At 31.0% G+C, this 57,671-nt stretch carries 48 protein-coding genes (1 of these 48 running past the window's edge); 15 read left to right on the top strand and 33 right to left on the bottom strand.

From position 1 onward, the window contains the following. On the top strand, nucleotides 1-1,499 hold the 3' portion of the coding sequence (locus tag FRY74_RS04210) for a CUB domain-containing protein (protein WP_147098950.1). The gene continues 2,743 nt to the left of window position 1, outside the view; the window shows 1,499 of its 4,242 coding nt (coding positions 2,744-4,242); its start codon lies off the left edge, out of view; its stop codon occupies nucleotides 1,497-1,499. Between the two features lie 73 nt (nucleotides 1,500-1,572). Here the strand turns inward: FRY74_RS04210 and FRY74_RS04205 are convergent, their stop codons facing one another. From FRY74_RS04205 to FRY74_RS04180, 6 genes are all read right to left on the bottom strand, one after another. Then, entirely contained in the window at nucleotides 1,573-1,761 is a 189-nt protein-coding gene (locus FRY74_RS04205; protein WP_147098948.1) for a hypothetical protein, read from the bottom strand. Nucleotides 1,762-1,826: 65 nt separating this feature from the next. Next, nucleotides 1,827-2,984 carry a 4-hydroxyphenylpyruvate dioxygenase gene (hppD, locus tag FRY74_RS04200; RefSeq protein ID WP_394344894.1) on the bottom strand — a complete coding sequence of 386 codons (1,158 nt, stop codon included), beginning with the start codon at nucleotides 2,982-2,984 and terminating at the stop codon, nucleotides 1,827-1,829. A 26-nt stretch (nucleotides 2,985-3,010) separates the two neighbouring features. Next, nucleotides 3,011-4,171: a homogentisate 1,2-dioxygenase gene (locus tag FRY74_RS04195; RefSeq protein ID WP_147098944.1), complete on the bottom strand. Its 1,161-nt coding sequence runs from the start codon at nucleotides 4,169-4,171 to the stop codon at nucleotides 3,011-3,013. Between the two features lie 174 nt (nucleotides 4,172-4,345). Then, entirely contained in the window at nucleotides 4,346-4,786 is a 441-nt protein-coding gene (locus FRY74_RS04190; protein WP_147098942.1) for a 6-pyruvoyl trahydropterin synthase family protein, read from the bottom strand. Nucleotides 4,787-4,814: 28 nt separating this feature from the next. After that, the gene (locus FRY74_RS04185; RefSeq protein WP_170227941.1) at nucleotides 4,815-7,970 is read right to left on the bottom strand and encodes a two-component regulator propeller domain-containing protein; all 3,156 of its coding nucleotides are present in this window, start codon (nucleotides 7,968-7,970) and stop codon (nucleotides 4,815-4,817) included. A 65-nt stretch (nucleotides 7,971-8,035) separates the two neighbouring features. Then, on the bottom strand, nucleotides 8,036-10,378 hold the full coding sequence (locus tag FRY74_RS04180; RefSeq protein ID WP_170227940.1) for a tetratricopeptide repeat protein: 2,343 nt from the start codon (nucleotides 10,376-10,378) through the stop codon (nucleotides 8,036-8,038). A gap of 144 nt (nucleotides 10,379-10,522) precedes the next feature. On the opposite strand from FRY74_RS04180, the gene FRY74_RS12855 reads away from it, so the two are divergent. Together FRY74_RS12855 and FRY74_RS04175 are read left to right on the top strand one after the other, a co-directional pair. After that, complete coding sequence (locus FRY74_RS12855; protein WP_170227939.1) at nucleotides 10,523-10,693, top strand: hypothetical protein; 171 nt, start codon at nucleotides 10,523-10,525, stop codon at nucleotides 10,691-10,693. 1 nt (nucleotide 10,694) lies between these two features. Further along, complete coding sequence (locus FRY74_RS04175; protein ID WP_147098936.1) at nucleotides 10,695-11,012, top strand: YbaB/EbfC family nucleoid-associated protein; 318 nt, start codon at nucleotides 10,695-10,697, stop codon at nucleotides 11,010-11,012. Here the strand turns inward: FRY74_RS04175 and FRY74_RS04170 are convergent. Continuing rightward, entirely contained in the window at nucleotides 11,004-12,155 is a 1,152-nt protein-coding gene (locus tag FRY74_RS04170) for a 1-acyl-sn-glycerol-3-phosphate acyltransferase (protein ID WP_170227938.1), read from the bottom strand. The two genes, FRY74_RS04175 and FRY74_RS04170, sit on opposite strands and share 9 nt — an antisense overlap. A 47-nt stretch (nucleotides 12,156-12,202) precedes the next feature. Between FRY74_RS04170 and FRY74_RS04165 the strand changes: the two genes are divergently transcribed. After that, nucleotides 12,203-12,751, top strand: coding sequence for a hypothetical protein (locus FRY74_RS04165; protein ID WP_147098933.1), 549 nt, complete (start codon nucleotides 12,203-12,205; stop codon nucleotides 12,749-12,751). Here the strand turns inward: FRY74_RS04165 and FRY74_RS04160 are convergent. The 7 genes from FRY74_RS04160 to FRY74_RS04130 form a co-directional block, all read right to left on the bottom strand. Then, a complete protein-coding gene (locus tag FRY74_RS04160) occupies nucleotides 12,748-13,206 on the bottom strand; it encodes a hypothetical protein (RefSeq protein ID WP_147098932.1) in 459 nt (152 codons plus the stop codon). The genes FRY74_RS04165 and FRY74_RS04160 overlap by 4 nt on opposite strands. A 129-nt stretch (nucleotides 13,207-13,335) precedes the next feature. Then, nucleotides 13,336-14,643 carry an NADH:ubiquinone reductase (Na(+)-transporting) subunit F gene (gene nqrF / locus FRY74_RS04155; RefSeq protein ID WP_147098930.1) on the bottom strand — a complete coding sequence of 436 codons (1,308 nt, stop codon included), beginning with the start codon at nucleotides 14,641-14,643 and terminating at the stop codon, nucleotides 13,336-13,338. Between the two features lie 21 nt (nucleotides 14,644-14,664). After that, nucleotides 14,665-15,279 (bottom strand): NADH:ubiquinone reductase (Na(+)-transporting) subunit E, encoded by a 615-nt coding sequence (nqrE, locus tag FRY74_RS04150; protein ID WP_147098928.1) that lies wholly within the window; start codon nucleotides 15,277-15,279, stop codon nucleotides 14,665-14,667. Nucleotides 15,280-15,302: 23 nt separating this feature from the next. Beyond that, nucleotides 15,303-15,968, bottom strand: a complete 666-nt coding sequence (locus tag FRY74_RS04145; RefSeq protein ID WP_147098926.1) for an NADH:ubiquinone reductase (Na(+)-transporting) subunit D — start codon at nucleotides 15,966-15,968, stop codon at nucleotides 15,303-15,305. A 32-nt stretch (nucleotides 15,969-16,000) separates the two neighbouring features. Beyond that, nucleotides 16,001-16,924, bottom strand: coding sequence for an NADH:ubiquinone reductase (Na(+)-transporting) subunit C (gene nqrC, locus FRY74_RS04140; protein ID WP_147098925.1), 924 nt, complete (start codon nucleotides 16,922-16,924; stop codon nucleotides 16,001-16,003). 2 nt (nucleotides 16,925-16,926) lie between these two features. Beyond that, the gene (locus FRY74_RS04135) at nucleotides 16,927-18,072 is read right to left on the bottom strand and encodes an NADH:ubiquinone reductase (Na(+)-transporting) subunit B (protein ID WP_147098922.1); all 1,146 of its coding nucleotides are present in this window, start codon (nucleotides 18,070-18,072) and stop codon (nucleotides 16,927-16,929) included. A 31-nt stretch (nucleotides 18,073-18,103) separates the two neighbouring features. Continuing rightward, nucleotides 18,104-19,456, bottom strand: coding sequence for a Na(+)-translocating NADH-quinone reductase subunit A (locus FRY74_RS04130; protein WP_147098921.1), 1,353 nt, complete (start codon nucleotides 19,454-19,456; stop codon nucleotides 18,104-18,106). Nucleotides 19,457-19,586: 130 nt separating this feature from the next. Here FRY74_RS04130 and FRY74_RS04125 point away from each other — a divergent pair, with 130 nt between their 5' ends. Further along, complete coding sequence (locus FRY74_RS04125) at nucleotides 19,587-20,954, top strand: type IX secretion system plug protein (protein WP_147098918.1); 1,368 nt, start codon at nucleotides 19,587-19,589, stop codon at nucleotides 20,952-20,954. 7 nt (nucleotides 20,955-20,961) lie between these two features. On the opposite strand, the gene FRY74_RS04120 is transcribed toward FRY74_RS04125, so the two are convergent. From FRY74_RS04120 to FRY74_RS04085, 8 genes are read right to left on the bottom strand one after another with little or no spacing between them, the layout of a single operon-like run. Then, nucleotides 20,962-22,287, bottom strand: coding sequence for a TolC family protein (locus FRY74_RS04120; RefSeq protein ID WP_147098916.1), 1,326 nt, complete (start codon nucleotides 22,285-22,287; stop codon nucleotides 20,962-20,964). Between the two features lie 4 nt (nucleotides 22,288-22,291). Continuing rightward, nucleotides 22,292-23,425 carry an efflux RND transporter periplasmic adaptor subunit gene (locus tag FRY74_RS04115; RefSeq protein ID WP_147098913.1) on the bottom strand — a complete coding sequence of 378 codons (1,134 nt, stop codon included), beginning with the start codon at nucleotides 23,423-23,425 and terminating at the stop codon, nucleotides 22,292-22,294. Between the two features lie 25 nt (nucleotides 23,426-23,450). Then, complete coding sequence (locus FRY74_RS04110; RefSeq protein ID WP_147098911.1) at nucleotides 23,451-24,713, bottom strand: ABC transporter permease; 1,263 nt, start codon at nucleotides 24,711-24,713, stop codon at nucleotides 23,451-23,453. Further along, nucleotides 24,710-25,939, bottom strand: a complete 1,230-nt coding sequence (locus tag FRY74_RS04105; protein WP_147098908.1) for an ABC transporter permease — start codon at nucleotides 25,937-25,939, stop codon at nucleotides 24,710-24,712. Before FRY74_RS04105 ends, FRY74_RS04110 begins: the two co-directional genes overlap by 4 nt. Next, nucleotides 25,932-26,633 (bottom strand): ABC transporter ATP-binding protein, encoded by a 702-nt coding sequence (locus tag FRY74_RS04100; RefSeq protein WP_147098905.1) that lies wholly within the window; start codon nucleotides 26,631-26,633, stop codon nucleotides 25,932-25,934. Before FRY74_RS04100 ends, FRY74_RS04105 begins: the two co-directional genes overlap by 8 nt. A gap of 38 nt (nucleotides 26,634-26,671) precedes the next feature. Next, a complete protein-coding gene (locus FRY74_RS04095; RefSeq protein ID WP_147098903.1) occupies nucleotides 26,672-28,021 on the bottom strand; it encodes a TolC family protein in 1,350 nt (449 codons plus the stop codon). Between the two features lie 14 nt (nucleotides 28,022-28,035). Next, a complete protein-coding gene (locus tag FRY74_RS04090) occupies nucleotides 28,036-31,218 on the bottom strand; it encodes an efflux RND transporter permease subunit (RefSeq protein WP_147098901.1) in 3,183 nt (1,060 codons plus the stop codon). Between the two features lie 7 nt (nucleotides 31,219-31,225). Beyond that, nucleotides 31,226-32,350: an efflux RND transporter periplasmic adaptor subunit gene (locus FRY74_RS04085; RefSeq protein ID WP_147098899.1), complete on the bottom strand. Its 1,125-nt coding sequence runs from the start codon at nucleotides 32,348-32,350 to the stop codon at nucleotides 31,226-31,228. A gap of 377 nt (nucleotides 32,351-32,727) precedes the next feature. Here FRY74_RS04085 and meaB point away from each other — a divergent pair, with 377 nt between their 5' ends. Together meaB and FRY74_RS04075 are read left to right on the top strand one after the other, a co-directional pair. Then, nucleotides 32,728-33,744, top strand: a complete 1,017-nt coding sequence (gene meaB, locus FRY74_RS04080) for a methylmalonyl Co-A mutase-associated GTPase MeaB (RefSeq protein ID WP_147098897.1) — start codon at nucleotides 32,728-32,730, stop codon at nucleotides 33,742-33,744. A 66-nt stretch (nucleotides 33,745-33,810) separates the two neighbouring features. Continuing rightward, complete coding sequence (locus FRY74_RS04075; RefSeq protein WP_147098895.1) at nucleotides 33,811-34,668, top strand: hypothetical protein; 858 nt, start codon at nucleotides 33,811-33,813, stop codon at nucleotides 34,666-34,668. Here FRY74_RS04075 and FRY74_RS04070 read toward each other — a convergent pair. Continuing rightward, a complete protein-coding gene (locus FRY74_RS04070) occupies nucleotides 34,660-35,181 on the bottom strand; it encodes a DUF7935 family protein (protein WP_147098893.1) in 522 nt (173 codons plus the stop codon). The genes FRY74_RS04075 and FRY74_RS04070 overlap by 9 nt on opposite strands. A 124-nt stretch (nucleotides 35,182-35,305) precedes the next feature. Here FRY74_RS04070 and FRY74_RS04065 point away from each other — a divergent pair, with 124 nt between their 5' ends. The 8 genes from FRY74_RS04065 to FRY74_RS04030 all read left to right on the top strand — a co-directional run bounded on the left by FRY74_RS04065 (nucleotide 35,306) and on the right by FRY74_RS04030 (nucleotide 42,721). Then, on the top strand, nucleotides 35,306-36,502 hold the full coding sequence (locus FRY74_RS04065; protein ID WP_147098890.1) for a pyridoxal phosphate-dependent aminotransferase: 1,197 nt from the start codon (nucleotides 35,306-35,308) through the stop codon (nucleotides 36,500-36,502). A 4-nt stretch (nucleotides 36,503-36,506) separates the two neighbouring features. Beyond that, nucleotides 36,507-37,502, top strand: coding sequence for a bifunctional heptose 7-phosphate kinase/heptose 1-phosphate adenyltransferase (locus FRY74_RS04060; RefSeq protein WP_223265822.1), 996 nt, complete (start codon nucleotides 36,507-36,509; stop codon nucleotides 37,500-37,502). A gap of 4 nt (nucleotides 37,503-37,506) precedes the next feature. Continuing rightward, a complete protein-coding gene (ubiE, locus tag FRY74_RS04055; RefSeq protein ID WP_147098889.1) occupies nucleotides 37,507-38,229 on the top strand; it encodes a bifunctional demethylmenaquinone methyltransferase/2-methoxy-6-polyprenyl-1,4-benzoquinol methylase UbiE in 723 nt (240 codons plus the stop codon). 26 nt (nucleotides 38,230-38,255) lie between these two features. Continuing rightward, nucleotides 38,256-38,981, top strand: a complete 726-nt coding sequence (porT, locus tag FRY74_RS04050; protein WP_147098888.1) for a type IX secretion/gliding motility protein PorT/SprT — start codon at nucleotides 38,256-38,258, stop codon at nucleotides 38,979-38,981. A 14-nt stretch (nucleotides 38,982-38,995) separates the two neighbouring features. Then, complete coding sequence (locus FRY74_RS04045; protein ID WP_147098886.1) at nucleotides 38,996-40,561, top strand: NAD(P)/FAD-dependent oxidoreductase; 1,566 nt, start codon at nucleotides 38,996-38,998, stop codon at nucleotides 40,559-40,561. A 74-nt stretch (nucleotides 40,562-40,635) separates the two neighbouring features. Then, complete coding sequence (locus FRY74_RS04040) at nucleotides 40,636-41,487, top strand: DUF2911 domain-containing protein (RefSeq protein WP_147098884.1); 852 nt, start codon at nucleotides 40,636-40,638, stop codon at nucleotides 41,485-41,487. Between the two features lie 240 nt (nucleotides 41,488-41,727). Beyond that, nucleotides 41,728-42,198 (top strand): N-acetyltransferase, encoded by a 471-nt coding sequence (locus tag FRY74_RS04035; RefSeq protein ID WP_147098882.1) that lies wholly within the window; start codon nucleotides 41,728-41,730, stop codon nucleotides 42,196-42,198. Continuing rightward, a complete protein-coding gene (locus FRY74_RS04030; RefSeq protein ID WP_223265821.1) occupies nucleotides 42,182-42,721 on the top strand; it encodes a hypothetical protein in 540 nt (179 codons plus the stop codon). Before FRY74_RS04035 ends, FRY74_RS04030 begins: the two co-directional genes overlap by 17 nt. A 68-nt stretch (nucleotides 42,722-42,789) precedes the next feature. Here FRY74_RS04030 and FRY74_RS04025 read toward each other — a convergent pair whose 3' ends face one another. From FRY74_RS04025 to FRY74_RS03980, 10 genes are all read right to left on the bottom strand, one after another. Then, nucleotides 42,790-43,698 carry a DUF2279 domain-containing protein gene (locus tag FRY74_RS04025; protein WP_147098881.1) on the bottom strand — a complete coding sequence of 303 codons (909 nt, stop codon included), beginning with the start codon at nucleotides 43,696-43,698 and terminating at the stop codon, nucleotides 42,790-42,792. Nucleotides 43,699-43,754: 56 nt separating this feature from the next. Then, on the bottom strand, nucleotides 43,755-45,707 hold the full coding sequence (locus FRY74_RS04020) for an OmpA family protein (protein WP_147098879.1): 1,953 nt from the start codon (nucleotides 45,705-45,707) through the stop codon (nucleotides 43,755-43,757). 2 nt (nucleotides 45,708-45,709) lie between these two features. Continuing rightward, entirely contained in the window at nucleotides 45,710-46,363 is a 654-nt protein-coding gene (locus FRY74_RS04015; RefSeq protein ID WP_147098878.1) for a 7-carboxy-7-deazaguanine synthase QueE, read from the bottom strand. Nucleotides 46,364-46,412: 49 nt separating this feature from the next. Further along, nucleotides 46,413-47,672 (bottom strand): threonine ammonia-lyase, encoded by a 1,260-nt coding sequence (gene ilvA, locus FRY74_RS04010; protein WP_147098877.1) that lies wholly within the window; start codon nucleotides 47,670-47,672, stop codon nucleotides 46,413-46,415. Between the two features lie 6 nt (nucleotides 47,673-47,678). Continuing rightward, nucleotides 47,679-49,154, bottom strand: coding sequence for a ketol-acid reductoisomerase (ilvC, locus tag FRY74_RS04005; RefSeq protein WP_147098875.1), 1,476 nt, complete (start codon nucleotides 49,152-49,154; stop codon nucleotides 47,679-47,681). Between the two features lie 9 nt (nucleotides 49,155-49,163). After that, nucleotides 49,164-49,703, bottom strand: coding sequence for an acetolactate synthase small subunit (gene ilvN, locus FRY74_RS04000; RefSeq protein WP_147098873.1), 540 nt, complete (start codon nucleotides 49,701-49,703; stop codon nucleotides 49,164-49,166). Nucleotides 49,704-49,715: 12 nt separating this feature from the next. Next, entirely contained in the window at nucleotides 49,716-51,437 is a 1,722-nt protein-coding gene (gene ilvB / locus FRY74_RS03995) for a biosynthetic-type acetolactate synthase large subunit (protein WP_147098871.1), read from the bottom strand. A 3-nt stretch (nucleotides 51,438-51,440) separates the two neighbouring features. Beyond that, on the bottom strand, nucleotides 51,441-53,117 hold the full coding sequence (gene ilvD / locus FRY74_RS03990) for a dihydroxy-acid dehydratase (RefSeq protein ID WP_147098869.1): 1,677 nt from the start codon (nucleotides 53,115-53,117) through the stop codon (nucleotides 51,441-51,443). Nucleotides 53,118-53,127: 10 nt separating this feature from the next. After that, nucleotides 53,128-54,018, bottom strand: a complete 891-nt coding sequence (locus FRY74_RS03985) for a branched-chain amino acid transaminase (RefSeq protein ID WP_147098867.1) — start codon at nucleotides 54,016-54,018, stop codon at nucleotides 53,128-53,130. 228 nt (nucleotides 54,019-54,246) lie between these two features. Next, complete coding sequence (locus tag FRY74_RS03980) at nucleotides 54,247-57,600, bottom strand: T9SS type B sorting domain-containing protein (RefSeq protein ID WP_147098865.1); 3,354 nt, start codon at nucleotides 57,598-57,600, stop codon at nucleotides 54,247-54,249. Between the last annotated feature and the right edge of the window lie 71 nt (nucleotides 57,601-57,671).

Genomic DNA, 57,671 nt, shown 5'->3' with positions numbered 1-57,671 from the left:
TAGGTGCGACATACTACATTAGAGTTTATACTTATACATCTTCTGGTGGTCAAGATACAGATTTTGATGTTTGCATAAGTTCAGATCCACCTCCTGTTACAGCTTGTTCTGGTAATTTTTATGACACAGGAGGTTCTGGTTCAAATTATTCAAATAATGAAAACTATTTTAAAACATATTGTTCAAGCACTCCTGGTCAATGCTTAGTTATGACCTTTACAAGTTTTAATACCGAATCTTGTTGTGATGAATTAACAATATATAACGGTCCAGACTTATCATCTCCTGTTATAGGAACATACGCAGGTTCATCATTACCTAATGGTGGAGTTATAACAGCTAACTCAGGATGTTTAACTATTTACTGGGATTCAGACTACTCTTCAACAAGTGCTGGATGGGAAGCAACAATAAGTTGTGGCGCTTGTCCTGCTCCAACATGCAGTGACGGTATTCAAAATGGAACTGAAACAGGTATAGATTGTGGAGGAACTTGTGGCGCTTGTCCTGTATGTGGTAATCCCACAACAAATGATTGGTGTTCAGATCCTGCAATACTTACACAAGGTGGCTCGGGGTGGACAAGTTCTACTTATAATTATTACACTTATGATGATCCTGGAACAAGCTTTTGTGGCTCTATTGAAAATAATTCATGGTACTTATTTACTGCTGCATCAACTACTGAAACTTTTAATTTTACCTCAATTGATAATTGTAGTTGGAATGATGGTATACAAGCAGAAGTTTTCGATGTAACAACAGATGCTAACGGATGTTGTACTTCTCTAAGTTCAGTTTCAAACTGTTGGAATCCTGGATATGTAACTTCTGGTACAGTAACTGCAACTGGATTAACAATTGGTAATGATTATTACCTTATGGTTGATGGGTATGCTGGAGATTATTGTGAATTTACAGTTAGTAATTGGAGTGCAACTGGGATTCTTCCTGTTACACTTACTAACTTTAAAGGACACAACTATAAGGGTGGTAATAAACTTATTTGGACAACTCAATCAGAAGTAAATAATGATTATTTTATAATTCAAAGAGCTAAAGATGCAAAAAACTTTGATGATGTAGGTATTGTTGACGGTAACGGAAACTCAAACATTGAAAATAATTATGAATTTATAGATGATGAATCTTTATCTGGAATAAACTATTACAGATTAAAACAGATTGATTTTAATGGTGATTATGAACATTCACGAATCATTGTGCTTAAATCAATTAATTCAATAGATGTTGCTATCTACCCTAACCCTTCTGCAGATAATTTGTATTTCGATTTAAGTGATAGTAACGATGAAGTATTAACGATAAGTTATACTAATATGACTGGAATTACTTTAAAGGAGAAAATTCAAACCTCTAAAGAAATGAACACATACAAAGTAAACGAATTTAAAAAATTGAGTTCAGGAATATATATGATGCAAATTCTTAATGAGAAAAATGAAATCATAAAATATCAAAAAATTGTCAAGAAATAAACTCTTTATGTCTAATCATAAAAAAAGCAGCTATAAATAGCTGCTTTTTTATTTCTGATAAGAATATAAATTTCTAATGATGACTTTCTCCTGTATCTTTATTATACAACAAAACTGCCACTATTGATCCTATAATTACTAATGCCATTGAAAAGACTTGTAATAATTCACTTTCCACAGATAAGTTCATATAAGCTGGCTGAAAAGGTATTAAAGCTAAAAATAAAGCTATAGCTACTGCAATTAATCTATTTTTCTTCATAATATTAAATTTAAAACTTAAAGATATAAAAAAAACGGAGTTAACTAACTCCGTTTTTTAAAAAATTATAAAGTTCCTCTTTTCTCTTGTTCTCTTTCTATTGATTCAAACAATGCTTTAAAGTTTCCAGCTCCAAATCCTCGAGCTCCCATTCTTTGAATAATCTCAAAAAATAAAGTAGGTCTATCTTCAACAGGTTTTGTGAAAATCTGTAATAAATAACCTTCTTCATCAGCATCAATCATAATACCTAATCCTTTTAAGGTTTCAATATCTTCTCTTAATTCATGACTGTGCTCTTCTAACCTACCTGGTACAGCTCTATAATACTCCTCTGGTGGTGTTGATAAAAATTCTATACCTCTAGCTCTTAATTTACTAACTGTAGTAATTATATCATCTGTAGCAACTGCAATATGCTGTGCTCCTGGTCCTTCATAAAAATCAAGATATTCTTCAATTTGAGATTTCTTTTTACCTTCTGCTGGTTCGTTAATTGGAAATTTAATTCTACCATTTCCATTACTCATAACTTTACTCATTAAAGCAGAATATTCAGTATGAATTTGCTTATCATCAAACGATAAAAAGTTAACAAAGCCCATCACATCTTCATAAAACTTAACCCATTTATCCATTTCATTCCAACCAACATTTCCAACCATGTGATCAATAAACTTTAAACCTGTTGGTTCTGGATTATAATCTGACTCCCATTTTTGATAGCCAGGTAAAAATACTCCATTATAGTTTTTACGTTCTACAAAAATATGTACCGTTTCTCCGTAAGTATAAATTCCTGAACGTACAACTTCTCCATGCTCATCTTTTTCTATAGTTGGTTCCATAAAAGATTTAGCGCCTCTTTTTGTCGTTTCTTCCCATGATTTTGTAGCATCATCAACCCAAAGAGCAACAACTTTTACTCCATCTCCATGCTTTACTATATGATCGTTTATAGGAGATTTTGAATTTAATGGAGTTGTTAAAACAATTTTAATTTTATCTTGTTTTACTACATAAGAAGCATATTCTCTATTACCAGTTTCTAACCCTTTGTATGCATATGATTGAAATCCAAAAGCTGACTTGTAAAAGTGAGCTGCTTGTTTTGCATTACCAACATAAAACTCAACATAGTCCGTTCCTAATAAAGGAAGAAAATCTTGTGCTCCTTCAAATATTTTTTCTAATCCGTATTCAACGTTTTTTATATCACTCATAATAATTTCTTTTTTTTAAATAAATATTAATGTTCTAACCAAGATTTGAAATAATCTTCATCTTGAATATCTAATGCTTGTTTTGTTACTTTCAATGGTTTAAATGTATCAACCATTACAGCCAATTCTTCAGTTTCTTTTTGACCAATACTTCTTTCCATAGCTCCAGGGTGTGGTCCATGAGGGATACCTGCAGGATGTAATGTAATTTGGCCTTGCTCTATATTATTTCTACTCATAAAATCTCCATCAACATAATATAATACTTCATCAGAATCAATATTACTATGGTTATATGGAGCAGGTATAGCTTGTGGATGATAATCATACAACCTAGGTACAAATGAACAAATGACAAAAGTTGTAGTTTCAAATGTTTGATGAATTGGAGGTGGTAAATGAACTCTTCCTGTTATAGGTTCAAAATCATGTATTGAGAATTTGTAAGGAAAATTATATCCATCCCATCCAACAACACTAAAAGGGTGAGCAGCATAAACATACTCATGAATCATTTCTTCCTTTTTAACTTTTACAATAAATTCACCCGTTTCATCATAAGTTTCTAATTCAGATGGTGGATGTATATCTCTTTCGCAAAATGGAGAATGTTCAAGATGTTGTCCAAACCAATTTCTATAACCTTTTGGTGTGTAAACTGGTTGTTTTGATTCTACAATAAACAATCTATTTTCCTCTGTATCGAATGAAATTTGATATATCATCCCTCTTGGTATAACTAAATAATCACCATATTCAAAATCAATATTTCCTAGAAGTGTTCTTAGTTTCCCTGTTCCTTTATGAATAAAAATAACTTCATCAGAATCTGTATTCTTATAAAAATATTCTGTTAACGATTGCTTTGGTGATGCAAGAGCAATTATACAATCTGAGTTAAATAAAACAGGAACTCTACTTTCTAAATAATCATTCTTTGGTGAAACCTTAAATCCTTTTAGGCTAATCGACTTCATGTTTTTATCTATTGCTGCAATTGGTTCTACAGAATATGATTTTAACACATCTTTTACCTGTGTAGGTCTTTGAGTATGATAAAGTAATGATGACATACCATCAAAACCAACAGTTCCAAAAAGTTCTTCATAATAAAACTTTCCTTCTGGGCTTTTAAACACAGTATGCCTTTTTTGAGGTATATTACCTAATTTGTGATATCTTGGCATTTTATAATATTTTTTTGATTAATGAATACTTTAACTTTAAAGTATGGTATTCACTCAGGATCTCTTTTGAGTTCTTTCTTTATTCTAACCTTATATTGGATGACTCTTAAAATCATAGTAAGGTAAAGATACAAAATTGAAGAATGGAAAAAAAATGATAAAAATCAATATTTTTTAGTTGTCTGATTCAAACCATTCCGCATAAGAAGTTGGAGTTTCTCTTAAAAAAAGGTAGGTAAGCGATAAATTTTCAGGCAACTCTTTTTTTATTAAATCAGCATAATAAATTAAAAGGTTCTCACAAGTTGGTTGGAATGGAACACGAATTAGTTTATTCATAAATTCAAACTGAGATACATTTATTTCCATTTTTTCATTTAGAACTAAAGCATGATCATAGACATCAACAACTAAATCTTTTACAATCTTCTTAATAATACCAAAATCAACGACCATACCTTCATCAGAATCAGAAGAGCCAGTTTTCACATCTCCTTTTACACTTACTTTTAATTTGTATGAATGTCCATGTATATTTTTACATGGACCATCATAACCAAGTAATGCATGAGCCATTTCAAAATCAAACTCTTTTGTAATTCTAATAACTGACATAATATAATTTTTACGCGAAATTAATAAATTACAATTTAGTTCCTATTACAATTATATCGTCCACTTGCTCCATCTTTCCTTTCCATTCACTCATAGCATCAATTAAAATTTCCTTTTGTTCGTCCATAGGTTTTGAATTAATAGAAAGTAATAATTGTTTAAATTGTTTATACCTGAATTTTTTTCCATTTGGACCACCAAACTGATCAGCATAACCATCTGAAAATAAATACAATGTATCTCCTTTTGATAATTTAAAACTATTATTGTTATACTTTTTATTACTCTCAGAATAACTTCCTATTGGAAAACGATCAGCCTTAACTTCAAATAACATTAATCCATTTTCATCAACCATATTATATCCAATAGCCTCTCCCTTATCAGTAGTTAAATTGTTTTTAGAAATAATATATAAAGGATTATACGCTCCTGAAAATTCAAGAATACCAGTTTGATTATCAAAAGTGCATAAAGCTATATCCATACCATCTTTTATATGGTGGCTATCTACTCCTTTTCTTAGTGTCTCCTCAACCCCTTTATTCAGTTCATTTAAAATTTCAGCTGGTTCTGTAATTCCATATTCACCAACAATTTTATCTAATAAGTTATAACCTACAATACTCATAAATGCACCTGGTACACCATGTCCTGTACAATCGACTGCCGCAAATAAAGATTTACTATCCTTTGTTGCTAACCAATAAAAATCACCACTCACAATGTCCTTTGGATCAAACAAAACAAATGTTTGAGGCAATTCTTTTGTAAACATATCATTTGAAGGCAAAATAGCATCTTGTATTCTTTTAGCATATGTTATACTATCAATGATATCTTTATTCTTTTGAGCTATCTCTGCACTTTTCTGAACTACTTCTTCAGTTCTCTCTATAACTTTTTCTTCTAATATTTGCTTTTCTTTAATCAACTGCTTCTCTCTATACTTAACAAAAGAAAAAACAATAATTGTAATTAGTAAGATGCAAATTATAATAAACCATGTGCGCTGCCATATTGGAGGTGTTATTTTAAAACTAAATGTTTCTGGTTCACTATTCCAAACTCCGTTGTTATTAGAGGCTTTTACCTTAAATTTATATTTACCAGGAGGTAATGGTGAATAGGTTTCTATCGTTTGCTTTGTTAAAGGTCTCCAATCTTCATCAGCTCCCTCTAACATTACCTGATAGTAAACTTGATTAGGATTAGTTAAACAAATACTCCCATAATCAAAGACTATAGATTTTTCTCTATAATTTAATTCAGTACCATCGATTAATGGTCGATCTTCTAGATTTACTCTAAAACGTGTAATTTGAGTTAACGGTTCTAATTTATTATCGTGAAGTTTATTAGTATTTAATTTAACAACACCTTTAATTGTTCCAAACCATAAACTTCCATCCTTATCTTTATACGTAGCATTGTTTTTTGATTCAATACCAACATATCCCATTTTTTGATTATATGAATAAAACTTTTGATCTACAGGATTAAATTTATTTAAACCTTTGTTTGTTCCTATCCAAATTGCGCCTTCATTATCAATATTTAATAATGAAATATAATCAGATAGTAATCCATCTTTAGAACCATATTTTGCAATTACTTTTTTACCATTATAAACAATAACTCCCTTACCTTCAGTTCCTATCCAAATATTACCTTTTTGATCTTCAATTATTGATGTTGGAGATATTTTAATATTTAAATCCAATTTCTGAATATCCACACCATCAATAGTTGATATACCTTTACCTCTAGCTCCAACCCAAATTTTATTTTTTGAGTCACAGTAAATTGCTGTAATATCATTTCCTGCCAAGCCATTATCTTGAGTTAATCTATTAGATAGTTGATTATTAATTTCATAATAAACTAATCCATCAGTAGTTCCAACCCATAAATTATTTGATTTATCAACTTCTAAGGCTGTAATTAGTGGCTGCAGCATAAATGAGTTAATTCTATAACTCATATCGAATCGATCTGAATTAGAGTTGTACTGCATTACGCCCCCACCCCATGTTCCAATCCAAATATTACCTGTTTTATCTTCTTTTATATATCGAACTTCTTCAAAAGCTAATCCATTTTCCTCATTGTAGTTTTTTATTACATTAAATTCATTTATTACCGTAACCCCCTTATTTGTACCTATCCAATTTTGATTTTTTTCATCTGTGAGTATAGCCCAAACCTGATTATTTAACAATCCTTCTTTTTCACCAAAAGAAAGAAATTGTTCTCCCTTAAAAATTAATAGTCCATTTTCTTTAGTTCCAATCAATAAATTTCCTTCTCTATCACCATTTAAACATCTAATTTTACTGTCTAATATTCCATTCTCATTACTAATAGAAAAAAGTGATTTATTAGGATTAACTTTTGTTATTCCTCCTCCCCAAGTCCCTATCCAAATATTGTTTTTTGCATCTTGATAAAAAGAAGTAATCCAATTATGAGCTAATCCATCTCTGACGTCATATATTTTTAATTTACTTTCTTTTTTGCTATACTCATATGCTCCACCATTATATGACCCAAACCATAAATTTCCTTCCTTACTTTCGAACATACATATAATCTGAAAATAAGAAGGCATGTCTTCAATTTGAAATTTTAAAAACTCCTCTTTTTCAATGTTATAATATTTTACACCAACATCAGTAACAAAACATATTGTATTATCTATTAATTTATAAACTTGGAAAACAACATCACTCAAACCTTCCTGGCCTTTGTACTGTTTAAATTTTAAAGAGTCTTTAGAAAGTGTATATGGATTTGTAATTTTAATAACTCCGCCTTTAAATGATGAAACCCACAAATTACCTACAGCATCCTCTTCAAAAGAAGTAATATCTGCACTCATACTTAACACTAATTCTATCTTACCATCAACAATTCTAGAAATACCACCATCAACATGTCCAATCCAAATATGTTCAGATTGATCAATGTAAATAGATTTAACAGCACCTTCTGCTAGTCCATTTTCAGTTGTATAGTTTATAAAATCTTTGCCGTTAAATTTAGATAAACCACTTGCTGTACCCATCCATACAAACCCATTTTTATCTTGTTGGATTGAATATACACTCGATTGAGCTAAACCTTCTTTTACACTATAAGAATCAAAATGGTATTTCTGACTGAAAACAAAATTTGCGCTCAAAAAAAGAGCCGACAAGAAAAAGATCTTGCCGGCAATATAAAATCTATTAATATTCATTTAAGAATCTATTTTTTAATAAAGAAAAAAGTTCCATTTTCATCTTCTAGCCCAGCAATTTTTCCAAATTTTGGTTTTTGCGATGACCCATTTTTTTGAACTGCTGAACTTACTTTAGAAACTATAGTTTCTATAGGAATACATGAGTTAGGATTGCCTGATAAAGTACTTGCAAATGTCTTTGTAAATTGAGAATTATCAACAGCTAATTCATATCCAGCAGAAGAAAAAACTTGAGATGATTTAAACTTTGTTGCTTGCCAGTCATTACAGCTTCTATCTTTAGGAGTAGAACGCATAGCTTGATAAAAAGATGGTCCTGATTCACATGCGTCAGTTACAACTAAAGTATGAGTTATAAATTTAGAATATGATTGCATTGCAGCTTTTAAGTTATTGATATTGAAATAAGTAAATTCTTCATCACGCTTTGCATCTACAGGTATCCAATATCCAGACTCATTAATAAATTTTCCATGACCTGCATACCAAACTAACAATGAATTTACTCTGTTGCTCCTAACTAAATCTCTTAACTCAATTGAAAAGAATTTTTCTAACTGAGATTTAGTCATATTAGATTTATGAATTACATTGTGAATTTTATATTTTGCAAAAGCAGACTTCATCATTGTAACATCTTTTGTTGGTCCATCTAAACTTGCAAAAGTTTTATAATTGGAATTTTCAATAAAAATAACCCATGTTTTACCCATAGGATTATCGCCTAATAAAGCAATATTTTCTCTATTAATCGTAAATGATTTTTCTGCGATATTACCATAGATATCTTCTGCTATAACCTTAAAGCCATCCTTATTCATAATATTTATATTCGCCGAAAAAGTTGGGTTAGTTTTATCTATAACAAAACTTGCTGTAGAGCCTTCTATTACTATTTTTTTTATCAAACTTTCATCATTTATAACCCCTTCAATGTAAAGTGTTGGATCATCTGAATCTAAATATATAGCACCATCATCTGATGCATATGGTGCCATTAATTTGATAATAGGTGAATTAATTTCAGTTTCTATAATTTCATACTGCCATGATTCAGAGTTCTGATATACATCAAAAGCAGAAATAGTAACATTTTTCAAATCATTTAACTTCAACTCGAATTCAAATTTAGGATTTATAGAATCTTTATTGAAAATAGCATCTTTACCATTTATTTTGATAAAATCAATATTACTTTCATCTAAAATTTGACCTTTTATAATGTATGATTCTAGTCCTTTCGCTATAGGCATTTTCCCGTCTAAAGTAGCAGATGGAGATTCAATCAAAATTTTAGGATTATTACTTTCTTTACTTAACTCATATAATCTTTGTTTTGCTTCATCATATAACTTTAAAGCTTTACCATCATAAGGAGTTAACGTTTTAATTGTTTGATAGTCTTTTACTGCAGATTTGTAATCTAAAAGTACCTCATATGACTTTGCACGTTGATAATAAAGGAAATAATCCTCTTTATTTAATCGAATTGCAGTACTATAATCAGCTATTGCATTTTGATGCTGATTTAAAAGTTGAAATGTATTTCCTCTTTTAACATAATAAGCTGTTTCATTTGGATGTAGAGCTATTATTTTTGAAATATCATCTAAAGCCTGCTGAGTTTTGTTTGCTCCAAGATTAATCTCTGATCTTAATAATAAACCCTTAACATTTTTTGGATCTAATAAAAGCCCCTTATCACATACTTCTAGAGCTTTATCAAACATGTCCATTTTAAGATTAGCATGAGCTAAACCTAAATGAGCTTCAACAGATTCTTTGGAATAAAATATTGCTCTACTAAAACTATAAGCAGCATCTTTATAATTCATTAAGCTATCTTGAGATATTCCTTTTAAATAATAATTATTACTACTCTTAATTTTTGAAATAGCATCATCAGCATTAGAAACTGCTTCAGTAAATTTTTTCAAGGCAATCAATGCTAAAGTTCTATATTCATAAGCTTCTTCAAGTTTCTTATCATTATCGATTGCTTTAACTAATTCAGCTTCAGCTTCAGTAAACTTATTTAATTTAAAATATACTCTTCCTAAATTTAAATAGTATTCAGCTTCTTTTGATTTAAATGTTATAGCTTGTTTGAAATCCAAAACTGCTTTATCTAAATCATTAGTATTTTCATAACTTAAACCTCTATAGTTTAACGCTCTATCATGATCGTTTTTAGATTCAAGTACTTTAGTAAATTCAATTATTGCATTGGTATAGTCTTGATTAGCAAAACTCTTTTCTCCATTTTTATATGCCGTAAAATAATTTTGAGCATTTATTATCGTAATACTTAAAAGCAAAAAATTAAATATTAAAAGTATTTTTTTCATCATTTTAGATATAACTAATTCATAATCAATACTCCACAAAATTAATCAATATTCCTATGAATTACTTGTTTTTATAGATAAAAAGCTTAATACTTATTCACAAATGTTACCCTCATTTTGTTAATTTTGATCAAAAATAAATCTATGCTTCAAAAAGATAAAATCAAAATTATTGTCGTTTTAACTTTAATTATTGCTATGGGAATAACTTATTTTTTTGAAGGTAAAGAATCATTAGTAATGAAAATTGTTGCAGGATTGAGTCTAGTAATTTGGCTTGTAACCTTGCTATTTTTAAATAAAAAATACAATTAATATGTTAGGGAATTTTTTTAATAAAAAAATGCTTGGTAAAATGGGAGCCATGCAAGAGCAATTAGAAGAAATTAAAGCTAAACTGGATAAAATAACTGTTATAGGTGAAGCAGACGGAGGTATTTGTAGAGTTATTGCTACCGGCAATAGAACCATTAAAGAAATAACTTTACTTGATAATTTTCATCAATCTGCAACTAAACAAGAAATAGAGTCTGCAATTACACAAGCTTCTAATAGAGCGTTAGAACAAGCTACTAGAGTTGAGCAAGGAGAAATGAGTCAAGCTGCAATGAGTATTCTTCCTGGGTTAGGATAATGCTTCTAATCGGTTTTTAACAGGATTTGCATACATACTCAAAAACAATCTTCTTGCATCATCATTATTTTGATTTATTGAAGTTAGTTTTTCTTTAACATAACAAATAAAATCTTCTTTTTTATTGAATGTATATTTAGACTTAAACTCATTTGAGTTATTCAATAAATCATAAGCAATATAGTTTGTAGGCCATAAATGATAATTTAAATAAACTTCTTTATCTATTATTGAAGCAATTCGCTTAATTATCTCATTTCTATTTGTTATATCTCTAAACTCTTCTATTCGATCATTTATCAAATTTGAAAAGGTAATTTTAATATTCCCTTTTTTTCCTTGAATTCCTCTAACCATATGCTGAACATCCTCATTAGGTCTTTTCACATAGCTCTCACCATTTTCCTTGGCTAGTAATTCAGTAATTTTCAATTCATCGCATGGGTCATATTCATAAGAAATACTCACAGGTGTTATGTTCATATTTTTATAAAAATCAATCAGATTTATATCAGAACTTAAAGCAAACATTTTTAGCACACCTGGATTTGTTTTATCATTACCATCTTTAGCTCGCCCTTCTCTTTGAGCTATCCATATCGACTGTTTATTTTCTAATAAAGTATACTGAATATAAGATGATAGTTGTATTGAAGCAGCTAACATCTCTTGTTTTGGAACATTACGTTGAACAATAAAACTTTTATTCAGTCTAACTAAATCTTTTACCCAAGGAATACCTAGCAAATTACTACCAATTGCTATTTCACATGTGTTCATCTTGTATTTATCAAGACCAAAGTTAATTAGCGCAGAATCCAAAACAATATCTCTGTGATTTGAAATAAACAAACGAGCACCTTTCTCTTCATTTATATTTTCTAAACCTTTAAAAGTTATTTGTGAAATTGATCGTTTTTCTATTTCATAAATAAAACGACATACAAAATTAGATTGAAACTCATTTATTGTTCTATATGACAACAACTGTTCTTTAAGCTCTATTATTGAATAATCTTCAAAGTATGAATTTATTGCTTCTAAGAATACCGGTTCTTCTAACAAACGATTAATTACAGGCAAATATTCACTATTGTTATATGATCTTATATTTTCAAAATTCACAATTCCTATTTTTCTCAAAAATATTATCTATTTTTAATATTCGCTAATTAATAACTGATAATCGTATGAAATATAGTTTTATTCTAATTTTATTAAGTACTATTTTAATGGGTTGCCCTTATCAAAGTGATGTTGAACTTAATACTTATGAGGAATCGCTTAAAGTTGACAAAAACTTAATTGATAACTGGGTTTCATACCATGATGATTATTCAAGAGAGGAACTAAGTATAGAAAAACTAGCAAAATCAGTTGTAGGAATTTCACACAAGGAATTTGATTCAAAAAACCGATTAAAAGGAAGTAATAAATTTAGAGCTTATGCAACAGAGATTGATGCTATAACTATATTTAATATAGAATCTGACAATGGTAAATATATGTTTTTAAAATATGGATGGACTGGAAAAAATGAATTCTACATTCAAGCTGTTAACGCTGAATTCGTTGAAGAAAATTTAAGATCTGATTCTCTTTCGACAGAAGAGCTCAGAACTTTTTTTACGAAAAATGTAAACCAAGAGAAGATGTTTGAAGAAAAATTAGAGTTTTATAGAAAAGATTCCCCTGAACATTTAAAAGTTAAAATGTTCATGAAAAAATCAGGTTTTTAATCTTCAACATTTAGGACTTCTGATTGTTCTTTTTTAATACTTTTCGAGTATGGTACATTAAAATTGAAACTTCCTTTACTCTTTTTATATTCAATCAAGGCTGAAGGAAAATCTAAATCAGACTCATCAACACCTTCACGCTTTTTTAATAATTCCATAACAAACATAAAGGGGTCTGCACCTTTATCTCCCTCAAACGTTGATATAGCTACTCTTTTAGGTATAAAACCCTCTTTAATCAATTCTAGAGTATAATATTTTTCCAATTCAAGGTCATAAGAAAACTTTTTAGCCCACTTATCTGAAGAAACAAGATTATTATCCTCATAAAGATTAATGGTAACATCTCTCATCTTATTATTCTCTTCATCTACAAGATAACCTGTAAAGTTTACTTGAGAGAAGATTAACATTGGAAATATAAATAAGTATGTAAATAATAAAAACCTTTTCATAATTAGCTATAATACGAAATAGTATAACATAAGTTACCATTAAAAAATAGTTTAACTATAAACTATTTTAAAAATAAAAAAAGGCTCTAAATAATAGAACCTTTTTTTATTAAAAATCATGTAGATTAATTAACCTCCAAAGTCATCAAATCTTATGTTCTCATCAGCCAAACCAAAGTCTTCACCCATTTTTTGAACTGCATTGTTCATCATTGGAGGACCACAGAAATACAATTCTAAATCTTCTGGATTTTCATGCTTATTTAAATATTGTTCTATTACAACATTATGAATAAAGCCAACGAAACCATCTCCTTCTTTATCATCAATATCTTTCATTACTTTCCAGTTATCAGATTCCATAGGTTCTGATAAAGCCATGAAAAATCTAAAGTTTGGAAAATCTTTTTCTAAATCTCTAAAGTAATGGATATAAAATAATTCACCTTTAGAACGACCTCCATACCAATAAGTCACTTTTCGGCCTGTTTTAAGCGTTTTAAATAATTCATACAAATGAGATCTCATTGGAGCCATTCCAGCTCCACCTCCGACATACAACATTTCAGCATCTGAATCATTGATAAAGAATTCTCCATAAGGACCAGAAACTATTACTTTATCTCCAACTTTTTGATTAAAGATATAAGATGAAGCAACTCCAGGATTAACATCCATCCATGTATTTTTTGCTCTATCGAAAGGAGGAGCGGCAACCCTAACATTTAACATAATTCTACGTCCTTCAGCAGGGTAAGAAGCCATAGAATATGCTCTAACAACTTCTTCGTCATTTTTCATTACTAAGTTTCTGATAGCAAATGGACCTTCAGCCCAATCTTTTTCAAATTTATCTGGTTCTCCTGGATGATCTTGTGGATGTGCTTTAACATCCATATCTGAAAATTTAACAGTACATGGTGGTATTTTAATCTGAATATACCCACCTGCTTTGTAATCCATATCTTCTGGAATCTCAACAATAAACTCTTTGATATAAGTAGCTACATTGTAATTTGAAACAACAGTTGCTTCCCATTCTTTAATACCAAGTATTTCTTCTTCAATCTCAATCTCCATATCCTCTTTCACTTTTACCTGACAGCCTAAACGATGGTTTGTTGCGATTTCTTTACGAGTAAAGTTTGGAATTTCAGTAGGTAAAATTGACCCTCCACCACTATGAACTTGACATACACATTGAACACATGTACCACCACCTCCACAAGCAGAAGGTAAAAATATACCTTGACCACTCAAAGTATTTAATAGTGTATCACCACCATCTACTTCAATTTCTCTTTCTCCGTTGTTTATGTTAATTTTAATTTTACCTGAAGGCATTAATTTAGCTTTTGCAAACAATAATACACTTGTAAGCGCAAGAACTACAATTAAAAAAACAACGATTGTTATTATTATTACACTAGTATCCATAATATCTATCTAAAAAATATATTAAAGTTCAAAACCTAAAAAGCCTAAGAAAGCCAAGCCCATTAAACCAGTTAGTATAAATGCCATACCAACTCCTCTTACTGGAGCAGGAATATGTGAGTATTTAATTTTTTCTCTAATTGCAGCAATTAATACTATTGCTAAAAACCAACCAAATCCAGATCCAAGACCATATACCGTAGCCTCTCCTATATTAGCAAATTGTTTTTGTTGCATAAATAATGCTGCTCCTAAAATTGCACAGTTTACAGCAATAAGTGGTAAGAAAATACCTAATGCTCCATAAAGTGATGGAGAAAATTTCTCAACTAACATTTCTACTAATTGAACAATAGAAGCAATTACAGCAATAAACATTATAAAACTTAAAAAGCTTAAGTCCATTGTTGCATATTCTTCGCCTAACCATGACAAAGCACCTTCTGCTAATACGTATGTTTCTAAAAGGTAATTGATTGGTATAGTCACTACTAATACAAAGATTACTGCTGATCCTAAACCTACTGCAGTTTTAACTGTTTTAGATACTGCCAAATATGAACACATTCCAAAGAAGAATGTAAATATCATATTATCAATAAAGGCACTTTTTATAAATATATTAATGTATTCCATTTCTTTTATATAATAAGTTATAATTAGCTTTCAATTAAATCTGGATTTCTATACTTCTGAACCCAAATATAAATACCTACAATAAATAATGATGATGGAGGTAATAACATTAATCCGTTATCCATATACCCCATGTCATAAATACCTATTGCCTTAAATATTTCAAACTTTTCGAATCCTGGAATTGTTAATGCTCCAGAACCAAATAACTCTTTGAAAAAAGCAACAACTATTAAAACTAAACCATATCCAAAACCATTACCTACACCATCTAAAATAGATGCCCATGGTTTGTTTCCTAATGCGAAAGCTTCAAGACGTCCCATGATAATACAGTTAGTAATAATTAAACCTACGAATACAGATAGTTTTTTAGAAACATCATATACATAAGCTTTTAAAACTTGGTCAACTATAATAACCAAACCTGCTACAATTACCAATTGAACGATAATTCTAATTTTGCTTGGTATTACATTTCTCATTAAAGAAACAATTAAGTTTCCTAATACAAGAACGGCAGTTACCGCAACTGACATAACTATTGCGTTATCCATTTGTACTGTTACAGCTAAAGCTGAACAGATACCTAACACCTGGATTGTAACAGGGTTAATCTTGTTTAATGGATTTGTGATTAAAGCTTTATTTTTCTTAGAAAATAAAGATTCTGATTTTGTTTCGCTCATTTTAATTTAAATTTACGTTTAGCGATTATTTTTTAAATTGAATCAATAACACTTAAAACAACTGAAGAATCGTTTAAATTAATCAAAGTTGAATCATTCAATACTTCTTCTATAATAGGTTCTTCAATAATTTTAGTTCCTGTAAATTCAGGATTACCTTTAAAGAATCTGTAATAAACATTTAAGTTTCTAGATAGCATTTCTTCAACACCAACACCTGTAAATGTTGCTCCCGAAATACCATCAACTTGATGTTCATTTAATTCATTTCCTGGTTTTTTAACTTTTATTGGAGCAAAAGCACCATTTTCTTCAATAGTTTTTCCAATAAATTGATCTTGAAACCAGTCTTCGGTAATTTTTGAACCTAATCCAGGAGTCTCACCTTTGTGGTCAAAAACCGACCCCGTAATTGCCGATGCATTATCATTTAAGCCTAAATAACCCCAAACATCATCCCATAAACCTTTACCACTAGCAGAAACTACATAATACATTTTACCTTGGTTTTCACAAACAAATATTGGAAAATGAATATCTTCTGAAGCTCCTAATGCTTCTTGAATTTTAGCATCATCACCTTTATATGTATTCATTATTGGCTTAACATATTTAGAATATTCTTTTCTTAAATTAATGTTAAACGCATCTAATTTATCTGTAGGATCAATTGCATCTTCAGAAGTTTTATCACTTACAATTTCTCCATTATAGTTTATTGTAATTCTTCTTTTTACAAAATCATTAAACATTTTTCCTGCATCTTCTCTAGAAACTCCATCTGTTTCTTCAATACCAATGGCTTGTAAAATATTTTGCATTTTTTCGTTTGATACATTAGCACTTTGAAGAGGTTTTAATCCCATCGAAACAAAAGCTAATAATCCACCAACAACCACTACCATTATAGTAGCAAAAATTATTGTATATACGTTACTATCTCTATTTACTGCCATAACTAAGCTATTTTAACTCTTTTTAATCTCTTTTTAATATTTGCATTAACTACTACGTGATCAATTAAAGGTGCAAATACATTTCCTATAAGAATAGCCAACATAACTCCTTCCGGATAAGCTGGATTAGCAACTCTAATTAGCATTGCTATAATACCTATTAATAAACCATAAACTATTTTACCTTTAGCAGTTTGTGAAGCAGTAACTGGATCGGTAGCCATAAATACAGCTCCAAAAGCAAAACCACCTAACATTAATTGATGTAAAGCTGGAACTTCTAAATAAGGGTTTCCACCTACAGCATTAAAAACTAATCCTGTTAATAAACCACCAACAAACATAGAAAGCATAATTCTAAAGCTACCAATACCTGTAAGTATTAATATTAAAGCTCCTAAACCGATTGCAATAACAGAAGTTTCACCAATTGAACCAGGTATTAAACCAATAATAGAATCCATTATAGAAGGAATTGCTTCTACACCACCTTCAACTGCTTTACCTAGAGGTGTAGCACCAGAAAATCCATCTACAGCTGTTCCATCTCCTAAACTAATCCATACTTTGTCTCCTGACATTTTAGTAGGATAAGCAAAGAATAAAAATGCTCTTGCTACTAAAGCAACATTTACTACATTCATTCCTGTACCACCAAATACTTCTTTACCAATAACTACTGCAAAAATTGTAGCTACAGCAACCATCCATAATGGCACATCTACTGGCATGATTAAAGGTATTAACATACCTGAGACTAAGAAACCTTCTTGTATTGCATGCTTATTAATGGCTGCAAATACAAATTCTACACCTAGCCCCACTCCGTAAGATATAATTACAATAGGTAAAACTTTTAGAGCTCCGTAAAGGAATTTATCCATAAACTCAGCCATTTCTCCAATAGCTAAAAAATGTTGATGACCGACGTTATATATTCCAAATAACAAACTTGGAATTAACGCTAAAACAACCATAATCATGGTTCTTTTTAAGTCAATTGAATCTCTAATGTGTGTTCCGTTATGATTTGTATGCCCTGGAACAAACAAGAAGGTATATGTACCATCCCAAACCGCATGAGCTAAAGGAAATTTTCCGTCAGCTTTCGGTTTCATTTTTTGCATAAATTGCTCTAATGCCTTCATTTATTCTATTTTAATAAAGTCGTTATAATAATTAACTACATTCTTTTCTTACTAAATCTAATGCCTCTCTTACAACTCGCTGTACTTCAATTTTTGATGTACAAGCAAATTCACAAAGTGCAAAATCTTCTGGAGCTACTTCATAAACTCCAAGTGCTTCCATTTTATCAATATCCTCTATCATCATTGATTTAACTAGTTGCACAGGGTAAATATCCATAGGGAATACTTTTTCATACTCTCCTGTAACAACATAAGCTCTCTCTTCTCCGTTAACGTTAGTATTTAAATCATACGTTTTATTTGGAGTTAAAAATGACAATGCAGTTCTAGATAAACTAAATTTATTTAATCCTGTGAAAGGTAACCAACCAAAGAATTGCGTATTTCCACCCTCAGGTAAAACTGTTAATTGATAATCGTAAAATCCTAAATATCCATTTTCTGGAATTTGTTTACCAGATAATGGGTTACCACTAATGTATCGCCCTCCGTCTTCAACATTTCCAGTAACAATTCCTGAAATATTTGCTCCTAATATTGTTCTTACATACTTAGGTGCATTTACTTTAGAACCAACAAATGATATTACTCTAGAAGCATCAAATTTTCCTTCTTTAAATAATTTACCAATTGTTAATACATCTAGAGATTTAAGTGTCCAAACAACTTCTCCTTTATTAACAGGATCAATATGATGAATTTGAACACCAACATTTCCTGCTGGATGTGGTCCTGAAATTTTATTTATTTGAACGTTTTTAGCTTTTTTATAAGCATCGTCAGGGTTGTCATTTCCATTTACATTTAAATGAACTTTACCATCCGTTAATTTGGCTATAGCATCTAAACCTATTTGAAACAATTCATCTTGTCCATGCATTACAAAATCATAATCTGGAGCTAAAGGAGCTGTATCCATAGCTGTAATGTAAATCGCTTTAGGAGAATCACTAGGATTTGCAATTACATCATAAGGTCGTTGACGGAAAAATGGCCAAACACCACTTTTTAGTATGGTAGCCAAAATCTCTTCTTTTGAAAGTGAATTTGGGTCACCTTGTTTAAAAGTTTCAAATTGATTAGCGCCATCTGCCTTAACTTTTACTTCTAAAAGTCTTCTCTTGTCTCCTCTATTAATCTCCACAACTTCTCCACTAATTGGAGATGTAAATAGAATTTGTTCATTCCCTTTATCGTAAAACAAAGGAGAACCTGCTTTTACTTTATCACCCAACTTAACACATAATTTTGGTATTAAATTAGGAAAATCGTCAGGTCGTAGAACCACGTCAGAAACTTGTACAGGATTAGCGTATAACTTTTCGGCAACACCTTTTAACTTGATATTAGTGCCTTTGCGAATTTTTACGTCTTTTGACATTTGCGTCTGTTTTTAAAAAATCAATTGACAAATTTATAAAATACTATTACCTTTCAAAGCAATTTTTAAGAATTTTATACATTTTTTTACCGACTAGAGATATACTTCGCTCAAAGTCTTAATTTTGAAGATGAATAAAATATTTTCGATTTTCTTGAAAAACTCACTAATTGTTTTTTTACTTGTTTTTACAATCTCTTTTTCTTTTTTTGGATTTAAGACTAAAAGCTTTCAATATCTTAACATTAGTAATAATGACACTACAGATATTTACGCAAATGACAACTATTTAAGATATGATGATTATACATACAACAAAAACATTAAAACGGTTTTGCTTTACAATTTGAGGGATGAATTGAGTTACCCTACTCTACCCTTAAATAGTAGTGAAAAACTAAAATTAAGCTTTGATGATTTTAACACCAGTTTAAAAACGTACTATTATACTTTTATCCATTGTAATGTTAATTGGACTCCTTCTGATTTATCTCCTAATCAATATTTAGATAACTATACCGAAGATGATATTAAAGAATATAAATATTCATTTAACACTGATAAAGCATTTATACATTACAACTTAACTTTCCCGAACGAAAACATTAGTATAAAACTATCTGGCAATTACATTATTAAAGTATATGATTCTGATTATCCAGATGAAGCTGTGATTACGAAGAGATTCTTAGTTTATGAAAACCATGCTGATGTTAATATAACTATAAAACCATCGGTTAACCCTAATGAGCGATTTACAAGACAAGAAATTGACTTTGAAGTAAACCATAACAATTATGAAATAAATAATCCTTACCAAAATATTACGGTTATTTTAATGCAAAACTATAGGTGGGACAATGCTATTAGTGGTTTAAAACCCAAATTTATTAATGGTTCTTTATTAGATTATAATTACGAAGCTGTAAATGTATTTGATGGTAACAATGAGTTTAGAAATTTTGACATAAAATCGATGAACTTTAATAGCCAAAATGTATATAGAGTACAATATGATAATGCTGAAAAAATGATGAACATTATTTTGTATGAAGATTTACCTAGAGCATTCCGAAAGCATTATGCCCAACCTGATTTAAATGGCAATTTCTTGGTTAAACGAGATGACAGTAACGATTCAGAAACTGATGCAGAGTATGTAAATGTTACCTTTAATTTAAAGCGAGACACCCTAAGATATGGTGGAAATATTTACTTGTTTGGCAAGTTTACCGATTGGAAATTTAAAGAGGAGTTTAAAATGGCTTATGACACCATTAATAAACAATACCAGCAAACTGTTCTTTTAAAACAAGGTTACTATAATTACATGTATTGTTTTGTAAAGGATGGCTCAAAAAACGTGGGCGACATCTCTTACATAGAAGGTACTTATTACGAAACTGAAAACGATTATACTGTTTTGGTTTATTACAGAAACCCAATGGAAAATTTTGATCAGCTTATTGGTATGAAGACCAGAAACACGAATAAATAGAAGCCTACTATTCAATAACAATAGGAACTCCTGAATAAAACTCTAATACTTTTAACTTAAAAACATAATCATATTTAGAACGAATTAGCTGTGACTGAGCATTTAACAAGTTGTTTTTTGTTTGGTTAAAATCAAAAGAGTTAATAGCTCCTGCTTTGTAACGTTCATCAGCATAATTAAAAGCTTTAGTTTGTGCTTCAACAGAAATTTTTGAAGCATCATAAGATTTAGATGAAGCCTTAGCATCTGTATAAGCAGTTTGTATGGTTTCTCTTAGTCTTAATCTTTCAGTCTCTAACAAATATTCGGTTCTTAAATAATTGATTTTAGACTTATTTACATTTGTTCTAAACTGATAACGATTAAATATTGGAACATTTAACGAAACACCAACAGACTTACCTAGGTTTTGATCTAACTGTTCTGAAAAAGTAAAGAAATCTGGCGTACCCTGTCTGTGTTGATAGATGGTATTCATGCCCATATTTAGCGTTAAGCTCGGATAAAAATTAGATTTAGCAATTTTAACACCTTTTTCTGCACTTTCAATGTTTAATTCGGCTAACTTAATTTCAGGAAAAGATGCATTTGCTTTATTGTAAATATCCATAACATCATTACCTAAAATACTTTGATCGCTAATTGCAATATTTACATCTTGCACTTCAATACTAGCTTCTTTTAATTGTAGCAATTGAGCCAATCTTAAAGTTGCCATAGCTTGTGTATTTTCGGCAACAACCAAATTTTGTTGGTCGGTTGCTAAAGTCGATTTTATATTAAATAAATCGCCTTCAGCCAGAGATCCAGCATTCACCAATTCTTCGATTCGAGCAACTTGTGTTTCACTAATTGTAACTTGAGATTGAGCAACTTTAACTTGTTCTTTTGCAAACAATACTTGTAAATAACCATTTACTACGTTCAACGAAATATCGTTTTTCATTTTAGTTAATGCTGCTTCTTGTGCTTCTACACTAATTTTAGATTGCTTTAATGTGTGAATGTTTGCAAAACCATTAAATAAATTTACAGAAGAGTTAACTCCAATAGTATTAGATTGGAAATCGGCTGAAGCTCTAGCTCCAGAAGCCGTGATAGATGAACCAAAATTGTAATTATGTGAGGCATTTGCATTTAAATTAGGTGCAAAACTCCATTTAGCAGCCACAACATCTTGGGCTGCAATATTTTTATCTAGTTCAGATTGCTTTACAGACAGGTTGTTCTCTATAGCATAATTAACACACTCTTGTAAAGTCCAAATTTTAGTTTCTTGGCTTTTAACATTCCCTATAAAAAAGAGTGTTATTATCAATGATAAATATTTCATAAGCTTATCTTCTTTTCTTTTTCTTGTCCTTATCACTTGTTTTCTTAATTGGTTCAGTAATGTTCCAAACTTTTACTTTATCGGTTTCTTTTAAACCAGATAAAATCTCAACATTTATACCATCCGAAATTCCTAACTCTATAGTTCTTTTTTCAAATTGTTGTTCACCAATTTCAACTTCAACAAAAGGCTCTTCAGTTTCTTCATCAAATTGAACCAATGCTTCTTTGATTGCCAAAACATCTGTGCTTTCACCTATAACAATGGTAGCATTTGCGCTATATCCAGCTCTAACAAAAAAGTTAGTATCTAAAAATACGTTTGCTTCAATTTTAAATTGAACTGCTCCTTGCTCTTCAACACCTTGAGGTGCAACAAAACGAAGTTTTGCTTCGAAAGTCTTGTCGTTTATTGCTCCTAAGCTAATTTGCAATGGCATATCAATTTTTAATTTTCCAACTTCAGCCTCATCAACTTGACCCTCAAAAATCATATTAGTTAAGTCAGCAATAGTTGCTACGGTAGTTCCAGGGTTAAAATTATTACTCTCTATTACTTGATCTCCCTTTTTAACCGGAATATCTAATACTGTACCTGATACAGTTGATCTAATATTTGTATTTGCTGCACCTCTACCTGCTGTTCCTGATTTTATTATCTGTAAATCAGCCTCAGCATTAATTAATTCTTGTTTTGCTTGGTTAAAACGCAATTCAACACCATTAAAATCTTGTGCCGAAATCACTTTTTTATCAAACAAAGCTTTATTTCTATCATAATCAATTTGAGCATTGCTTAGAACTATTTTAGCATTATCAACTCTTCCTAAAGCACTATTTAAAGCTGCTTCGTTTGGTACGACTTTAATTTTAGCAATTAAATCTCCCGATTTTAATATTTCTCCTTCTTTAACAAATACCTCCTCAATAATACCTGAAATTTGAGGTTTTATTTCTACTTGGTCTTCAGGAACAACTTTGCCAGTAGCTACAGTTTTCTTCTCAATATTTGTTCTTATTGGAGCTACCGACTCATACTTAATAGGATCTTGATTATTGGTTGAAATGAAGAAGTTAGTAGCGTATATAACTCCTAAAACAAGGATTCCAATTAAAATGTACTTAAATACTTTTTTCATTATTTATATAATTTATTTTTATTAATTATTCTTCTCTTAAAGCGTCTATAGGCTTAATACTAACTGCTCTTTGAGCAGGAATTAAACCGATTAAAGTTCCTAATACTACCATAATAACAAGTGCCCCAATTACATAAGGAATTGGAACAGTAGGATTAGTGTATGGTATATCTGTTTCTTGTGTTGCTGAATCTATTATTTTTAATACAAATGAACCTAACACAATACCAAAAATTCCAGCAATTAAAGTTAAAAATACCGACTCTAATATTATTTGACCCCTTACTTCGCTTGGTGTTGCTCCTAAAGCTCTTCTAACGCCTAATTCTTTTGTTCTTTCCTTAACAGATATTAACAAGATGTTTCCAATACCAATAACTCCAGCAATAATCGTTGCAACACCTACTACTAATGATAAGAAAGTTAAGCCTTTAGCAAATCCGTTAATTTTATTAAATAGTTCACCTAAATTAAATGAACCTATAGCTCTTTCATCCTCTGGTGATATTTGATGAATTTTCTTCAATACTTTTTTTACATCTTCTTCAACTTTAATAACATCTGCGTCATCATAAGCAGCAATAGCTAGCCAGCCAACATCATTTCCTGTATTATATAATTTTCGGTAAGTTGAAAAAGGTATAGTAATATCTCCATCGTCACCAAAACCGCCACCATCTTCAAACTTTTTAACACCAATAACCCTGAAAAATACGTTATCAATTCTAATAAACTTTCCAATAGGATCAACATCTTTAGCAAAAAGTTCTTTTTGTGTTCGTTCACCAATTACACATACCTTCCTGTTTGTTTCAATGTCATTATTATTTACAAAGCGTCCTCCATTGTATATTTTTTGTGTTGCTATTTTAGATAATACAGGATAGTCACCATAAATACTATAAGAACCTGTCCGCTGACCGAAAACAACACTCCCAGATTCACCACCAAAGGCACCCTTTACTATTCGAGGCGCTATATATTGAATTTCAGGAATTCTAGTTTTTAAAACCTGAACATCATTTAATTTTAACTGTATTGGCCTTCCTGTTTTAAAACCAGCATAAGGCACACTAGTTTGTTGAGCCCAAGCAAACATACTATTCATTGCTACATCTTCAAATTTTTCTTCAAAGCCATTATCCAATCCTTTTGCAGCGCCTGACAAAACAATATAAATAAAGATACCCCACAACACACCTATTACAGTAATAATGGTTCTAGACTTATTCTTTTGAATAGAGCCAAATATTTCTTGCCAAGTATCTCGATTAAATATCAACATTATTCGTCTCTTAAAGCTACAATTGGTTTAATTCTGGCTGCTCTTCTTGCCGGTACATATCCAGCTATTGCTCCAAATACAATTAAAATTATGGTTGCAAAAATAGCTGTACCTGTATTTATATATGGATTTTTAATAAAATAGTCATCTAATGAATCACCTAAAGAACTAAGCAACATTATACCTGAAAACAAACCTACGTAACCAGCTGCCGTTGTAATAAAAATTGATTCTTGTAATATGATTAAAATAACAGACCTCGGTGAAGCTCCAATTGCTTTTCTAATGCCTAATTCTTTGGTTCTTTCTTTAACAACATAAACCATAATATTACTAATACCAATAATTCCTGCTATTAAAGTTCCTAAGCCTACAAATGATACAACCATTTGAAGCAAACTTCCAAACTGTTGGTTTTGCTCTAAATCATCAGCCACATTCCTTAAATAAATTGCACCCTGGTCATTTGGATGAATGTTGTGACGCTTTTTCATAAAAGACATCAATTCTTCTTCAAAATTCATAGCTCCCCCATAGCCAATTTCAGGTTTGAAAGCCACTATAATTTGCTCTAATTTGTCTGTATTTTTTTCTATTAATTGATTTGTAGTATATGGTATGTAGACATATCTTTCCTCATTATCTCCGCCATCATCTTGGAAAACTCCAACTACCTTAAATGATCTTTTTCCAATATCAATAAACTGACCTAAAGCATCTTTCCCTTCAAACAAATCTTTTTCAACTAAGCGACCAATAACAGCGTATTTGGTTTTATTTTTTAAATCCTCATTATTAATATACCTCCCTTTCATTAAGATCGTTTTCTCTGCATTTTGATGCCCAGGAGCAACAGCTCTTAATCCATAATTATTTGATTTACTTTTAAATTTAACTGAATAATTTCGGGTTATACGAGGTGTAGTGTATTGAATTTGATATTTAAAATTTTTCTCTATTTCAGCTAAATCCTTATTATCAAACTCTATAAAACGGCCTGTTTTAAAACCATTGTAAGGAATATTAGTTCTACCTGGAAATAGTCTAAAAATATTAGTAGCATCATCCATAAAAAACTCTTGAAATGAGTTTTTTAGTCCATTACCAAAACCAAACAGAATGACAAAAATGAATATACCCAGAGCTACTGTAAAGCCTGAAAGAAATGTTCTCAATTTATTTTTTGAGATTGTTTCAAATATTTCTTGCCAACTATCTCTATTAAACATGGTCAGAAGCTCTTACTTGATCAACAAACTTATCTTCTATAATTACACCATCTTTAAGTATAACTACTCTTTTACACATCTTAGCAATATCATCTTCATGAGTAACAACCAAAATAGTTTTTCCATCATCATTAATTTCTTGAATTAATTGCATAACCTCATAAGAAGTTGTAGAATCAAGAGCTCCGGTAGGCTCATCTGCTAATAACACTTTTGGTTGAGCGGCTAACGCTCTAGCAATAGCTATACGTTGTTTTTGTCCTCCAGACAATTCACTTGGCAAATGGGTTGCCCAATCGGCTAAACCTACTTTTTCTAAATATCTTAAAGCAGTTTCATTACGTTCTTTGCGGGGTACTTTTTGATAATAAAGGGGCAAGGCAACATTTTCGAGTGCTGATTTATAATTAATTAAGTTAAAAGACTGAAAAATAAACCCTAAAAACTTATTTCTATACTTAGCTGCTTTTGTTTCATCTAAATCTTTAATCGGAAAATTATCCAAAGTATAAGTCCCTTCATCGGCAACATCTAACATTCCAAGAATATTAAGCAAAGTTGATTTACCAGAACCTGAAGAACCCATTATCGCTACTAACTCACCTTCTTTTACATTAAAATTAATTCCCTTTAAAACATGTAATGAGTTTTTACCAATTTTATAAGATTTATGTAAGTCTTTTATTTCAATCATTGTATTGGTAATATTAAGCCTATTAACTATAGTTTACGCTATTTAAAATCTTCAATTATTCCTCCTGTCAATCTTACTATATCCGTATTTCCTGAAATAGCATTAAAAACAGACTCTAAATGTGTTGCCGCAGTATTTAAGTAAGAAGTCTGTATATCTCTAAACTCAAACGAAGAAATACTTCCAGTTTTATATTTTTCTGTAGCTATTTGCAGGTTTAACTCAGCATTTTCTAAAGTTGACTTTGTTAAGTATAAAATAGCTGTACGAGCTGAATATAATTCATAAGCAGAAATTAAATCATTTGTTAGGGACAACTCCATTTCATTAATTGTTAAATCAGCAATTTCTTCTTGAATCTTTAAGTTACCATATGCCCTATGAGTTTTGTGCCCATTAAACAACGTAAATGTAAGCGACAAATTTGCATAATAAGTAAACGATTCATTCCCACTAGTATTAATACTCTCTCCACTTATTGAGTTTCCTTTAAAGCCACTAATAGTTTTATTAGTTCCTGTGTTAAAAGAAAATACTGGAAATAAGTTTGCACGCATTAAGTTTTTATCTTTTTTAAGAATATTTTGATTGATGTATTGATTTTTTAGAGTTTGGTTGTTTGACAACATTTTTTCTTTCAACCCATCTATACTTAATAAATTTTTGGTGTGTTCTAATTTATCTGTTAACACATATTTATTTTCAACATTTATAGCCATAAGCATATTTAAGTTACGCTGTGCATTTTTAAAAGCTAACTCTTGCATTAAATAGTTTGTTGAATCAGTAAGCAAAGCATTTTTCACTTGTAACAAATCAAACGTTGAAGCACTCCCTAAATCTTTTTTATCCTGCATATACTTGTATCTATCTGATGATACTTCTAGTAGTTTATGAATTGCATTCAATTTTTCTTGTTGTAATAACACATTGTAATAACCAAGTATAATCGATTGGATAGTATTCTCTACTACTACTGCAGCATTTCCTTCGCTTTGCTCTTGTAAGTACTGTAATCTATCTTTTGATATTTTCACCTTAAACCCATTAAATAATACCCAATTTAAATCAGCACCATAAGTAAGACTGTTAGATTGAGAAGTACCTTGTATGAAAGAAGCAGGGTTATTGTTATCGCTCCAATTAAAACCTTGACTAGCATTAGCCGAAATTGAAGGTAAAGCACCAGCTTCTAACCAATTATTGTTTCTTTCAGCAACCTCTATATTCTTTCCAGCAATTTGAATTTGAAAATTAGATTTCAACCCAATTTCTATGGCATCTTTTAACGATAAATTATCTTGTGCTTTAAGATTAAAACTTAAACACAATAAGCCTAAAACTATAAGTTGGCTATTTTTTATTGTTTTAATAATTATACTATTCATGCTTATTTTCTTGACTAATTATTTATAATGTCAGCATCTCTTTTTACGTCCATCAATGTAGGCTCAACTTCTTCAGGCATTGGCTTAACTCCAGTCCATAACCATTTAAAAGCTTTTCTAACATCATTAAATAATAAGATTAATAAAGGGAAAAACATCAAAATAAAGACTGTTCCAAACAATACTCCATAAGCCACGGAAATTGCCATTGGCACTAAAAACTGAGCCTGAAAACTTGGTTCAAGAATTAATGGGTACAAACCAGCAATGGTAGTTATTGAGGTTAATAAAATTGCTCTAAACCTAGAAGTTCCAGCATCAATTGCTGCATCTACTAAACTCATTCCTTCTTTTAGGTTTCTATTGTATTTATCTAAAAATACTACAGCATCATTAACTAAAACTCCCATTAAAGCAATAACTCCCCATACACTTAACAATGAAAAAGGTTGGTGTTCAATACCGTGACCTAACATAGCACAAAAAGGACCAATCAAAATAATAGGAAAAAACATTAATCCTTGCCATAATGAATTAAAATTAAGTGACAGAATTAATAACATTAACATGATTAATATCCCTCCTATTATAGCCATAGATGAACCCGATTTTTGAGCGGATTCAGCTTGGCCTCTAAATTCAACGTTTACGCCTGGAAAATTTGCTTTTAGCTGAGGCACAATTTTTTCTTCTATAGCTAAGTTAATTTCAGAAGTTGAAGCATATGCATCAACCTGAGCCGCATCAACTCTTATTTCACGAACTCCCTCAAAATGCTTAATACTAACTTCTCCCCTTTCAATTTTATATTCAACTAATTCTTTTAACGGGATTAATTGGCCTGTTGCTGTTTTAATTTTAACATTATCCAACTGTCCCAAAGACTTTCTATCTTGTTCAGGATATCTAACCCAAACCCTCACTTCTTCTGTACCAATAATTAAACGCTGAACTTCTTCTCCAAAAAATCCTTGTCTTATTTGGTTCGTAATATCTAAATGGGTTAATCCTAAAGTTCTAGCTTTTTGAGTTAACTCTAGAAGTATTTCTCTATTTCCTTGCCCTCCATTATCAGTTATATCTTTTAATTCTGGCATTTTAGCTAACTCTTTCTTTAAGTAATCTTTAGCTTCTTTTATCTGTCTATAATCATCTCCTTTCAATGCAATTTCAACTGGTTTTCCCCAACGGTTTCCACCTCCAACCATAAATTTTTCTAAGGTTGGATCTTTCTTAATTTTATTTTCAACCCTTTTTGCGATTTCAAAACTCGAAATCTCTGCTCCTTCAACATCCAGATTAACCCTTACCATTCCAGCATGTGAACCGCTTTCTCCAAGTTCCTCGGTTCCTCCAATAACAGCTGAAACATAAGTAATTAAAGTATCTCCATACTCTTCTTCCAATTCATATTTTACTGCCATAACTTGATCATAGCAATACCACATAAATTCAGTAGTTTTTTCTTTAGGTTCCCCAGATTTATATGCAAACTCGACTTTAAAGTCATCGAATGGTATAGCTGGAAAAAAAGTTGATTTAATAATACCATTAGTTAAAAGTGTAATAATTAAAATCATAAATAATAATGGGAAAAAAGCCAATGCACGTCTTAACCTTTTTTTATACATTATAGCCTTTAATCCTTTTCCATAAACGTTGTCTTTTAAATAACTGATGCTATTTTCAACTGCTTGTTTAATTTTAGAAAAGATGTTGTTTGATTTTTCTTTTTGCTGTAATTTTTTAGTTCTTAAGTGAGATGGTAATACTAAGAATGCCTCTATTAATGAGAATAATAATGATGCTATAACTACAAATGCCATTTCTTGCATTTGTTCCATTCCTTCAATAAATAGAAGCACACTAAAAGCTACAACAGTAGTAAGAACAGAAGTGAATACGGAAGATATTACCTCCATTGTCCCATCTAAAGTTGCTTGATATGGTGTTTTACCTTTTTCGTAATGAGCATAAATATTTTCGGCAATTACAATTCCATCATCAACGATAATACCAACAACGAGTATCATTCCAAATAACGAAATCATATTTATAGTTATACCATATAAAGCGCCTACTATAAACATTCCTAAAAATGAAATAGGAATACCAGCTGCCACCCATATTGACAATCTTAAATTAAGGAACAATCCTAAAACAATTAAAACTAGTAACAAGCCTATAAAACCATTATTCATCAACATATCAATTCGCTGCTTTAACATATCATAAAACTGAAACATAATAGTCAGTTTCATATCATCATGCTTCGAATTAAATTCCTCTACATACCTTTTTACTTCATCAGAAATTGCCCCTAAATCCTCATCCTCTAATTTCATTATCGTTAATGTCACATTTCTATCACCATTAACATAACTTTTAACTGGAGAATCAGCAAATTGATATTTGACTTTAGCAACATCACCCAATGTAATAATATCTCCATTTGGTGTTGTTCTTATCACTAAATCTTCAATACCTTGTACAGTGTTTTGTTTAGCTTTTGCTCTAATTAGATACTCTTCACCATCTGTCTTAACAGAACCAGCAGAAACATCTCTATTGTTAAATCTTACTGCATTTGCTACGTCATCAAATTTTAAATTATACCTTAACAATTGTTCCTCTTCTACTTCAATAGAAAATTCGGTTGCTGGATATCCATCTTTTAAAACTTGGCTAATAGCATCTGTATTCAGTAATTCATCCTCTATCTTCTCAGCAGTTTCTTTTAGCTTAATAATATCAACATCACCTGATAATGAAATAAAAGAGGCTCTACTATTCATAAAACCTCTTTGTTTCACAATAGTTGGTTTCTCTGCGCCTGCTGGAAAACTATTAATACCATCAACAGCATTTTCAACATCTCTTAAAACTTCATCAAGATCTACATCTTTATAAGCTACAATATTTACTGAGGCAACATTTTCTGAAGATGTCGAAAATAATTCTTCAATTCCTGAAATTCCTTTTAATGCTTGTTCAATTTTTATGGTAACACCCTCTTCCATTTCTAGTGGAGATGCCCCATTATAAAAAACACTTATTCCTATTCTGTTTGGATCTTGTTCTGGGAAAAATGAACTATCCATTGTAACAATAGCCGTAATACCAAACATTGCAGTAATTACAATAATTGCATTTGCCCAAATTGGTTTACGTATAAAAAATGAAATTAAATTTCTCATATAATACTTATTGAATAATTGGAGCTACTTTCATACTATCAACCGCACCAGGAATTGGTTCTATCACAACCAATTCTCCACTGTTCAACCCCTTAACTATTACTGTGTTTTTGTTTCTTTTTATGATTGTTGGATTTTTTCTAATTAGCATACTATCTACAACAGTATATATAGTTTGGTCATTTAAAAACGACCTTCTCGAAATTTCATCAGCATTGTCTACTTTATCAGCATAAATACTTGCTTCAACATACATTCCGTTATACAATTGTTGCTCTATATTGGATTCTATACTAACAAAAACATCTATTGATTGAGTATTTGGATTAATGTTTTGTGCTATCCTAGCTACTTTTCCATCCCATTTCATTTCTTTATTCTCACTAAATAAATTCACTTTATTACCTACTTTAATTAATGAGATATTTTCTGGACTTACAGGAACTGCAACTTCCAAAGCAACCGTTTTAATAATTGTAGCTATTGGTGAACCAGGATTTATAATTGCTCCTGTTTCAGCTGTAACAGCAACAACACTTCCATTAAAAGGTGCATAAACACTATATTTCTTTAGTCTTTCCTCATCACCTTTAATGTTGTAGTATTCTGCTAAAATATTTTTTGCTGCCAAAAAAGTTTTTTCTTTATTTGATTTAAACGAAGGTAAATCAGGAAGAGAATTGTCTAAGTCAATATTATCAAGGAACCCAGACCAAGCAGTAACATTATCCGAGAAATCAATTTTGATATCAGGCAGAACAGATGCCATTAAATTTAAAAAGCCACTTTTTCTAGCTTTTAAAGCTAATTGAGCTTCTTTATCATTTATTTTAAAAAGTAATTGTCCTTGTGAAAAACTCTGACCTGCTTTCAAGTCAACTCCTCCAGATAAAAGGACACCTTGAACTTCAGCTGAAAGCGTTATATTTCTTGAAGAAGAAACTCTACCAAATCCTGTAACAAAAATATCTACAGTATCATTTTTAACTTCATGAACCTTTACATATTTGTTGTTATCTCCTTTTACCGCTCCTTTTTTAGCACCATCATCTTTACCTGTGGCTAATCTATATACCACAAGAAATAACAATGAAAAAACTACAATTAAAATAATTATTTTACGCTTAGCCATAATCTACTCAATTTATTAATTGAGCAAATTTAGATGTAGAAATCTAAACAATTTACATTATTACACAAATGGAAAAGAATAATGATAAATGGTTTAAACAAGTAAAATCGAGCGAATTGATTATTTATTTTCTTTTCTTTTTAGCTTTATTTACAAAGTAAAAAACGGTAAATATTAATATCAATGCCACCATTATAGATATAAAAAAGATAAACTCTGATCCCATAACGTATAATTTTAAAGTGAAACTAATTAGGCTTAATAATTAAACGTTAGATAAAAATAAAGGTTGCTTCGACTAACAATCAAATTCTGTCTATTAATTTAAAAATTCGCCATTTCATTTTTTATTACTTTTATATTTCATTCACACTTTAATGAAAAACATTAATAAAATAAAACTAAAAAAACAGACTCTAAATCCTGCAAGCTACTATTTTGATGCTATTATCGCTGGTAACATTACCATTTTGAGTAAAGCTATTACTCTTTTAGAAAGTACTAAAATAGAAAACCATAAGATTGCAGAAGAAATTATTGAGTTGTGTTTGCCTTACTCTGGTAAATCACAACGAATTGGAATTACAGGTGTTCCTGGAGTTGGCAAAAGTACTTTTATAGAGTCTTTTGGAAAGTATTTAATAAATGAACATCATAAAAAAGTTGCTGTTTTAGCTATTGATCCTAGTAGTCAAAAAAGTGGTGGTAGTATTTTGGGTGACAAAACAAGGATGAACGACCTATCCATAAATAGCAATGCCTTTATTCGCCCTTCACCTTCTGCTGGAGCTTTAGGTGGTGTAGCAAAAGCGACAAGAGAATCAATTATTTTATGTGAAGCGGCAGGATTTAATATTATCTTAATAGAGACCGTTGGTGTTGGTCAATCAGAAACTAATGTGAATTCGATGGTTGATTTCTTTTTATTACTTATGCTAGCTGGAGCCGGAGACGAGTTACAAGGTATAAAACGAGGAATCATGGAAATGGCTGATGCTATATTAATTAACAAGTCAGATAGCGAAGATTCAACTAAAATAAAATTAGCTAAACAGAATTACAAAAATGCATTACACTTATTTCCTGCTAATAAAAGTGGTTGGCTACCAAAAGTAGAATCTTGCTCAGCTTTGAATAATATTGGAATTGAAAAAACATGGGAAATAATTAATAAACATAATGAGCTAACACATTTAAATGGTTGGTTTGAGCAAAATAGAAAAGACCAAGCTAAATTTTGGCTAAATGAAACTATATCTGATTCAATTAAAAATATGTTTTATCAAAACGAAAAAATTAAATCCCTACTTCCTCAAATAGAAAATGATGTTGTAAACGGAATAATTAGCCCTTTTAAAGCTGCACACCTTTTACTTAATGAATTTAAAAAGTAATTTTTATCATATTTTCGATTAGATATTAAAAGTACTTTTACCAAAAAATATCACATTAAAAATAATATGAGATTACTTTTAACTCTAACAATTCTAATCTCTGCCTCTACTTTTTTTGGGCAAGAAATATCTTCTGAAGCAACAACTCAAAAACGATCTAATAAAGGTAGATTTTATGGCTTCTGGGGATGGAATTCTGCTTGGTACACCAATTCTGATATTCATTTCAAAGGAGACGATCATGATTTTACTTTATATGATGTTAAAGCAAAAGACAGACAAACTCCACTTGGCATAGACCCATACCTTAATCCTTCAAGACTTACAATTCCTCAAACCAATTATCGCATTGGATATTACATTAATGATAAATACGATATTTCTATTGGTGTTGACCATATGAAATATGTAATGGATCAATTTCAGACGGTAAAAATAGATGGAAGAATTGACATTGATAATATTTATAATGGAACATATAATAACCAAGATATTATAATGAGTTACGATTTCTTAACTTTTGAGCATACAGACGGTTTAAATTATATCAGCATAGAGCTTACTAGAAATGACGATTTATTAGAATTACTTAAGATACATTCTAACCCTAAAAAAATTCAACTAAACACTTTATTAGGTTTTGGAGGAGGAATATCTTATCCCAAATCAAATGTCAGGTTAATTAATAACCTAAGAAATGATGAATTCCATGTTGCAGGTTATGGTTTTGCTGCAAAAGGTGGTTTAAATCTAACCTTTTTTAAATATGTTTTCTTAAGGTCAGAGTTAAAGTATGGGTTTATCAATATGCCTGATATTAGAACAACACCTTCAGCTTCGGATAAAGCAAGTCAGCATTTCTTTTTTACACAAATTAATTACTCGATAGGTTTTACTTTATACCCTTTTAGTAAATCAGAATAACTGACGCACTTCATTTTTAATTTGATTGATTGCAATTTGAGTAGGTGAAGATTCTAATTTCAATACTATATCAAATATTTTTTTACTTAGTTCAGCATTTGTAGCATTTGCTGGAACTTGAGTTGCTGCAATATTTATAATTTTTATCACCTCTTCTTTTGCAATTTTGGTTGTTTCCCAAACAGTAGCAGAAACATAAACTTGTTGGCTAATATTATGTTCAAATTCTGTTCTAATAGTTTGTACTAAACTAGATTGTAATAACTTTGCATCCATACCTTGCCTATTAACTCTCGACACAACATTATTTATTGATACTCTCTCCAAAAATAAAATTAAACGTTCATAAGCTTGAAGTCTTAAAGGTGTAGCTATTTTTTGATTAGCTTTTCTAAGTTCTAACATCTGTTTACGGTACTCATTGTCCATAAATTTCTTTAAAATTAAATATGTAGCCACAAACATGATGAAAGAAGGAACTGTATATTTTAAAAGTTCTAAAAAAGTATCCATAATATATTTTTATTTTAAAGATTGATAAAAGTATTAAAAAAGAAAGTACTTCTGTTTTATCGTTCCACTATTTTAAGATAATAACTACAATTTTATTAGTTTTGTTGTTCACTTTTTTAATCATATGGAACAAATTTTATCAAACAGAATAAATAGTTTAAGTGAATCTCAAACACTTGCTATGGCAAGACTAAGTAGAGAGCTTATTGCAGAAGGAAAAGACATTATTAGTTTAAGTATTGGTGAGCCCGATTTTGACACTCCAACTTTTATTAAAGAAGCAGCAAAAAAAGCGATTGACGAAAATTATTCACACTATACTCCTGTTCCAGGGTATATTGAATTAAGACAAGCTATTTCTAAGAAATTTAAAAGAGATAATAATCTAGATTATACTCCTGAACAAATTGTTGTTTCTACTGGAGCAAAACATGCTTTAACAAACTTAGCACTGAGTATTCTTAATCCTGGTGATGAAGTTTTATTACCTTCTCCATACTGGGTTAGCTATTTAGAAATGATTAAAATAGCTGAAGCAACTCCAATTACAATTACAACAAATATTGATAACGATTTTAAGGTTACTCCAGAACAAATAGAAGCTGCTATAACTCCTAAAACTAGAATGATTTGGTTTAGCACACCTTGTAACCCAAGTGGTTCTGTTTATACAAAAGAAGAATTAAAAGCTATCGCAGATGTTATTGTAAAATATCCGAACATTTTAATTGTATCTGATGAGATTTATGAGCACATTAACTTTTTAAGTAAACACGAAAGTATTGCACAATTTGATTTTATAAAAGATCAAGTAATAACTGTTAATGGCGTTTCTAAAGGTTTTGCTATGACTGGATGGAGAATTGGTTACATTGGTGCTCCTAAATGGATTGCCGAGGGATGTATTAAGATGCAGGGACAATTTACCTCTGGAACTTGCAGTATTGCTCAAAAAGCAGCTCAAGCAGCTTTAGAAGCTGATGCAAATGTTACTGATGAGATGTTAAAAGCTTTTAAAAGCAGACGTGATTTAGTATTAAAAGAAATGGGAGAAATTCCAGGCTTAAAACTAAACGAACCAAAAGGTGCTTTTTATGTTTTTCCAGATGTAACTAACTTTTTTGGCAAAACAGATGGAGAAACAATGATTAATAACTCTGCTGATTTAAGCATGTTTATTTTAAATAAAGGATTAGTTGCTTTAGTATCTGGAGATGCCTTTGGAAATCCTGATTGTATCCGTTTATCTTATGCTGCATCAGAACAAACTTTAACTGAAGCTATTAGAAGAATAAAAACTGCTTTAGCAACTTTAAAATAAAATTTTGAATAAAAACGAAATCATAAATCTATTTAGCGACTTCAATAAACTTAATGTTTTAGTTATTGGAGATGTAATGATAGATGCATACTATTTTGGTAAAGTTGATCGGATCTCACCTGAAGCTCCAGTTCCTATTGTTTCTGTTCAAAATAGAGAAAATAGACTTGGTGGAGCAGCTAATGTCGCGTTAAACATTCAAGCACTAGGTGCAACTCCTATTTTATGTGCTGTTATTGGTAATGATGAAGATGGGAAGCTATTTAATCAACTACTTGAGAAACAACAACTTTCAAATGAAGGTATAATTACAAGCACGGATAGAATTACAACTGTTAAAACAAGAATTATTGGAAATAATCATCAAGTATTAAGAGTTGATTCAGAAACAGATAAGCCTTTAAATAATAGCGATAATCAGTTATTTATAAAACAAATTGAATCGTTAATAAAATCTAAAAAAGTAGACGCTGTAATTTTTGAAGATTACGACAAAGGAACAATTACTCAAGAAGTTATTGATAGCATTGTTAGTTTATGCAACATAAATAACATACCAACAACTGTTGACCCAAAAAAACGCAATTTTTTAAGTTATAAAAATGTTAGTTTATTCAAACCTAATTTAAAAGAATTGAAAGAAGGTTTAAATATTGAAATTAATCCAAGAAATATTATTGAAGTTAGTGAAGCTGTTGATTTATTAAACAAATCATTAAACAATACTCTTAACTTTATTACCTTATCTGAGAATGGCGTTTTTATAAAAGACGACAAAGAAAGTCATCATTTAGCAGCTCATTATCGAAATATAGCTGACGTTTCTGGAGCTGGTGATACTGTAATAAGTGTAGCTTCATTATGTTTAGCTTTAAATCAACCTCCAAAAATGATAGCTGAAATTTCAAACCTAGCTGGAGGTTTAGTATGTGAAAAAGTTGGTGTAGTACCAATAGATAAAGATCAATTATTATCAGAAGCCATTTCTAAATTGGTTTAAACTTATGACAGTAATACCTTATAAAAATAAAGAAGGAAGTAAGAAAGAACAGGTAGCAACTATGTTCAATAATATTTCTGCTAATTACGATTTTTTAAACCACTTTTTATCTTTAGGTATTGATATACTTTGGAGGAAAAAAGCAATACGATTATTAAAAGACCATAAACCTAAAGTTATCTTAGATATAGCTACAGGTACTGGTGATTTTGCGCTAGAAGCATTAAAGCTTAACCCAGACAAAATTATTGGAATTGATATCTCTAAAGGAATGCTTAGCGTTGGTAAAGATAAAATGAAGACAAAAGGAGTTGACCATATTATTGATTTACAACTAGGTGATTCGGAAAACTTACCTTTTGAAGAAGCTACATTTGATGCTTACACTGTTGGTTTTGGTGTAAGAAATTTTGAAAATCTTGAAAAGGGATTAGCTGAAATGTTAAGAGTTTTAAAGCCTAACGGTAGAGCGATTGTTTTGGAATTTTCAAAACCTAAAAACTTCCCTATTAAGCAACTTTATAATTTTTACTTTAATAAAATTTTACCGGGAATTGGTAAAATGGTTTCTAAAGATAACGCTGCTTACACCTACTTACCTGAATCTGTAAATGCTTTTCCTGATGGACAAGATTTTGTTGATATATTAGGTAAATTAGGTTATAAAAATCCAAAAGCTATACCATTAATGTTTGGAATTGCATCAATTTATACTGCTACCAAATAAATTTAAGAATTACTCGTTAGTACTAAATGTTTAAGACAAAACAACGTACATTATTAATCCTTTTCTTGTTGACTTTTGGCTTTACATCGGCTCAAAAATCAACAACTTTAAACTTACCAAAGTTTGACCATCGTTTTATGCATTTTGGCTTTCTATTAGGAGTTAACTCTGCGAACTTTGCCTTAGATCGTTATTCCCCAAATGTTGAAGGTTCTGATTCTTTATACATTTTAGAGCCAAATAGTACTACAGGATTTAATTTAGGAATAATATCTGCAATGCATTTAGGCGAACATTTTAGTTTAAGATTCACCCCTAACCTAGCCTTTGCTCAACGTAAATTAACCTACACATTTCAAACTATAGATGGCGAAAAAAAGTATGTTAAAGACATTGAATCTACCCTAATTAATTTCCCCATAAATCTAAAATTTAAATCAACAAGAGTGAATAACTTTAGCGCTTATATTATTGGAGGTTTTGCTTATAGCTTAGATTTAGCCTCTAACGAAAGTGCAGTTAATGATTCGAAAGACCCAAATGATATTATTGTAAAACTTAAGCCAAATGATTTTATGGGACAAATTGGTTTTGGAACAGATTTTTACCTCGAATATTTTAAGTTTGGCGTTGAATTAAAAATGTCATACGGATTAAAAGGACTTGATGTTAAGGAAGATAACGCTTTCTCAAATCCTATTGAAAAACTAAAATCAAAAATGTTTTTACTTTCCTTAACTTTTGAAGGGTAATATCTAAAATTAAAATGAGAACAATAGACATTGTTGTATTACCTGAAGAAGCATCGAATCCAGAATACTTAAGAAAAATTATTTCTAAAGAAATTAGAGAAAAAGAATTTGAGTTTGTAGTTCGAAAACGTTCTATTGACGCTAGAAGAACTCCAGTTAAATTTAACCTTAGAATAGATATTTACATCAATGAAACTATTCCTCCGGCAATAAACACAACTACTTACCAAAATGTAGCCAACAAAAAACAAGTAATTGTTATTGGATTTGGTCCTGCCGGAATGTTTGCAGCTTTAAAACTAATTGAGCTTGGCTATCAACCAATTGTTTTAGAACGCGGAAAAGATGTTCGCAGTAGAAGACGAGATTTAGCTGCAATTACTAAAAATCAAATTGTAAATCCTAATTCAAACTATTGCTTTGGTGAAGGTGGCGCTGGAACTTACTCTGATGGTAAGCTATATACGCGCTCTAAAAAAAGAGGTGATGTAAATGCTATTTTACAAGTATTGGTTGAACATGGCGCTGACGAAAATATACTAGTTGACGCACACCCACACATTGGTACGAATAAGTTACCTAAAGTTGTAACCGATATGCGTGAAACTGTTTTAAAATATGGAGGTATCATTCATTTTGAAACACAGGTTACTGATATTATTTTAGAAAATAATAAAATTAAGGGGGTAATTGATCAAAACAATAAAACGTATCAAGCTGATCAAGTAATATTAGCTACAGGACATTCTGCACGTGACATTTTTTATTTATTAGATAAAAAAGGGATAGAAATAGAATCGAAACCCTTTGCTTTAGGAGTAAGAGTAGAACATTCTCAAGATTTAATTGACGCTGTTCAGTACCATTGTGATATTCGAGGTGAACATCTCCCTCCTGCTTCCTATAAGTTAGTACAACAGGTTAAAAAACGTGGTGTATTTTCTTTTTGCATGTGCCCAGGAGGTATAATTGCCCCATGTGCAACTGCTCCCGGAGAAATTGTAACTAATGGTTGGTCTCCATCAAAACGAAATAATCCTTTTGCTAACTCTGGAATTGTTGTTACTGTTGAACCTGAAGATTTGGAACCATACAAAAAATATGGCGCTTTAGCTGGATTAAAATTTCAAGAAGCTGTTGAAAGAGCAACTTTTGTTGGTGCAGGAAATGATACAATTACAAATAATGGACAAATAGCTCCTGCACAACGTTTAATAGATTTTATAAACAACAGAACTTCGACAACATTACCAGATTGTTCATACAAACCAGGAGTTGTTTCAGCTCCATTACACTCCATTTTACCAAAAACAATTGTAGAACATTTACAAGGAGGATTTAAAGCTTTTGGTAATAAAATTACAGGCTATTTAAATAGAGACGCTATAATTGTTGCTGTAGAAAGTAGAACTTCATCTCCAGTTAAAATTCCAAGAGATAGAGAATTATTAGAACACCCACAAATTAAAGGGTTATATCCGTGTGGCGAAGGTGCAGGATATGCTGGAGGTATTGTTTCGGCAGCAATTGATGGACAAAAATGTGCTCTTGCCATTCATCATAAAATTCAAGCTCAGTAACTTTTTAGACCTTATTTTTGCATTTAAAAAGAGATTATTTAATAATTTCGAAAACTAATCTATAAAATTAAACTATGAAAAAATTACAAACACTACTATTAGCAAGTTCGTTTATAGCATTAACAGCTAATGCTCAAATTAAAGCTCCACAACCTAGTCCAACTGCTACATTAACACAAACAATTGGTTTAACTGAAGTTGAAGTTTCTTATTCTAGACCTGGTGTTAAAGACCGTGTTATTTTTGGTGAATTAGAAAAATGGGGTAACCTATGGAGAACTGGTGCAAATGCATCTACAAAAGTTAAATTTAGTGACCCTGTAACTGTTGCAGGAAACAAACTAGCTGCGGGTGAATATGCATTATATGCTATACCAGGAGAAAATGAGTGGACAATAATTTTTAACACTAACCTTACTTTATGGGGAACTGGTGGATATAAAGAAGAAGAAGATGCTGTTCGTTTTACTGTAAAACCAACTAAATTAAACGATAAAGTAGAATCATTAGATATTGATTTTAGTCACTTTACTTACACTGGTGCAAACATGGAAATTAAGTGGGAAAACACCTTAATTTCTTTTTTAGTTGAAACTAATGCTATTGAGCAAGTTGAAAAACAAATTAAAGATCAATTAGTTGACGGACCAAGTGCTGGTTCTTATGCTGCTGCTGCTGGTTTTTATTTAGAAAACGATAAAGATTTAGCTCAAGCTGTAACTTGGATGGACAAAGCAATTGAGAAAAGACCAGAAGCTTTTTGGTATGTACATACAAAAGCAAAAATATTAGCTAAAATGGGTAATAAAAAAGAAGCAATTGAAACTGCTAAAAAATCTATTGAAATGGCTAAAGCTAATGAAGGTGGAGATTATGGTTACGTTGCTAACAACGAAAAATTAATTAAAGAATTAGAAGGAAAATAATTCCATCTTTTTTATACAAAAAAAGGCTAACCAATTGGTTAGCCTTTTTACTTTTAATTAACAACCCTTGACTTTATCAGAAAAATACTCGAACTTCGTTTAACACAATGTAAAAAACATTAAAACGTTTCCAACAAAAGCGTTACCTACAACTTAACAATTAGCACTAATTCTTCCCAAATTCGGAAATTCTAAAATTATTGTTTCCGTTTTTAGGAAACTTTTTCATATATTTGTCGTATGACAATAATAGATACCTCATCCAAGGTGGAGCATCAGATTGAAATTACACCCATAGAAGATGTTGACTATAAAGTCTTAACTAAAAGTCGATATTTCTTTGACTGGGAAGTTGAACATGAATATGAGGTATATAAATTACAAATTGTTGGATCAAGTGAAATTTTAGGTCTTATTTCATTAGAAAGAATTCCAAATGAATGGAGAGTACATATTAGACTCTTGACTGTATCCAAGGAAAATAAAGGGGAAGGTAAAAAGTATGATAAGATTGCTGGTAACTTAATAGCCTTTTCAGCAAAAATTGCAGTTAACGAATATGCCGAATATGCTTGCGTATCATTAAGACCAAAGAGTCAAATTGCTGAGCATTATATTTGTAAATATAATATGATACCAACAGGGATGACGCTGAGTATAGAAGTACCAGAAATATTGAACTTAATAAATTTATATGACCATGGAAAGTAAGAAAAACAAAGGTTTTATTGAAGATGCTGAATATGGTTTAGACTCAAGATACAAATCAAACGAAGAGTATAAATCTGAGGCTACTTTACTGATGGAGGCACGATTAAATAGGATGAAGAATCTATCTAAGGATCAGATTATTCGTGCTAAACTTATGCAGTTAAAGCTAAAAATGGAGGAATATATTAAACAGCCAATATATGACGATCGAAATCACTTTTCTGAATTTCTTAAATTATATGTTGACACAATATATTCAAAAAGAAACAGATTTGCGGATGACATTAATATTAAGCCCATTAGGCTTAGTCAAGTAATTAACAACCATAGAGAACCTAAAGATGAATTCATAATGAAGTTAATGATTCATTCTGAAAAGGTTTATGAGAACATTTGTGACTTTCATAAGAAGACTTGGTATCAGGTTTATTTTCACGAAAAAATATGTGATACCATGTCAAGTCAAGAAAAATGGAGACCAGAACTTGAAAAGGATATTAAGATTAGTGAATTAATTAAATAATAGACTGTAGGTAACAATGTATAAACGGCGTTAAAAAGACCGTTTATACTAACCGTTAAACGAAATCTCTAAAAATAAAACCCTTTAAACTTGGTTTGTCCATTTTGATTAAACTCTAGTGCTGGGAAAGGAAACTTAACAAAACCAAATGCACCTAGCACCGTATTGGCAAATTTACTTTTGGTTTTTATGCGGGTTAAATCAATATCTAACGAGAGGTAAAATTGTCTTTTTCTTTCAGTTGTACTATAATCGTAATAAACACCATCTGTTACAAAAACATTATCATGTCCGCCTAACATTCCATCAGCACCATAACCAATAGCCAAATTAAGCCATTTAGGGAACTTTGCGTCGTTTTTTAAGAAAGAAGCAATATTTGCACTCAACCAATAAGTTTGTCCGTTATAATCCTTTAAAACTTGTTCGCTTAAATTACTTCCTAAAACATTTGGTCTTACAGCAGCATAATCGGTTGTATGAAAAGAATACTTTAATAACACACGTTGTTCTTTCCAAGCTAATTGTTGCGCAATAAACAAACCAGTACCTGAAACATTGGCAACCATATCGCCAGTAGAAAAACCCCAATCGGCAGAGTAACCATCTAAAACTTCCACTGAGGTCAATAAAAATAAACCAAGAGTTCCTCCATACCAAGTTGCTTTTTTCTCACTTACCCCACTCCACTTTAACACCTCATAACCAGCCATACCAACATAATAAGATGTTACAGCGTGTCCTATTTTGTCCATTTGTAACCATTCTTGGTTATCATTAAAAGTGTGAAAAGAAGTAGTTGGGACATCTTTATACCACAATTGGCTTAACCCAACCATTGTTCCGCTATAAATAGTTGCTTCTGATGCAATTACGGTGGTTAATCTTTTTTTGTTTAGCGTGTCGAGTTGAGCTTTTAGAGGTGAGAAGAAATTCAAACTTATCAATAACAGAAGTATGTATTTAATTACCTTCATTTCCCTTTACATCCAATCTAAAAAAATTCCTGATCAAAACCGGAATGATGTATATCTTAATTTGCTATAACCTTAAATTCGGTTCTTCTATTTTCGGCTCTACCGGCATCAGTATCGTTAGTAGCTATCGGTTGAGTATCTCCATAACCTTTAGTAGTTAATCGGGTAGCGTCAATTCCTTTTTTCACCAAATAATCAAACACAGCCTTACTTCTATTTTCAGATAAAGTTTGGTTCATTTTTTTATCCCCAACATTATCGGTGTGTCCGCTCAATTCAATTTTAAGTTTTTCATTTTTATTCAAGAAATCAACCAATTTATCTAACTCAATTTCTGAACGTGTTTTTAAATCGAATTTAGCGGTTTCAAAAAATACATTTTTGAGTACTACACTTTGCCCCACTTTAATTTTATGCATTGGTACATCCTTTTTAAAAGGCTTATCAATAGTACCCTCAGTTAAAGTAAAGTTTTCAGAATGAAATAAATAACCTGGTTGAGAAACATTCAAGGCATAATCTTTATTTACCGGCAAACAAACTAAGTATTCACCAGTTACTTCATCAGCATAAGACTGAACTGCTACTTCTTTGGTTTGTAAGTTAATCAACTCAAAACGTGCTGGAAGAACTTCTTTAGTTTCTGCATCATAAACCTTTCCTGCTAAGTAAGTTACTCTATTTGGACGAGCATTTTCTGGTAATTCAAAAGCATATAAATCTAACTCTCCAAAACCACCTTCTCTGTTACTAGCAAAATATGCTAGCTTACCTTCTGCATCAACTAATAAACTATTCTCATCACTAAATGTATTAATTGGATAGCCTAAGTTAACTGGGGTTGTCCACTGTCCGTCTTCATTTTTTGTACTCATGAACAAATCTAATCCTCCCATTCCAGGATGTCCATCAGAAGAAAAATACAACGTTTTATTATCTGGATGAATAAATACAGATTCTTCTCTACCATCAGTGTTAATTACATCACTTAAACGTGATGGTGTTGACCAAACTCCTCCATCACTCAATTCGCTAGTCCAAATATCTTGTTGCTTAATTCCTCCTCTTGTTCTAAAACCTCTTATAAAATAAAGGGTTTTACCATCTGAAGAAAAAGAAGGTTGAGTTTCCCAATGTTGAGTATTAATTGGTGTTCCTAAGTTTTTAGGATTTGTCCATTTACCACCAATATTATAAGCATAAAACAAATCACAACTTCCATAACCTTTTCTATCTGGTCCATAACCATTCATATCGGCACAAGATGTGAAAATTAAAAATTGTCCGTTTGGCGATATTGTTGGAGCACCTTCATTGTTTAAGCTGTTAATTCCTTTTAAATTTATTGCTTTAGACCAATTATGTCCATCATATTTACTTACATAAAAATCTTCGTTAAACCCATCGTATGTTTTTTCTGAATTCAATCTACGTGTATATAATAAATACATTCCATCTGCCGAAAGTGAAGGAAAATATTCAGGTAACTCACTATTAATTCCTTCTCCTAAATTTTTTGGTTCAAAAGGAACTGGATGCTGCAATGCTTCCATTGCAAACTCGCAATCAATTAATCCTTTTTTTGCAGGCTCTTTCATCATTAATGGCGAGTCGGTAAACTTAAAATAGTTCGTTAGGTTTTTTTGAGCCTCTTCATATTTACCAAATCGTAATTCAAGCAGGCCAACAGAAGCGTGAGCTTCTGGAAACAAATCAGGTTTTATAGCTATTGATTTGTTATAGTGTTCAATTGCCTCTTCATATCTTCCTGTTTCTGTATAAACATAAGCCAATAATAATTCAGGCTCAGCGAAATTTGGATCTTTTTCTAATGCTTCTAAAAAATTAAGCTCAGCAAGTTCATTATTACGCATATCGTATGCATTCTTTCCTTCTTCGTAAAGCTTAATTGCTTTTTTATTAGAGCTAGTATATTTTTTATCTTGCGCCTTTATTGAAAAGCTAGCAAACAATAAACCAAGAATTATTAGAATTGAAGATAATCTCATAGTTAAGGTATTTTCATGTATTTATGGGTTTGTAGCGAAACATTCCATTTTGGGTTTTCCATTACATAATCAATTATAATCGGCATAATCTCGTCTACTTTACTCCATTCAGGTTGAAGATACAATTTACACTTCTTATTTACAAATTCAGCTTGTTCTTCAGCCCATCTCAAATCATGCTTATTGTGTATAATCACTTTTAATTCGTGAGCTAAGCTGTAATTTTCTTTTAAAGGTAATTTGTTTTTCTTTGGAGATAAGCAAATCCAGTGCCACTTTCCAGTTAATTTGTAAGCTCCGGATGTTTCTAAAAACAACTCAACACCAATTTGAAGTAACTGTGTTGTAATTTCTTCTAAATTATAAATGGTTGGTTCACCCCCTGTAACAACTATGGATTTAGCTGGGAATTTTTGTATGTTTTTTACAATTTGAGAAATATCAGTTAATGGATGAGTATTAGGATTCCAACTTTCTTTCACATCACACCAATGACATCCAACATCACAACCACCAACTCGAATAAAATAAGCTGCTTTTCCTGAGTTATATCCTTCTCCTTGAATGGAATAAAACTCTTCCATAATTGGAAGTTTTAAACCTTTTTCAAGTAATTCTTTTTCTTTTAACGAAGCTAAATCAATTTCATTTATCATAAGAAAGGTAAAATTAAGAATACCTATCTTAATATTTATAAATACAATCTTAGATAATCATATTTAGCAAATTAGGCTTCTCATTTAAGTACTCTCCTAATACACCTCTATCCATCATTCTCAACATTAAAGGCTGTAAATCTTCTTTAGACTTTAGTTGAACTCCAACAACTGCAGGGCCTTTTTCTCTATTATTTTTTTGAGAAAACTCAAAATAGGTAATATCATCATTTGGACCTAAAATATCATTTACAAACTCTTTTAAAGCTCCTGCTCGTTGCGCAAAATTGACAATAAAATAATGTTTTAATCCACTATATAAAAGTGCTCTTTCTTTTATTTCCTCCATTCGAGTAATATCATTATTACTTCCACTTAATACACAAACTACATTTTTTCCTTTTATCTCTTCATGATATTGATCTAAAGCAGCTAACGATAATGCTCCAGCTGGCTCAACAACTATAGCATCTTTATTGTACAATTTTAAAATGGTTTCACAAACTTTGCCTTCAGGCACAACTACCATATCAGCTAAATTATCTTTACAAATTTGAAAAGTTAAATCTCCTACTTTTTGAACGGCAGCGCCATCGATAAACTTATCTATATTTAATAATTTGGTATTCTCTCCATTTTTTATTGAAGTACTCATTGAAGGCGCTCCTTCTGGTTCTACTCCAACAACCTTTGTATTTGGAGACAATTGTTTAAAAACGGAAATGACTCCTGCAGCCAATCCACCACCCCCTATTGGTAAAAAAAGGTAATCTATAGGAGCTTTAGCTTGCGCTAATATTTCCAACCCAACCGTAGCTTGACCTTCTATTACTTTCTCATCATCAAATGGAGGAATAAATGTCATCTGATTATTTGTACAAAACTCTTTAGCAGCTAACTGTGCATCATCAAAAGTGTCTCCTACTAATTTAATTTGAACGTAGTCTTCTCCAAACATTCTAACTTGTTCAATTTTTTGTTGAGGAGTTGGTAAAGGCATAAATATTACGCCTTTTATTTTTTTGTACCTACAGCTAAACGCAACCCCTTGAGCATGATTTCCCGCACTAGCACACACTACTCCTTTAGCTAATTCATCATTAGTTAAACTACTTATTTTGTTAAAAGCACCTCTAATTTTGTAAGATCTTACATTTTGTAAATCTTCTCTTTTTAAATAAATGGTTGCATCATGCTCTTTTGATGCATTAAAATTTATCATCAAAGGAGTTTCAGATGCCACATCTTTTAAAATACTAGAGGCAAATTTTACATCTTCTAATTTTGGAAAATAAGTAGCTGTTTTCATTTAAACCTAATTTAAATTAGTCATTTCAGTCATCGATTCTCTTAACTCATAACCAATTATTTCTATCGGATGAAATCTGATTAATTCGTTCACTTCTATCAATTCTTTATTATCGACTCCAGTATTTATATTTTCATTGAAGTTTTTACCAATTAAATTGATATCAACTTTTTTCATAAAATCAGCTAATAAAGGCTTGCATGAATGATCAAACAAATAACAACCATATTCAGCTGTATCACTTATTATTCTGTTCATTTCAAACAGTTTTTTACGAGCAATTGTATTTGCAATTAATGGTGCTTCATGCAACGATTCGTAATAAGCCGACTCTTCTTTTATTCCAGTTTCTGTCATTGTTTCAAAAGCTAACTCTACACCAGCTTTTACAAAAGCTACCATCAACAATCCATTATCAAAATATTCTTGTTCTGATAATTCAGAAGATATTGCTTCTGTTTTTTCAAAAGCTGTTTCACCTGTCTCAGCTCTCCACTTTAATAAATCGGCATCATTATTCGCCCAATCTTTCATCATGCCTTTCGAAAATTCACCAGACATAATATCATCCATATGTTTTTGAAATAAAGGAGTCATTATTTCTTTTAATTCTTCAGCAATATCAAACGCTGCTATTTTTGCAGGATTTGAAAGTCTATCCATCATGTTAGTAATTCCACCATGCTTTAATGCTTCTGTAATTACTTCCCATCCATATTGAATTAGTTTTGCAGCATAACCAGGTTCTACACCTTTTTCAACCATTTTATCAAAACATAATATAGAGCCAGTTTGTAATACCCCACATAATATGGTTTGTTCTCCCATTAAATCAGATTTAACTTCCGCAACAAAAGACGAATGTAACACACCTGCTTTATGACCACCTGTTCCTACACAATAAGCTTTTGCTATCTCCAAACCATCTCCATTTGGATCATTTTCTGGATGAACAGCTATTAAAGTTGGTACTCCAAATCCTCTTTTAAATTCTTCTCTCACTTCAGTACCCGGTGATTTAGGAGCTACCATTACAACGGTAATATCTTTTCTGATTTCCATACCTTCCTCAACAATATTAAAACCATGAGAATATGAAAGTGCAGCACCATTTTTCATTAATGGCATAACCGCTTGAACAACTGAAGTATGTTGCTTATCTGGAGTTAAGTTAATTACCAAATCAGCTGTAGGGATCATTTCTTGATATGTACCCACTTTAAAACCATTTTCAGAAGCATTTAAATAAGAGGTTCTTTTTTCATTAATTGCAGAATCTCTCAAAGTGTATGAAACATCTAATCCTGAATCTCTTATATTTAGTCCTTGATTTAACCCTTGAGAGCCACATCCAACGATAACAATTTTTTTACCTTCTAGTTTACTTGTTCCTTCATCAAATTCTGATGAATCCATAAAATCGCAAGTTCCAAGTTGCTCTAACTGTTTTCTTAGTGGTAATGTATTGAAGTAATTTTTCATCTTATTTCTTTATTTATTTGCTGATGCAATTTCTAATTCGTTTAAATATTCCCTTAATTCTTTCATTGGTTTTGTTATAGCCACTCTCCCTGACCTGACAAATTCTAAAATGCCGTAAGGTGCTAATTCGTCAAATAATAGCTGAGTTTCTTCTTTATGTCCAGTTTTTTCAATAATTGTAAATGCTGGTTCTACAGTTAAAAATCTAGCATTATGTTTTCGTACAATTTTCTCCGCATTTCCTCCAGCCGCTAAAACATTTGTAGCTACTTTATACAATGCTATTTCTTGAAATACAACTTCTTCATTTGTATGGTAAAAAGCTCTCACAACATCAACTTGCTTATCTAATTGCTTTACTACCTTAATTACTAATTCTTCTTCCTCTGTAATTACAATTGTATAACGGTGTATTCCTTTAATTTCACTCTCAGAAGCAGCTATACTTTCAATATTTATATGCCTTCTTGTAAATATTATACTTACTCTATTTAATAATCCAATCTGATCTTCTGTAAAAACAGATATTGTAAATTGTGTTTTACTCATTTTTTCCGATTTTTAATCTAAACGTATTTCTGACACTGAAGCTCCTGTAGGAACCATTGGAAATACATTATTTTCTTTTCCAACCATTACTTCTAAAAGGTAAGATCCTTTATGATTCAACATTTCCTTTATTGCATCATCTAATAATGATCTTTTATCAACTTTATTAGTAGCCAAACCATATCCTTTTGCTATTGTTTGGAAGTCAGGATTAACCATTTCAGTTGAAGAATAGCGTTTATCAAAAAATAAATCTTGCCATTGACGAACCATTCCTAAAAACTCATTATTTAGGATTAATAGCTTAACATCTATTTTAGTTTGAAATATAGTCCCTAATTCTTGAATTGTCATTTGAAATCCACCATCGCCAATAACACCTATTACTTGCCTATTTGGTGCACCAAATTTAGCTCCTATTGCTGCTGGTAAACAAAAGCCCATTGTACCTAACCCTCCAGAAGTTATCATGCTTTTGGTTTGATTAAAAGCTGCATATCTACACGCAATCATTTGGTGTTGTCCTACATCTGTAACAACTATTGCTTCTCCTTTAGTTACTTCATTTATTCTTGAAATAACCTCCCCCATAGTTAATTCTCCATCAGTTGGGTTAGTTTCAGCATCTATTACTTTCGTTTTTTCAATTTCTCTTAACTCATAAAATTTATTTAGCCAATTTAGATGTGTTTTTTTATCTACTAATTTAGTAAGTTCCTTAAGCGATTCTTTACAATCACCTAAAACTGCAACAGTACTTTTTACATTTTTGTCGATTTCAGCAGGGTCAATCTCCAAATGAACAACTTTTGCTTGTTTAGCATACTTTTCTAAATTTCCAGTAACCCTGTCATCAAATCGCATTCCTACAGCAATTAAAACATCACATTCGTTAGTTAAAACATTTGGTGCATAATTACCATGCATCCCCAACATACCAATATTTAAAGGGTGATTTGTTGCTAATGCAGATAACCCCATAATAGTCCATGCTGAAGGTAATCCAGCTTTTTCGATAAACGCTTTAAATTCTTCCTCAGCTTCAGCTAAAATAACTCCTTGACCAAATAATACAAAAGGCTTTTTTGCTTGATTTATTAAATCTGCTGCTGCTTTAACACTTGCTAAATCTACTTTTGGTTTAGCTACATAGCTTCTTACTTGATTACATTTCTCATAGTGAAACTCAAATTCGCCAAACTGAGCATCTTTAGTTATGTCAACTAAAACAGGTCCAGGTCTTCCTGAACGAGCGATATAAAATGCTTTAGCTAAAGCTGCTGGTATATCTTCTGCTTTAGTAACTTGACAGTTCCATTTTGTTACAGGCATTGATATACCTACAACATCAGTTTCTTGAAATGCATCAGTACCTAATAAATGTGAGTGAACTTGACCTGTAATACAGACTAAAGGAGTAGAATCAATTTGAGCATCAGCTATTCCCGTTATTAAATTAGTCGCTCCGGGTCCTGATGTAGCTATACAAACACCAACTTTACCTGAAGAACGAGCATAACCTTGAGCTGAGTGAATAGCCCCTTGTTCATGTCTTGTTAAAACGTGATTTAATTTATCTTGATAATCGTAAAGAGCATCGTAAACTGGCATAATTGCTCCGCCAGGATATCCAAACATTAAATCAACACCTTCAGCTAGCAAACACTTTACAACAGCTTCAGCTCCACTTATTTTAAGTTTTGTCTTCTTTTTTTCAACTTTTAAATCTTCCATTTCTTAAAATTTATCGGTAACACACCCTAAAGATGCTGATGAAACAGTTTTTGCATATTTGTATAAAACACCTCTTTTTACTTTAAGTTCAGGTGCTATCCAATTATTTCTTCTTTCAGCTAATTGTTCATCCGTTAAATCAACATTTATCGTATTCAATTCAGCATCTATTGTAATCACATCGCCATCTTTTAATAAAGCTATATTACCTCCAATCTGTGCTTCAGGTGTAATGTGTCCTACAACGAAACCATGAGTACCACCAGAAAAACGGCCATCAGTAATTAGTGCCACATCTTGACCTAAGCCTGCTCCCATTATTGCAGCTGTAGGTTTTAACATTTCTGGCATTCCTGGTCCTCCTTTTGGTCCTTCATATCTTATAACCACAACATCACCTTTTTTTACCTCGCCATTTCTTATCCCATCATTTGCTTCATATTCTCCATTATAAACTTTAGCAGTACCAGTAAATTTCAAGCCTTCTTTACCTGTTATTTTTGCTACCGAACCATCTAAAGCAATATTTCCTTCTAAAATTCTAATATGGCCTGTTTCTTTTAAAGGATTTTCAAGCGGACGAATAACATCTTGATTTTCCAATAAATCTGGAACTTCCGCTAAATTTTCAGCTAATGTTTTTCCAGTTACCGTAAGACAATCACCATGAAGCATCCCTTTGTTTAATAAATATTTTAAAACAGCCGGTGTACCTCCTATTTTATGCACATCTTCCATAAGATACTTTCCACTTGGTTTTAAATCAGCCAAGAATGGTGTTTGATCACTTATTCTTTTAAAATCTTCTAACGTAAAATCTACTTGAGCAGCATCAGCAATTGCTAAAAAATGTAACACAGCATTAGTTGAACCTCCTAACACTGTTACTAATGTAATAGCATTTTCAATCGATTTTTTATTTACTATATCTGAAGGCTTCAAATCTAATTTTAACAATTCTACTACCTGACTTCCTGCATTATAACTTTCTTTTTCTTTATCAGCACTTAAAGCAGGGTTTGAAGAATTATAAGGTAAAGCCATACCTAGTGCTTCAATTGCCGAAGCCATTGTGTTTGCAGTATACATTCCACCGCAAGCACCAGCTCCAGGTACTGCATTTTCTATAATTTCTTGAAATTCTTTTTCATCCATTGTTCCTGCCATCTTTGCTCCCCATGCTTCAAATGAAGAAACAATATCTAATTTTTTCCCATGACAACTTCCTGAATCTACTGTGCCACCATAAACCAAAATAGAAGGACGATTTAATCTTAACATCGCAATTAGAGCTCCAGGCATATTTTTATCACACCCAACAACAGTTACTAATCCATCATAACTCATCCCTTCAACTACAGTTTCCATTGAATCTGCAATTACATCTCTTGAAGGCAAAGAATAACGCATGCCAGGAGTTCCCATAGATATTCCATCGCTCACACCTATAGTATTAAAAACTAAGCCTACTCCATTTGCTTTATTTATACCTTTTTTAACATGAAGAGCTAATCCGTTTAAATGCATGTTACAAGGATTTCCTTCATAACCTGTACTGCCAACTCCAACAAAGGGTTTTGTAAAATCTTCTTTTGTTAAACCTATTGCATGCAACATGGCTTGCGCTGCTGGTTGTGTATCATCTTGAGATACTCTTTTACTAAACTTATTTAGTTCCATAATTTTTATATTATACTAAATCAAAACTTTTATATTCTCTTGAAGATACTCTGTGCTTATACATTCTAGCTAATTCAGAGCCCATAGTATCTTCCCATTTCATTTTAAAATTAACACCATCTAAAGAAGCTATTCCTGCAACTTCTGCTGCAGTCCCTGTAAAGAAAGCTCCATCAGCTCCTTTTACTTCTTCTGGTGTAAAATATTTTTCAACCACTTTAAAATTTAACTCTTTAGCCAATCCTATTACTGTAGATCTTGTTATTCCTGGTAAAATATTTCCTAAAGGTGACGTGTAAATTACACCATCTTTTTCATAAAAAAAGTTTGCTCCTGGTCCTTCAGCCACATTTCCTTTTGCATCTAATAATAATGCTTCATCAAAACCTTTACTTTTTGCTTCAGTAGTTGCTAATATAGAATTTGTATAATGACCAACCACTTTTGCTTCTACATGGCAAGATTTAGGATTTGGGCGTTGATATGAAGAAGTCATTAAGTTTAATAAATCATTACCTAAATATTTACCCCATTCCCATGCACACAAAAACACATTTACTTCTTCAGTTGGCTGTAAACTCATATTTGCTCCTAGATAAACTAAAGGACGAATATAGGCATCTTTTAAATTATTTTTCTCTAACAATTCGTAAGTAAGTGAAGTTAATTCCTCAACAGTATAATTCATATTAATGTGCATTTTTTGTGCAGAATATAGTAATCTTTCGTAATGTTCTTTGGCTTTAAAAACTTGAACACCATCTTCGGTATCATAAGATCTAATACCTTCAAACACACCATTACCGTAGTGTAATGTTTGAGCATATAAATCAGTTTTAGCTTCTGATGCTTTTAACCATTTTCCATTTAAGAATACTGTTGTGTTTTCGTTGTAATACATTTTTTTTTGTTTTTAATTTTTTTAATAAAAAAAAGCCATCCTTTTGGATGGCTTTTAAACTAAACTTTACTATATAAAACTAGTTACACCATCCCTGTTACATTATTAATAATAATGTTGACGATAGATGGTATAATAACTTTTATTTTCATAACTGGTACAAACTTACAACCATTTAGGCAGCTAAAAAATATTTTTTTTACAAAAATTAAAATGTCTGATTAAAATCTATTTTAGAACATTAACATGACCTATATAATTCTCTATTTCTTGTGTTTTTATTTTTTTTGCTGTGATTTTCCAAACATAAACATCTTGTTGAACCACCGTACCTTTATAAACTCCATCCCATCCAGTATCAATATCATCTGTTTCAAAAATTAACTCACCCCATCTATCAAAAATCTGGAATTGATAATTAGAACGGTCATAACCTGAAATAACAGGAATAAATATGTCATTTCTATTGTCTCCATCAGGAGTAAAAGTATTAGGTATAAAGAACAAATCTTCATTTATAATATCAATAAGATCACAGATTGAATTACTACATCCGTAAATATTTTCAACATCTAAACAAACTTCATAAACACCTATACTGTCTGTTAAAGGAAATTCAAAAGAAGGATCCTGTAAATCTGAGTTTCCAAAACTATCAAATGTCCAATTAAAAATTGTTCCTCCTGTTGAAAGATTATTAAAGTTAATAAGCGTGCTATTAAACTCATCATCATTTAAAATAGACTCAAAACTGGCAACAGGATAATCATATACACAAATTGCATTTAAGAAAGTGGAATTAGAAACACAACCTTCTGCGCTTGTAACATTTAATGTTAAATCATAACAGCCAGGAGTATTAAAATCAGCTACAAGTGAATCTAAATTTGAAACTACATCTCCATTTGATAACACCCAGCTATATTGATTTGTAGCATCAAACGCGTTTGCAAAATAAGCTGAAGAAACTGGATAACATCCCTCTACTTCATCTCTATTGAATGAAGCAATTGGCAATTGATTTACCACAACTTTAACTGTATCATAAACAGCTGGAGATCCACAACCATCAGTTAATGTTACTACGTAATTAATTGAGTTGTTAGGCGAATCATTAAATTGAGCAGTGTTAATTCCATTGCTCCAGTTAAAGTTATAATTACCGTCTCCTCCATTTGCAAGAGAGCTAATATTAACTTGACTACCTTCACATATTGTAGTATCATTAAAGGCTACAATATGTAATGAATCTCTAACACTAATTAATACAGAAAGTGTATCAGAAATACATCCATTTTCATCTGTTACATTTAGTGTATATTCTGTAGTTAAAATTGGAGATACATTTTGCAAAGCATTATTTGGTAACCCATTATTCCAATTATACCCAATAACACCTGTTCCACCATTTACATTAGAAGTAAGTACTGCAGTTTGACCAATACAAATTTGCTGATTAGAATCCAGAGTTAAAACTAACTCTTCAGGTTCAATTAAATCAATAAAATTAGTATCGGTACAACCAGTTAAAATATTAGTTGCTACAACAGTATATATATTTGTTGTAAGATCTGTTATTACTGGACTATTTAATACTATAGGTGAGACCCAATTATATTGATAATCATTTGGATTTGGTGATACTGAGGCTGAAAGGATTCCATTATCACTTCCAAAACAATCAATTGAATCGACAACTAAAATATCTACAGTAAAATCAATTGGTTCATTAACAGTAATTATTGAATCGAAAAAACAACCGCTATTATCTGTAACTGTTAATGTATCAATACCTGCAAATAAATTTGATTCAGTACTATCCGTATTTGCAGATGAAGTCCAACTATAAAAATAAGGAGAAGTACCACCAGAAACTGTAACAGATATTTCTCCATCGTTTAAACCAAAGCAGGAAACATCAGTTACTTGTATTTGAGAATTTAAAGCTGATGGCTCTATTATTTCAACAACTGAATCTAATGTGCAATTGTTCTCATCTTCAATATTAACAGTATATGTATTTGCAATTAAATTTGTAAAATCATTATTTGTTTGAAACAAACCTCCATCTAAATTATATTGAATAATTCCGGTACCTCCAGATGCATAAACATTAATTTGACCTGTTTGGCCATTACACAATGGATTGATAACAATTAAACTATCAATAACTGGTGCTCCATTATTTATTATATTTTCCTGAATAATAAATTGACAACCTTTTGCATCTTCAACTACTACATCATAAAGACCAGCAGATAAATTTGGAAAAGAATCTGAAGGTAAAAAAGTTACTCCATTGTCTAAACTATATTGATAGTTTGGAATACCTCCTGACATATTAATTTTAATACTACCATCAGCAACACCGCAATTAGCATTTATAATATTTGATGAGTAAACTAGATTTGTTGGTTCATAAACTTCAATAATAGTATCTATAGAGCAACCATTATTATCGGTAACATTTAAAGTATCCAAGCCGGCAAATAAATTTGATTCAATACTATCTGCATTTAATGATGAACTCCAATTAAAATTATAAGGTATTGAACCTCCTGTTAATGAAACCGAAATTTGACCTGTATTACCACCAAAACATCTTACGGAATCAACTAAAAATGATAAATCTAATTCAGCAGGTTGATTTATTTGAGTAAAACTAGAATCTAAACAACCTAATGTATCTCTAATGTAAACTGTATAGTTCCCGGTGTCAAGATTAGAAAAGTTTGTACTCGTCTGGTAAGTTATATTATCAATACTAAAATTATAATTAGGCGTACCTCCATTAATATTTGAGACATTAATTTGCCCTGAAAAATCATTAAAGCATAATAAATCAGTTGAATCTAAATCGAATGTAATAGGACCACAACAAGATTCTACTTTTATTAAATCACCACCTGATGAATTTGCACAAGCTGCACCAAAAGTTCCTGGCCAAGCGTTACCCAACAATAGACCAAGAGTAGCTAATGTTTCTGGGGTTTGATAGTTTACAGCATAAACAGTATAGTTACCAAGTGTTAATTCTCCAGTTACAGCATCTGTTGTAAAAGTAGCTGAGCCTGTAATTAAATCTAAATTTTTTATTGAAACAATATTACCTGTTGCATTATCGACCATAACCAGTATCTGATTATAACCAGTAGCAAAATTATAATTAGGGTTCATTGCAATTACAATATCATTACCTGAATTTTCACAAACACTATCGACAGAGGTATTACAAACAGTAATAGGTAAAGCTGAAGAAATATTATAACAACCTGTATTTATTGAACTAATATTAACTCCTACAACCGGAATTACAGGAGCATTTGAATTATCATAATTTATTGAGTAGGCATTATAACTTCCAAAATTTTGAATACCAAAGTTTCCTGTTGAACTAGTTGCTATTATATCGCCATTAAAATCAGTTAAAACATAAATTTGAGTATATCCAACTGCAGAATTATGTGTACCAGAGGGTATTATTACCACAGGTTCTGAAGAAGTAAAATCACATGCTCCAGAAACTAAGTTTACTTGAAAAAATAAACAGACAAGAACAAATATGTATTTGTATAATCTCATTTGTTTATTATTTAGATATAGTTCCTGCGTTAGCTCCACAACCGTTACATGTTGCTGGTGCTGTAAATAAT

It is taken from the genome of Vicingus serpentipes (assembly GCF_007993035.1).
GTDB lineage: Bacteria > Bacteroidota > Bacteroidia > Flavobacteriales_E > Vicingaceae > Vicingus > Vicingus serpentipes.
Note: the sequence above shows the minus strand (reverse complement) of the source record. Positions and strands in the feature narration are given on the sequence as shown.

Excerpts from the sequence above, each read along its gene's own strand:
- FRY74_RS04095 (WP_147098903.1), bottom strand. The coding sequence starts at position 28,021 with ATGAATAGTATAATTATTAAAACAATAAAAAATAGCCAACTTATAGTT.
- FRY74_RS12855 (WP_170227939.1), top strand. The coding sequence starts at position 10,523 with ATGCTTCAAAAAGATAAAATCAAAATTATTGTCGTTTTAACTTTAATT.
- FRY74_RS04135 (WP_147098922.1), bottom strand. The coding sequence starts at position 18,072 with ATGAAGGCATTAGAGCAATTTATGCAAAAAATGAAACCGAAAGCTGAC.
- FRY74_RS03985 (WP_147098867.1), bottom strand. The coding sequence starts at position 54,018 with ATGTATTACAACGAAAACACAACAGTATTCTTAAATGGAAAATGGTTA.
- FRY74_RS04030 (WP_223265821.1), top strand. The coding sequence starts at position 42,182 with ATGACCATGGAAAGTAAGAAAAACAAAGGTTTTATTGAAGATGCTGAA.
- ilvN (WP_147098873.1), bottom strand. The coding sequence starts at position 49,703 with ATGAGTAAAACACAATTTACAATATCTGTTTTTACAGAAGATCAGATT.
- FRY74_RS04205 (WP_147098948.1), bottom strand. The coding sequence starts at position 1,761 with ATGAAGAAAAATAGATTAATTGCAGTAGCTATAGCTTTATTTTTAGCT.
- FRY74_RS04115 (WP_147098913.1), bottom strand. The coding sequence starts at position 23,425 with ATGAAAAAAGTATTTAAGTACATTTTAATTGGAATCCTTGTTTTAGGA.
- ilvD (WP_147098869.1), bottom strand. The coding sequence starts at position 53,117 with ATGGAACTAAATAAGTTTAGTAAAAGAGTATCTCAAGATGATACACAA.
- FRY74_RS04160 (WP_147098932.1), bottom strand. The coding sequence starts at position 13,206 with ATGAAAAGGTTTTTATTATTTACATACTTATTTATATTTCCAATGTTA.
- hppD (WP_394344894.1), bottom strand. The coding sequence starts at position 2,984 with ATGAGTGATATAAAAAACGTTGAATACGGATTAGAAAAAATATTTGAA.
- FRY74_RS04190 (WP_147098942.1), bottom strand. The coding sequence starts at position 4,786 with ATGTCAGTTATTAGAATTACAAAAGAGTTTGATTTTGAAATGGCTCAT.
- nqrE (WP_147098928.1), bottom strand. The coding sequence starts at position 15,279 with ATGGAATACATTAATATATTTATAAAAAGTGCCTTTATTGATAATATG.
- FRY74_RS04100 (WP_147098905.1), bottom strand. The coding sequence starts at position 26,633 with ATGATTGAAATAAAAGACTTACATAAATCTTATAAAATTGGTAAAAAC.
- FRY74_RS04085 (WP_147098899.1), bottom strand. The coding sequence starts at position 32,350 with ATGGCTAAGCGTAAAATAATTATTTTAATTGTAGTTTTTTCATTGTTA.
- FRY74_RS04020 (WP_147098879.1), bottom strand. The coding sequence starts at position 45,707 with ATGAGATTATCTTCAATTCTAATAATTCTTGGTTTATTGTTTGCTAGC.
- ilvA (WP_147098877.1), bottom strand. The coding sequence starts at position 47,672 with ATGAAAACAGCTACTTATTTTCCAAAATTAGAAGATGTAAAATTTGCC.
- ilvC (WP_147098875.1), bottom strand. The coding sequence starts at position 49,154 with ATGAAAAATTACTTCAATACATTACCACTAAGAAAACAGTTAGAGCAA.
- porT (WP_147098888.1), top strand. The coding sequence starts at position 38,256 with ATGTTTAAGACAAAACAACGTACATTATTAATCCTTTTCTTGTTGACT.
- FRY74_RS04105 (WP_147098908.1), bottom strand. The coding sequence starts at position 25,939 with ATGTTTAATAGAGATAGTTGGCAAGAAATATTTGAAACAATCTCAAAA.
- FRY74_RS04070 (WP_147098893.1), bottom strand. The coding sequence starts at position 35,181 with ATGGATACTTTTTTAGAACTTTTAAAATATACAGTTCCTTCTTTCATC.
- ubiE (WP_147098889.1), top strand. The coding sequence starts at position 37,507 with ATGACAGTAATACCTTATAAAAATAAAGAAGGAAGTAAGAAAGAACAG.
- FRY74_RS04195 (WP_147098944.1), bottom strand. The coding sequence starts at position 4,171 with ATGCCAAGATATCACAAATTAGGTAATATACCTCAAAAAAGGCATACT.
- FRY74_RS04120 (WP_147098916.1), bottom strand. The coding sequence starts at position 22,287 with ATGAAATATTTATCATTGATAATAACACTCTTTTTTATAGGGAATGTT.
- nqrC (WP_147098925.1), bottom strand. The coding sequence starts at position 16,924 with ATGGCAGTAAATAGAGATAGTAACGTATATACAATAATTTTTGCTACT.
- FRY74_RS03980 (WP_147098865.1), bottom strand. The coding sequence starts at position 57,600 with ATGAGATTATACAAATACATATTTGTTCTTGTCTGTTTATTTTTTCAA.
- FRY74_RS04045 (WP_147098886.1), top strand. The coding sequence starts at position 38,996 with ATGAGAACAATAGACATTGTTGTATTACCTGAAGAAGCATCGAATCCA.
- FRY74_RS04180 (WP_170227940.1), bottom strand. The coding sequence starts at position 10,378 with ATGAAAAAAATACTTTTAATATTTAATTTTTTGCTTTTAAGTATTACG.
- FRY74_RS04090 (WP_147098901.1), bottom strand. The coding sequence starts at position 31,218 with ATGAGAAATTTAATTTCATTTTTTATACGTAAACCAATTTGGGCAAAT.
- FRY74_RS04040 (WP_147098884.1), top strand. The coding sequence starts at position 40,636 with ATGAAAAAATTACAAACACTACTATTAGCAAGTTCGTTTATAGCATTA.
- FRY74_RS04175 (WP_147098936.1), top strand. The coding sequence starts at position 10,695 with ATGTTAGGGAATTTTTTTAATAAAAAAATGCTTGGTAAAATGGGAGCC.
- FRY74_RS04125 (WP_147098918.1), top strand. The coding sequence starts at position 19,587 with ATGAATAAAATATTTTCGATTTTCTTGAAAAACTCACTAATTGTTTTT.
- ilvB (WP_147098871.1), bottom strand. The coding sequence starts at position 51,437 with ATGGAAGATTTAAAAGTTGAAAAAAAGAAGACAAAACTTAAAATAAGT.
- FRY74_RS04065 (WP_147098890.1), top strand. The coding sequence starts at position 35,306 with ATGGAACAAATTTTATCAAACAGAATAAATAGTTTAAGTGAATCTCAA.
- FRY74_RS04145 (WP_147098926.1), bottom strand. The coding sequence starts at position 15,968 with ATGAGCGAAACAAAATCAGAATCTTTATTTTCTAAGAAAAATAAAGCT.
- FRY74_RS04130 (WP_147098921.1), bottom strand. The coding sequence starts at position 19,456 with ATGTCAAAAGACGTAAAAATTCGCAAAGGCACTAATATCAAGTTAAAA.
- FRY74_RS04015 (WP_147098878.1), bottom strand. The coding sequence starts at position 46,363 with ATGATAAATGAAATTGATTTAGCTTCGTTAAAAGAAAAAGAATTACTT.
- meaB (WP_147098897.1), top strand. The coding sequence starts at position 32,728 with ATGAAAAACATTAATAAAATAAAACTAAAAAAACAGACTCTAAATCCT.
- nqrF (WP_147098930.1), bottom strand. The coding sequence starts at position 14,643 with ATGGATACTAGTGTAATAATAATAACAATCGTTGTTTTTTTAATTGTA.
- FRY74_RS04165 (WP_147098933.1), top strand. The coding sequence starts at position 12,203 with ATGAAATATAGTTTTATTCTAATTTTATTAAGTACTATTTTAATGGGT.
- FRY74_RS04035 (WP_147098882.1), top strand. The coding sequence starts at position 41,728 with ATGACAATAATAGATACCTCATCCAAGGTGGAGCATCAGATTGAAATT.
- FRY74_RS04025 (WP_147098881.1), bottom strand. The coding sequence starts at position 43,698 with ATGAAGGTAATTAAATACATACTTCTGTTATTGATAAGTTTGAATTTC.
- FRY74_RS04075 (WP_147098895.1), top strand. The coding sequence starts at position 33,811 with ATGAGATTACTTTTAACTCTAACAATTCTAATCTCTGCCTCTACTTTT.